Raw genomic sequence first — 57671 nt, forward strand, 5'->3', positions numbered from 1 at the left:
GCGGTAACTTTGCCATCGGTATCGTGGTCTTCGTTATTCTCGTCATCATTAACTTTATGGTTATCACCAAAGGCGCAGGTCGTATTGCTGAAGTTGGCGCGCGCTTCGTGCTGGATGGTATGCCCGGCAAGCAGATGGCGATTGATGCCGACTTGAATGCCGGACTGATTGGCGAAGATGAAGCCAAAAAACGACGTTCGGAAGTGACGCAGGAAGCGGATTTCTACGGTTCTATGGACGGTGCGAGTAAATTCGTACGCGGAGATGCCATCGCCGGTATTTTGATCATGGTGATCAACGTCGTCGGCGGCCTGTTGGTCGGGGTGTTACAGCATGGCATGAGTATGGGAAGCGCAGCGGAAAGTTATACCCTGCTGACTATCGGTGACGGCCTGGTCGCGCAGATCCCCGCGCTGGTCATCTCAACAGCGGCGGGTGTTATTGTGACCCGCGTGAGTACCGACCAGGATGTAGGCGAACAGATGGTGACCCAACTGTTCAGTAATCCAAGCGTTATGCTGCTTAGTGCAGCGGTGCTGGGTTTGCTGGGCCTGGTACCTGGTATGCCAAACCTGGTATTTTTGATGTTTACCGCTGCATTACTCGGCCTGGCCTGGTGGATGCGTGGTCGCGAGCTTAAAGCGCCTGCTGAGCCTCAGCCGGTGAAAATGCCGGAAAATAACTCTGTGGTGGAAGCCACCTGGAACGATGTTCAACTGGAGGATTCACTGGGAATGGAGGTGGGTTACCGCCTGATCCCAATGGTGGATTTTCAGCAGGATGGCGAGCTTCTGGGGCGAATTCGCAGTATTCGTAAGAAATTTGCCCAGGATATGGGCTTCCTGCCGCCGGTGGTCCACATCCGCGACAATATGGATCTGCAACCCGCCCGCTATCGCATTCTGATGAAAGGGGTGGAAATCGGCAGCGGGGACGCTTATCCCGGACGTTGGCTGGCCATTAATCCAGGGACAGCGGCAGGTTCGTTGCCGGGTGAGAAAACGGTCGATCCGGCTTTCGGTCTGGACGCTATCTGGATTGAGAGCGCATTGAAGGAACAGGCGCAGATTCAGGGCTTTACGGTGGTTGAAGCCAGTACCGTTGTCGCTACGCATCTGAATCACCTGATTGGTCAGTTTGCCGCAGAGCTGTTCGGGCGCCAGGAAGCGCAACAGCTACTGGACCGCGTCTCACAGGAGATGCCAAAGCTAACTGAAGATCTGGTCCCTGGGGTTGTGACGCTGACCACACTGCACAAAGTACTGCAGAACTTACTGGACGAAAAAGTACCGATTCGCGATATGCGCACCATTCTCGAAACGCTGGCTGAGCATGCGCCGCTGCAAAACGATCCGCATGAGCTTACTGCGGTAGTCCGTGTTGCACTGGGGCGCGCCATCACCCAGCAATGGTTCCCGGGTAATGAAGAGGTTCAGGTTATTGGCCTGGATACCCCGCTTGAACGTCTCCTGCTGCAAGCATTACAGGGCGGCGGCGGTCTGGAGCCTGGTCTGGCAGACCGGCTGCTGGCCCAAACCCAGGAAGCGCTCTCCCGCCAGGAAATGTTGGGCGCGCCGCCGGTATTGCTGGTTAATCACGCGTTGCGTCCGTTACTGGCACGCTTTTTACGCCGCAGCATACCGCAGTTGGTGGTGTTATCGAACATGGAGCTTTCTGATAACCGCCATATTCGTATGACGGCGACCATTGGAGGTAAATAATGCGTAACTTACTGTGGTTGTTGGTTTTTCCTTTGGTGGCGCAGGCAGCCGGAGAAGGGGCATGGCAGGCAAGCGGGATGGGGATCACCTTAAACCACCGTGGTCAGTCAGCGTCGTCTGCACCTCTGGTTCCGAGCCAACCAGTCTCGGGTTTGATGACCTTAGTGGCGTGGCGCTATGAGCTTAATGGCCCAACTCCTGCAGGGTTACGTGTGCGTTTATGCTCTCAGTCTCGTTGTGTCGAGCTGGACGGGCAAAGTGGCACCACCAACGGGTTCAATAATGTTCCCGCCATTGAACCTATGCATTTTGTCTGGGAAGTTCCTGGCGGCGGTCGTCTAATCCCCGCCTTACAAGTACAGAGCAATCAGGTGATTGTAAACTATCGTTAACGCCTCTCTTCATTAGGCCAGCAGCAGAAACTGCTGGCTGCTTCGCAATTTTAGCCCGCTGATTTGATTAAAAAGAAACGCCGTTTTATAAAATTGGTGACATACGTTGCCGGACTCTTTGTGCTGTTGCCATTTCGCGAACATCCCTGGCAGAAACAGAAAGGTTTCACTTGCTGTTAGCTTTTACTGTGACCCTGAAAGGACGCCCAATATCAATGCGAGGATTGCGGGGCCTCCCAATAATGTGCAGGGGTAACGGCAATGAAGACACGTAAAATCGGATTGGTTAACTATTTTGCCTACGGTTCGGGGGATTTTTTAGGCGCAGGCACCACGGCATTAACCGCCGCCTGGCTGCTCTATTTTTACACTACGTTTTGTGGTCTGACGCCTATCGAGGCGACCTTCATTTTTGCCACCGCCAGGGTGCTGGATGCCGTGGTTAGCCCGTTAATGGGTTTTTTAACCGATAACTTTGGCTCCACCTGGCTCGGTAAACGCTTCGGGCGACGTAAGTTTTTTATTCTGTTGGGGATCCCCTGCGTCTTTAGCTACTCGCTGATGTGGATGGGTGACATGGGGTTCTGGTATTACCTGCTGACCTATCTGATTTTTGACGTGGTCTACACCATGATTCTGGTGCCTTATGAAACGCTGGTGCCCGAAATGACCGATGACTTTAAACAGAAAACCAAGTTTTCTGGCGCACGTATTTCGATGGCGCAAATGTCAGCTATTCTGGCCTCGTTCTTACCCGGCGTTCTGCTAACGCTGTTTGGCAAAGATAACCCGGTGTCTTTTTTCTATGCCAGCCTGGTGTTCTCTGTGCTGTGCGCGCTGATGCTGACTTTCGTCTGGTTCTTTACCTGGGAGCGCCCACGTGCTGAGTGGACTGAAGCCGCGCTGCGAGCCGAAGAAGAGAAGAAAAAGCTGACCTTTAGCCAAAGCATGAACCGCCTGTTCGTTGAACTGAGTTCAACACTGCGCATCCGTATCTTCCGTCAGCATTTAGGAATGTATCTCGGCGGCTATATAGCGCAGGACGTTTTTAACGCCGTCTTTACTTACTATGTGGTGTTTGTGCTGATGCAGGAAGCCTCGATGGCGTCAAACCTGCTGGGAACGATGGCTATCTTCCAGTTTATTGCCGTTATCGCCATGATCCCATTGTGTATCCGCTTTGGACCCGCGCCATCATACCGGATGGTCGTTGTCCTGTTTGGCGCGAGTTCTCTCTCTTATGCGCTGCTTTATTATGCCGGGTTAAGCGATGTTTATTCTCTGTTGCTGCTGGTCTCTGCCATTGCGGGCCTGGGACGCGGCGGGATCAATTATGTTCCCTGGAATACCTATACCTATATTGCCGATGTTGATGAAGTGATTACCGGCCAGCGCCGGGAAGGAATTTTCGCTGGCATCATGACGTTAACGCGTAAGGCGTCGCAGGCGGGAGCGGTGATGCTGGTAGGGATTGTCATGCAGATGTCCGGTTTTGTCTCCGGTCACAACGTACAACCCGCGGCGGTCAGCCATACCATTCTGTTAATTCTGAGCTGCGGTACGCTAATTGTTCTGGCGCTGGGTTTCCTGGTTTCCCTACGCTTCAAACTGAACCTGCAAACCCACAGTATCCTGCGTGAAGAGACCGCAAAAATGCGGGCGTCGGGACGCCCCGTGCCGGAGGGACTCTCTGCCAAAGGCCGTGCGACCGTAGAGGTGCTGTCAGGCATGCCATATGAATCACTTTGGGGTAACAACAATATTGGTTACCTGAATCGTAATAAGCCAGCTGCACCGAAACTGGAAAAGGGTGCCGCATTGAATTCGACATTGACAGAGGTGAAGTAAATGATTGTTTACCCCGTTAAACACAGCCCGTTATTGCGTCAACCAGACCATTTTATTGCCAGGGATGAATTAAAAACGTTGATCAAAAAGGTGACGCATAACCTGGTCAATATTCATGACGAGACGGGCGAATTCCTGCTGCGTCTGGACGACGGACGCGTTATTGATACCAAAGGCTGGGCGGGATGGGAGTGGACGCACGGTGTCGGCCTGTACGGGATGTATCAGTATTATCAGCAAACTGGCGATGAGACGATGCGCGATATCATCGACAACTGGTTTGCCGAACGCTTTGCTGAAGGCGCTACCACCAAAAACGTTAACACTATGGCGCCGTTTTTAACTCTGGCATATCGCTATGAAGAGACGCGTAACCCCGCGTATCTGCCCTGGCTCGACAGCTGGGCTGAGTGGGCAATGCATGATATGCCGCGTACCAAATTCGGCGGTATGCAGCACATTACGCTGGCGGAAGAGAATCATCAGCAAATGTGGGATGACACGCTGATGATGACGGTTTTGCCACTGGCGAAAATCGGCAAGTTGCTCAACCGTCCAGAATATATTGAAGAGGCAACCTATCAGTTCCTGCTGCATGTGCAGAACCTGATGGATAAAGAAACGGGGCTGTGGTTCCACGGCTGGAGCTATGAAGGGCAGCATAATTTTGCCAACGCCCGCTGGGCGCGTGGCAACAGCTGGTTAACTATCGTGATCCCGGACTTCCTCGAACTGCTCGATTTACCAGAAAACAGTGCCGTTCGCCGCTATCTGGTGCAGGTTCTGCACGCGCAAATCGCGGCGCTGGCTAAGTGCCAGGATGAAAGTGGATTGTGGCACACGCTGCTGGACGATCCGCAGTCATATCTGGAAGCGTCAGCCACAGCCGGATTTGCGTATGGGATCCTCAAAGCGGTACGTAAACGCTATGTCGGCCACGAGTATGCTGTGGTGGCCGAAAAAGCCATCAGAGGCATTGTGCAACATATCTCACCAGAAGGAGAATTGTTGCACACCTCGTTTGGTACCGGAATGGGGCACAATCTCGATTTTTACCGCAATATCCCGCGGACCTCCATGCCATATGGACAGGCAATGGCGATACTGTGCCTTACCGAATACTTGCGTAAGTATTTTTGAATTCGTTGGCAGATGGTGCCGCCGCTAACGGACCTGCTTGTTGGGGCACCTCTGTTTGCGCGGCATTATCCTGCGGCGCAAACAGATGATCCATGATTTGCCGCATGACCGGCGCGGCGGTTACGCCGTCGCTGCCGCCATTTTCGAGGATTAACGCCACGGCGACTTTCGGGTTCTTATAGGGCGCAAACGCGGTATAAAACACATGGTCGCGCAAACGGACCGGAATCATTTTCGCATTGTAGGTCTGATTTTCTTTCAGGCTGAAGACCTGTGATGTGCCACTTTTCGCCGCAATGCCGTAAGGTGCGGTGTGAAAGAACTTATACCCGGTGCCGTTTGGTTCATTTGCCATGCCGAACATCGCCTGACGCACCAGCCCCCAGTAGGGTGACGATGCAGAGGCGATTTGCGACGGTGCTTCAGTAGCCTGGTACGGTGTGTGGGTTTTGCCGCTTTCTTCATCAAGTAGCAGGTGAGGGACGATGACTTTGCCGTTGTTAATCAGTGCTACCATAGCCTTTACCATCTGGATTGGCGTGGCAATCCAGTAGCCCTGGCCGATACCAACAGAAATGGTATCCCCTTGATACCATGCTTTTTTATGTACTTTCTGCTTCCATTCGCGGCTCGGGAGCAGGCCGTTATACTCCTCATCAAGATCGATACCGGTCGGTTTACCGTAACCAAACTGGCTGAGCATGCGGTTAATCCGGTCGATCCCCATCATATACGCCACCTGATAGAAGAAGGTATCGGCGGATTCTTCAATCGCTTTGGTGACGTCCAGCATACCGTGACCGGTTTTTTTCCAGTCACGATAATGCCGCTCGGTGCCGGGGAGCGTCCAGGTGGGGGCACCGAAAAAACTGGTCTGCGGAGTGATGACTCCGTCCAGTAAAGCAGACATCGCCATGTAAGGTTTGACCGTGGAGGCGGGAGGATACAGCCCCTGTGTGACGCGGTTGATTAAAGGCAGGTCTTTATCCTGCAGCAGCTTGTTATAGTCCTGATAGCTGATGCCTTTGACAAACGGATTGGGGTCATAGCTGGGGTTTGAGACCATCGCCAGCACGGAACCGTCGTGCGGATCTTCCACCAGTACTGCCGCACGCTGGCCCGCCAGAAGACTCTCAATGTATTGCTGTAAATGTAAATCCAGCGTCAGATGGATATCTTTTCCGGCAACGGGCGGCACATCCTTGATCAAGCGGACGATGCGTCCGTGGTTATCGACTTCCACCTCCTGATAGCCGGTTTTTCCATGCAGTTCGTTTTCGTAATAGTGCTCAATACCCTGCTTGCCGATGTTGTGATCGGCGGCGTAGTTTTCTGCCAGACCTTTTTTATCCAGTGCTTTCAGATCGTTGTCGTTGATTTTTGAAACATAGCCAAGGACATGCGCCAGTGCGGCGCCATAGGGATACTGGCGGTCTTCATAGCTATTGATATTGACGCCACTGAAATGAAACTGATTAACCGAGAAACGGGCGATTTCTACATCGGTCAGCGCATTTTTTAGCACTACCGGGCGATAACGGCTGCTGGATTTTAGCTCATGGCGGAACTGGTCAATGTCATCCGGGGTGAGGTCAACGATCGGCGTTAACTGCCTGATTAGGGCATCCATATCGCTGATTTTATAAGGCGTAACGGAAATGTCGTACCAGGTTACGTTGCGCACCAGCGGGATGCCGTTGCGATCGTAAATCATGCCTCGCGTTGGGGCGACTGGCAGCATTTTGATGTCGTTTGCATCCGACCGGGTGGTGTAATACTGGTGCTGACGGATTTGTAGGTTGTAGAGATTGTAAATCAGGATGCCAAAACAGATGACCACCACGCCAAAGGCCACTATTACACGCCGCTGGAAGAGTTTTTCTTCCGCCTCAAAATCTCTGAATGTCATTGACCCGTACCCGATTAATTCGCCGCCTAATGATACGGAGGCTCAAATGGGATGACAGGCCAAATATGTTCCATATCTCTACGGAAATGTGTCATTCCTTGTGAGTTGTTACAGATAGCCTGTTACGGAAATAAAAAAGGCCTGAGTCCGCGTTACAGACTCAGGCCTCAATCCTTGCGAACTTACATGCGTTCTACGGTTTCGATACCCAGCGTATCCAGACCCAGCTTCAGGGTTTTCGCCGTCAACTGCGCCAGCTTCAGACGGCTGTTACGAATCTCTTCGTTCTCAGCGCTGAGGATAGGGCAATGCTCGTAGAAGCCGGAGAACAGACCCGCTACGTCGTACAGGTAGGCACACATCACGTGCGGCGTACCTTCACGGGCAACGACGGTGAGCGTTTCTTCAAACTGCAGAAGACGAGCGGCCAGTTGGGCCTCGCGATCTTCACGGATAATGACCTGCGCATTTGCCAGCGCGTTCTCGTCGATATCCGCTTTACGGAACACGGACAGTACGCGGGTGTAGGCATACTGCATGTACGGCGCGGTGTTGCCTTCGAACGCCAGCATATTGTCCCAGTCGAAGATGTAGTCAGTGGTACGGTTTTTGGACAAGTCCGCATATTTCACCGCGCCGATACCGACTGCATTCGCCAGCTTTTCCAGCTCATCGGCAGGCATATCCGGGTTCTTCTCAGCCACCAGACGACGCGCGCGTTCCAGCGCTTCATCCAGCAGATCGGCCAGTTTAACCGTACCGCCCGCGCGGGTTTTGAACGGCTTACCGTCTTTACCCAGCATCATACCGAACATGTGGTGTTCCAGCGGTACGGAATCCGGCACATAGCCGGCTTTACGGACGATGGTCCAGGCCTGCATCAAGTGCTGATGCTGACGGGAATCGATGTAATAGAGAACGCGGTCAGCATGCAGCGTTTCGTAACGATATTTGGCGCAGGCGATGTCGGTGGTGGTGTAGAGATAGCCGCCATCTTTCTTCTGAATGATAACGCCCATCGGTTCGCCTTCCTTGTTCTTATACTCATCAAGGAATACGACGGTAGCGCCTTCGCTCTCAACAGCCAGGCCCTTAGCTTTCAGATCGGCCACGATACCTGGCAGCATCGGGTTGTACAGGCTTTCACCCATGACGTCGTCACGGGTCAGCGTGACGTTCAGGCGATCGTAAGTTAACTGGTTCTGCGACATGGTAATGTCGACCAGTTTGCGCCACATCTCACGGAAATATTCGTCGCCGCCTTGCAGTTTAACAACATAGCTACGGGCGCGTTCTGCGAAGGCTTCATCTTCGTCGTAATGCTTTTTCGCGTCACGGTAGAAACCTTCAAGGTCAGCCAGCGCCATCTCTCCGGCGTTTTCTTGCTGCTGTTTTTCCAGCCATGCGATCAGCATACCGAACTGAGTACCCCAGTCGCCAACGTGGTTAGCACGAATAACATTGTGGCCGAGGAACTCCAGCGTACGCACCGCTGCGTCACCGATGATGGTGGAACGCAGGTGACCCACGTGCATCTCTTTCGCTACGTTAGGCGCGGAGTAGTCAACAACAACGGTTTGTTTAGCCGGTTGAGTTACGCCCAGACGATCGGAGGCCAGCGCCTGCTGAACATGCTGCGCCAGAAATGCCGGATCGAGAAAAATATTGATAAAGCCCGGGCCAGCAATTTCAACCTTGCTGGCAATCCCGTTGAGATCCAGATGAGTCAGCACCTGCTCAGCCAGTTGTCGCGGCGCCATACCCAGTTTTTTAGCGACAGCCATCATGCCGTTGGCCTGATAGTCACCGAACTGTATTTTTGCTGACTGACGAACCTGCGGTTCGCAATCTGCAGGCGCGCCTGCAGCAATCATGGCCTGACTGACTTTTTCTGAGAGAAGAGCCTGAATATTCACTGGAATACCTTACATTTATGAAGCGGGATAAAATTCACCGCGCCAGTTTAAGAATTTAGGGCGGGAGTATACTGCAAATGCCCGTTGTCGTCAGCATCGCGAGTACTGTGCGCTGTCGGAAATGAAAGCAACGCAATTACGTATAATTATGCATATTGCGTTCGAAAAAAACAGCGGTTGGATGGCGCAGCGCAACAGAGTAAATTAGCGGCTTTGAACATGGATATGAGCTTTTATTATGGCGAACTGGCAAACAGTTGCAGAACTGCATGATATTTCCGCAGATTTACCGCATTTCGCGCAGGCGTTAACGGAACTTTCCACCCGTCTTGGTCTGGATGTCACACCGCTTGAAGCCGATCACATTTCTTTGCGTTGTCATCAAAATACTACCGCAGAGCGCTGGCGTCGTGGATTTGAGCAGTGCGGTGAATTATTGTCAGAGAACATCATCAATGGCAGACCCATTTGCCTGTTCAAACTCCATGAGCCGGTTTGCGTCCTGCACTGGACATTTTCTATCGTAGAGCTGCCGTGGCCGGGAGAAAAGCGTTATCCACATGAAGGTTGGGAACATATTGAGATTGTCCTGCCGGGAGATGCGGAGACGCTGAATGCGCGAGCGTTGGCGCTGCTTTCCGATCAAGGCCTGAGTCAGCCGGGCATCTTTGTGAAAACCAGCTCACCGAAAGGAGAGCGGGAGCGTTTACCGAATCCTACGCTGGCGGTCAGCGATGGCAGTGTGACGATAAAGTTTCATCCGTGGTCGATTGAAACCATTGTGGCAAGTGAGCGACAGGAGTGAACATGGCCTTACTGGAAGTTTGCTGTTACAGCATGGAATGCGCGCTTACGGCGCAGCAAAACGGCGCGGATCGCATTGAGCTTTGCGCAGCGCCCAAAGAAGGGGGCTTAACGCCGTCACTGGGCGTATTGCGTTCGGTTCGCCAGCATGTGGCTATTCCCGTCAACCCGATTATCCGCCCACGTGGAGGGGATTTTTGTTATACCGACGGTGAATTCGCGGCAATGTTGGATGATATTGCGATGGTCAAAGAACTGGGATTTCCAGGGCTGGTGACCGGTATTTTAGATGTGGATGGCAATGTCGATATGCCGCGCATGGAAAAAATAATGGCTGCTGCCGGTCCGCTGAATGTTACTTTTCATCGGGCGTTTGATATGTGCGCTAACCCACTCAATGCGTTACAAAAATTATCTGAATTGGGCATCGCCAGGGTACTGACTTCCGGGCAAAAATCAGATGCAGTGCAAGGTTTAACAAAAATAATGGAACTTATTGCGCTGGCGGGTGCTCCAATCATTATGGCCGGAGCGGGGGTTCGCGCCTCGAATTTGTCCCTGTTCCTGGATGCTGGAGTGCAGGAAGTCCATAGTTCTGCCGGAGTATGGCTGGCTTCCCCAATGCGTTATCGCAATTCGGGGTTGTCGATGTCTTCGGATACGCAGGCGGATGAGTATTCTCGCTATGCGGTAGACGGAGCGGCGGTTGCTGAAATGAAAGCAATCATGGCACGCCATCAGGCCAGCTGATTTTTACCGTTGCATCATGTCGCCCAATATGATGCTTGCTCGTACCAGGCCCCTGCAATTTCAACAGGGGCCTTTTTTTCTCCTTCATATTTCAGGCCGCAGCAGCGTTGGCCGCCTCGCGCACCCCGGTCACGTAGTTATCTACACTCCCGGGGATTTGCTGCGTTGCCGCCATGCTGCAACTTGAACTATTTTGGAGAAACGGTGCTATACGTAACGGTCATTCGGCAATCCATTACGGTTTACGCGCAATCAATACCGCACGTAATGGGGCGGGGTAGCCTTCTACCGTTTTATTGTGGTCGTTCGGGTCGAGGAAATCGGCCAGCGATTCGGTTATCATCCACTCGGTGCGACGCTGCTCTTCGGTAGTGGTGACGCAGACATCGGCGATGCGTACATCAACAAATCCGCATTTTTCCAGCCAGTTTTTTAGCGCCAACGCAGACGGGATAAAATAGACGTTACGCATCTGCGCGTAGCGGTCACCCGGCACCAGTACGGTATTTTCATCACCCTCGACTACCAGCGTTTCCAGTACCAGTTCACCCTCTTTAACCAACTGATCTTTCAACTGCCACAGGTGTTCCAGCGGGGAACGTCGATGATACAGCACGCCCATGGAAAACACGGTATCAAAGGCGTTGAGCGCCGGAAGCTGTTCAATACCCAGCGGCAGCAGATGCGCACGCTGATCGTTGCCCAGCAGTTTACGCACCGCTTCAAACTGGCACAGGAACAATTGCGTAGGATCGATGCCAACCGCCAGGTGCGCGCCCGCGCCAATCATACGCCACATGTGATATCCGCTGCCGCAGCCGACATCGAGAATGGTACGCCCGGTAAGATCCGATAAATGCGGCAGGACGCGATCCCATTTCCAGTCTGAGCGCCATTCGGTATCGATATTGACGCCGTACAGCGAGTATGGCCCTTTCCGCCATGGCATCAGGTTCCGCATCAGAGTGTCGATGCGTTTGAGTTGACCGTCGCTGAGCGGTTGCTCGCTTTCTGCGGTGACGCTATGCAGTAAGTCCAGACGATACGGCGTTAACTCTGGCAAAAACTCCACCGCATTCGACCACTGCTTAAATAAGCCATGCTGATCGCGCTGCCAGGCGGCGATTTGCGCCGGAAGCGTTTCCAGCCAATGGGAAAGGTGATTTTTGGCAATCAGTTGATAAAAGTTACCAAAGTCGATCATGCGCTGACCTCAGCTTTCAGCGCCACCAGGGAACCAAAGTTGAAGCACTGGAACCACAATTCGCTGTGCTCAAAACCAGCCTGATGCAGTCGCGCTTTGTGTGTTTCTACGGAGTCGGTCAACATCACGTTCTCCAGCATGCTGCGCTTCTGGCTGATTTCCAGTTCGCTATAACCATTTGCGCGTTTGAAGTCGTGGTGCATGTTGAACAGCAGCTCGCCAACTTGAGCGTCTTCGAAACTGAATTTTTCCGACAGCACCAGCGCGCCACCGGGATTCAGTCCCTGATAAATCTTATCCAACAATGCCTGGCGCTCTGCTGGCTCAAGGAACTGCAGGGTAAAATTCAGCACCACCATCGAGGCGTTTTCGAGAGTAATGTCGCGAATATCGCCTTCGATGACTTCAACCGGAGTAGGGGCCTTATAAGCGTCAATATGGCGACGGCAGCGCTCCACCATCGCCGGGGAATTATCAATGGCAATAATTTTGCAATTCTCGTGATGAATATTGCGACGCACTGAGAGCGTCGCCGCGCCCAGAGAGCAGCCGAGATCGTAGACCTGCGTGTTGGGTTGGACGAAACGTTCGGCCAGCATGCCAATCATCGAAATGATATTGGAGTAGCCGGGAACGGAACGCTGGATCATATCCGGGAAGACTTCAGCTACCCGTTCATCAAAGGTCCAGTCACCCAGACTGGCGATAGGCGCAGAAAAAAGCGTGTCGCGGTGAGACATAACGTAAAAATCCGGGAAAAATAAAGTGGCGTATTGTGCGCTAATGCAGGGAGAAAACCAACTCCCAGGGCATATACCAAAGATTCGCCAGCACCATTAGCAACAGCGAACACCAGGTCGCGCTCATGCCTGAACGCCGCCAGCGGAAAAGCCGGTGGTGGAATCCGTAATAATGCATCAGTCGTCCGGCAATCAACATCAGTCCGCAAATATGCACCATCCACGTTTCTGCGCCGTTCATTTCCATAAATAACAACAGCACTAACGCGACAGGAATATACTCCACCGCATTACCATGAATACGGATAGCGCTTTGCAGTTCGCTAAAACCACCGTCACCATAAGCAACGCGGTACTGCATACGCAGGCGAACGACGTCAAATGAGAACTTTATTAACAATAACGCACCCAATACGGCATAAAGCGCGCTTACCATACAAACTCCCTTTAAAATGGCAGATGGCACTGTCTATGATAGGTGGCAATTTCAGAAAAGAGAAGATTGCTGTGGAATAGACGGTGCTGATCCGATCTCTGGCAGGGCGCTACGTAAATCTGCCCATAGCGTGTCTACCAGCTCCGGGGCCTGCGCGATATCCGGCGTATGCAAAAATAAATATGGCGTCGTAGATTGATGCCACAGCGACAGTTTATTTAACCAAACGGCAAATAACTGCCGGTTTTGTGCCATATCATCGCTACCGATAAAACGCACCATCGGATGATTGGCCGTTACCACTGCATGAACCGGAACCTTCGGTTTCTTACGCTGGGCCTCGCGTATTGCTTCAGTATGTGGGATGGCGGCATGCACCGGGCGACTGTCTAAGATTACCCGGTTTACACATCGCTCATGCAGGCCGCGATTCAGTTGCTGCTCTTCTTCGCCTTTGGCAAAGAAGTCCGGATGGCGAACTTCGACACCGTAGGTAAAGGATTTGGGGAGCGCATCGAGAAACGGCCACAGAGCGGACAGGTCGCGTGGGCCAAAGGTGGCGGGTAATTGCAACCAGTATTGCCCGATGCGCGCTTCCAGCGGCGACATGCGCGTTAAAAATTCCTGTACCAAATCATCACAGTTACGCAACGCGGCCTGATGTGAAATGGTGGCCGGAAACTTAAAACAAAATCGAAACGCATCGGTGGTTTGTGCATGCCAGCGGGTGACAATCTCGGCTTTTGGCAGCGCATACAGCGTGGTATTGCCCTCCACACAGTTAAAGTGGCGGGCATACTCTTCCAGGCTGGTGATCCCAAGTCGCACCCATTTCGGGTGCGACCACTGGGGTAAGCCGATATAGATCATAACGCTTGCAGGATCTCGTCCACGCTGCGAACGCGCGCAATACGTGGGAAAATGTGTGTCATGCTGCCCTGATGCTGATCAGCACTGGCGGCGCTACAGGCATCTTCCGCAACGATCAGATTAAAACCTAGCTCCCATGCGTTTCGTGCGGTGGATTCCACGCCAATATTCGTGGAGATGCCACACAGAACGATGGTATTGATACCCCGACGGCGCAACTGTAGCTCGAGATCGGTACCGTAGAACGCTCCCCACTGACGTTTGGTGACTTCCACATCGCTGGCGCATTTGCCCAGAGCTTGCGGGTAATCCCACCAGTTGTCGGGTAACGCTTTGGCCGGAGCCTGGGCATCAACCGGTTGTTTCAGCGCTTCGGCGTAATCGTCAGACCAGCCAACGCGTACCATTACTACTGGAGAACCCTTAGCACGAAATTTTTCCGCCAACCGTGCGGCGCGGGTAACCACATCGTGTGCCGTATGTGGTCCGCCAGCGAAAGGCAGGATCCCTTCCTGTAAGTCAATAACGACAAGGGCGGTTGTTGTTGCGTTCAGTTCCAGCATGGTCACTCCAGTAAAAAATAAGAATTCCGTTACACCTTAATCGCGAATCAGTGTGAAAGGGGCGACAATTTTTGTTATTTTTTGTGAGATTACGCAATGCCCGTCGAGGAAACAGGCGTACAGTCAGTACCGGACTTATCGTGCGGCAGAATTTCCAGTATAATAGCCGCCTTTTTTCATTCAGTTGTGACATTCAGCTAAAGCTGCGACTTCGTCATCTGCGAGACAGGTGACAATCCGCCTGCGGCAAAGTTAAGGGATATCTCATGCGTACAGAATATTGCGGGCAGCTACGTCTGTCCCACGAGGGGCAGCAGGTGACTCTGTGTGGTTGGGTCAACCGTCGTCGTGATCTTGGTAGCCTGATCTTTATCGATATGCGCGACCGCGAAGGTATCGTGCAGGTATTTTTCGATCCGGACCGTGCGGACGCGTTAAAGCTGGCCTCCGAACTGCGTAATGAGTTCTGCATCCAGGTTACGGGCACCGTGCGTGCGCGTGATGCGAAAAACGTCAATGCCGATATGGCGACTGGCGAAATTGAAGTACTGGCATCCGATCTGACCATCATCAACCGCTCAGACTCACTGCCGCTGGACTCTAACCACGTCAATACCGAAGAAGCGCGTCTGAAGTATCGTTATCTGGATCTGCGTCGTCCTGAAATGGCGCAGCGCCTGAAAACACGCGCCAAAATTACCAGCCTGGTTCGTCGTTTTATGGACGATCACGGCTTCCTCGACATCGAAACCCCGATGTTGACCAAAGCGACGCCGGAAGGTGCGCGCGACTATCTGGTGCCTTCCCGCGTTCATAAAGGCAAGTTTTACGCGCTGCCGCAGTCTCCTCAGCTGTTCAAACAGCTGCTGATGATGTCTGGCTTTGACCGCTACTATCAGATCGTAAAATGCTTCCGCGATGAAGACTTACGTGCTGACCGTCAGCCTGAATTTACCCAGATCGATGTGGAGACATCCTTCATGACTGCGCCGCAGGTGCGTGAAGTGATGGAAGCGTTAGTGCGTAATCTGTGGCTGGAAGTGAAAGGTGTGGATCTCGGTGATTTCCCGATCATGACCTTTGCCGAGGCTGAGCGCCGTTACGGCTCCGATAAACCAGACCTGCGTAACCCAATGGAGCTGGTTGACGTCGCCGATCTGGTAAAAGACGTTGAGTTCGCGGTGTTCTCTGGTCCGGCGAACGATCCAAAAGGCCGTGTTGCAGCCCTGCGCGTACCGGGCGGTGCGAGCTTAAGCCGTAAGCAGATCGATGATTACGGTAACTTTATTAAGATCTACGGCGCGAAAGGCCTGGCTTACATCAAAGTCACCGAGCGCGCGAAAGGTCTGGAAGGTATCACCAGCCCGGTGGCTAAGTTCCTGAACGCAGAAATCGTGGAAGCGATTCTGGCGCGTACCGGTGCGCAAGACGGCGACATGATTTTCTTCGGTGCCGACAACAAGAAAGTGGTTGCCGACGCGATGGGCGCGCTGCGTCTGAAACTGGGCAAAGATTTGAACATTACCGACGAGTCGAAATGGGCGCCGCTGTGGGTCATCGACTTCCCGATGTTTGAAGATGATGGTGAAGGCGGTCTGACCGCGATGCACCACCCGTTCACCTCGCCGAAAGACATGACCGCTGCTGAGCTGAAAGCTGCGCCGGAAGATGCGGTTGCCAACGCCTACGATATGGTTATCAACGGCTATGAAGTAGGTGGTGGTTCCGTCCGTATTCACAACGGTGATATGCAGCAGACCGTATTCGGTATTCTGGGCATTAACGAGCAAGAGCAGCGCGAGAAATTCGGCTTCCTGCTGGATGCGCTAAAATATGGTACACCGCCGCATGCGGGCCTGGCGTTTGGTCTGGATCGTCTGACCATGTTGCTGACGGGTACGGATAACATTCGCGACGTTATTGCCTTCCCGAAAACGACGGCAGCCGCGTGTCTGATGACTGAAGCGCCAAGCTTCGCCAATGAAGCTGCGCTGGCGGAACTGAGCATTCAGGTTGTGAAGAAGGCCGAGAATAACTGATATGAAGTACAAACAGCCTGTCTCGGTGTTGGTCGTGATTTATGCAAAGGACACCGGGAGAGTGCTGATGTTACAGCGACGCGACGATCCTGACTTCTGGCAGTCGGTCACCGGTAGCCTGGAAGAGGGTGAAACCGCGTCGCAGGCCGCCATGCGCGAAGTAAAGGAAGAGGTCGCCATTGATGTTGCGACTGAGCAACTGACCTTAATTGACTGTCAGCGCACGGTGGAGTTTGAGATTTTTCGCCATTTACGTCATCGCTATGCGCCGGGAATTGAGCGTAATACTGAATCCTGGTTTTGCCTGGCTCTTCCCTCAGAACGAGAGATCGTGTTCACCGAACATCTGACCTATCGTTGGGTTAATGCGGTTGAAGCCGCCCAGTTAACCAAGTCGTGGAGTAATCGGCAGGCGATTGAAGAATTTGTGATTAACGTCGCCTGAGAAGGCGCGCTTTTTGGAGATATTATTTATGGCAGGTCATAGTAAATGGGCCAACACCAGACATCGTAAAGCCGCTCAGGATGCTAAACGCGGTAAAATTTTTACCAAAATCATTCGCGAGCTGGTAACGGCGGCTAAACTGGGCGGTGGCGATCCGGATGCTAACCCGCGTCTGCGCGCGGCGGTGGATAAAGCGCTGTCCAACAACATGACCCGTGACACCCTGAACCGTGCCATCGCGCGTGGCGTGGGCGGTGATGAAGACTCGAACATGGAAACCATCATCTATGAAGGTTACGGTCCTGGCGGCACCGCCGTGATGATTGAATGCCTGTCTGACAACCGTAACCGTACCGTGGCTGAAGTGCGTCATGCGTTCAGCAAAACCGGCGGTAATCTGGGCACCGACGGCTCCGTGGCTTACCTGTTCAGCAAAAAAGGCGTGATCTCTTTTGAGAAAGGCGACGAAGACACCATCATGGAAGCGGCGCTGGAAGCCGGTGCTGAAGATGTAGTGACCTACGACGACGGCGCGATTGATGTTTACACCGCGTGGGAAGAGATGGGCAAAGTGCGTGACGCGCTGGAAGCGGCTGGCCTGAAAGCAGACAGCGCTGAAGTGACGATGATCCCATCCACTAAAGCGGACATGGATGCTGAAACGGCACCGAAACTGATGCGTCTGATCGATATGCTGGAAGACTGCGACGACGTACAGGAAGTTTACCACAACGGTGAAATCTCCGATGAGGTTGCTGCGACCTTAGAATGATGTGGTTAAGCCATAAAGTAACAGGAGATGCGTGATGTCTATTATTCTCGGCATTGACCCGGGGTCACGCATTACCGGTTATGGCGTAATCCGTCAGGTCGGCAGGCAACTGACCTACCTCGGCAGCGGTTGTATTCGCACCAAAGTCGACGATCTTCCGTCACGTTTGAAGCTAATTTATGCGGGCGTGACGGAGATCATCACCCAGTTCCAGCCGGACTATTTTGCCATTGAGCAGGTCTTTATGGCGAAGAACGCCGACTCGGCGCTAAAGCTGGGGCAGGCGCGCGGCGTGGCAATCGTTGCGGCGACCAATCAGGATCTTCCGGTCTTTGAATACGCAGCCCGCCAGGTAAAACAGACCGTGGTTGGTATCGGTAGTGCGGAAAAAAGCCAGGTACAGCACATGGTGCGTACGCTGCTGAAGCTGCCCGCCAACCCGCAGGCGGACGCCGCGGATGCGTTGGCGATTGCCATTACCCACTGCCATGTCAGTCAGAATGCCATGCAAATGAGCGAGTCGAGGCTGAATCTGGCGCGAGGTCGGTTACGTTAGTGACAAATGAGGCTGGATATCTATCCAGCCTTTTTTTATGATAGCGCATTACCTTTTAGCCCTTAACGCAGGAGCGTCACGTGATAGGCAGACTCAGAGGCATCATTCTTGAAAAACAACCCCCGCTGGTCCTTCTGGAAACCGGCGGCGTCGGCTATGAAGTGCATATGCCCATGACCTGTTTTTACGAGCTGCCGGAAGCCGGACAGGAAGCGATTATCTTCACCCATTTTGTAGTTCGTGAAGACGCGCAGTTGCTGTATGGCTTCAACAACAAGCAAGAACGCACGCTATTTAAAGAGTTAATTAAAACCAACGGCGTAGGCCCGAAGCTGGCACTGGCGATCCTTTCCGGTATGTCTGCCCAGCAGTTCGTGAATGCCGTTGAACGTGAAGAGCTTGGCGCGCTGGTGAAGCTACCTGGTATTGGAAAGAAAACTGCCGAACGTTTGATTGTTGAAATGAAGGACCGCTTTAAAGGTCTGCATGGCGATCTCTTCACCCCGGCGGCAGATCTGGTCCTGGCCTCTCCGGCAAGTCCGGCAACGGAGGACGCCGAGCAGGAAGCGGTTGCTGCGTTGGTGGCGTTAGGCTATAAACCACAGGAAGCCAGCCGCATGGTGAGCAAAATTGCCCGCCCTGATGCCAGCAGTGAAACCCTGATTCGTGAAGCGCTTCGCGCGGCATTGTGAGGTAAAGGATGATTGAAGCAGATCGCCTGATTTCGGCTGTCAGCACGACACCTGAAGACCTGGTGGATCGTGCGATCCGCCCTAAATTGCTGGAAGAGTATATTGGCCAGCCTCAGGTACGCTCGCAAATGGAGATTTTTATCCAGGCGGCTAAGCTGCGTGGTGATGCCCTCGATCACCTGCTGATTTTCGGCCCTCCTGGCCTCGGTAAAACCACGCTTGCCAATATTGTTGCCAATGAAATGGGCGTCAACCTGCGTACCACATCCGGACCGGTACTGGAGAAAGCGGGCGATCTGGCGGCTATGCTCACTAACCTTGAACCCCACGATGTGCTGTTTATCGATGAGATCCATCGCCTGTCACCGGTGGTGGAAGAGGTGCTGTATCCGGCGATGGAAGATTATCAGCTGGATATCATGATTGGCGAAGGGCCTGCTGCACGTTCAATTAAGATCGATCTGCCACCGTTTACCCTGATTGGAGCGACGACGCGCGCCGGGTCGTTAACGTCCCCGCTGCGTGATCGCTTTGGTATTGTGCAGCGACTGGAGTTCTATCAGGTTGCCGATCTGCAGCACATTGTCGGACGTAGCGCCCGCTTCATGGGACTTGAAATGAGCGATGAAGGGGCGTTGGAAGTGGCGCGTCGCGCCCGCGGTACGCCGCGTATCGCCAACCGTTTATTACGCCGGGTACGTGATTTTGCCGAGGTGAAGCATGACGGCACCATTTCGGCGGATATCGCCGCTCAGGCGCTGGATATGCTCAACGTCGACGCGGAAGGCTTCGATTATATGGACCGCAAGCTGCTGCTGGCGGTGATCGATAAATTCTTCGGTGGACCGGTCGGCCTGGATAACCTGGCAGCGGCAATCGGGGAAGAACGTGAAACCATTGAGGATGTGCTGGAGCCGTATCTGATTCAGCAAGGTTTTCTGCAGCGTACGCCGCGCGGAAGAATGGCAACGGTGCGCGCCTGGAACCATTTCGGGATCACGCCGCCAGAGATGCCTTAACGCCTGAAGTCGCTACATTCATCAGGCCTGGGCGATTTTGTAGGCCCGGTAAGCGCAATGCCACCGGGCAACACACGTTTAGCTTGCCTGCTTTTTCATCATACTGAAGATAAACAGCAGCGCGGCGCACAGCACAACGGATGGCCCTGCTGGGGTATCATAAAAGGCTGAAAAGGTCAGTCCCCCTGTAACCGCTATCATACCCACACCAACGGCGACGCCGGCCATCTGTTCCGGCGTACGGGCGAAACGACGGGCGGTTGCCGCAGGGATGATCAGCAGCGAGGTGATAATCAGCGCCCCGACAAACTTCATCGCCACACCGATAGTTAAAGCTGTAACCAGCATCAGCAGCAGCTTAACGCGTTGCAGCTTCACGCCATCAACAAAGGCCAGGTCCGGACTGATGGTCATTGACAGCAGGTTGCGCCACTGCCAGAACAGAATCGCCAGAACCATAACCACGCCAATAGCGATGGAGATGAGATCTTCTGGCGTCACGGCGAGTAAATCACCAAACAGGTAGGCCATCAGATCCACGCGGATGTTTGACATCAAGCTGACGACAACCAGCCCCAATGACAACGCGCTGTGCGCCATAATACCGAGCAAGGTATCGATCGCGAGGTGAGGGCGCTTCTCCAGCCATACCAGACCGGCCGCCAGCAGCAGGGTCACGGCAATGACGGCATAGAAAGGATTTACATTCAACAGCAGACCAAAAGCGACACCCAGCAGTGAGGCGTGGGCCAGCGTATCACCAAAATAAGACATGCGACGCCAGACGACGAACGAGCCGAGTGGGCCAGCGGCACAGGCCAGCATGATCCCAGCTAACCAACCGGGTAATAACAATTCAATCATGAGTGACCATTTCCCCGGCGTAAGACGATACGACCCTGTAAATCGTGGCGATGATTATGATTATGACGGTAAATTCCGAGTTGTTCGGCGCCGCGTTGCCCGAACATTGAGATGAATTCCGGGTGCATGGAAACCACTTCCGGCGCGCCGGAACAGCAAATATGATGGTTGAGGCACAGCACTTCATCGGTTTTAGCCATCACCAGATGCAGGTCATGGGAAACCATCAGTACAGCGCAATCCAGTTCGCGTCGTAACTGGTCGATAAGATCGTACAGTGCGACCTGACCATTGACATCCACACCCTGAGTTGGCTCATCAAGGACCAGTAGTTGAGGCTTATTCAATAAAGCACGGGCCAACAGGACGCGTTGCGTTTCCCCGCCAGAGAGTTTTTGCATTGGTGCATTCATCAGATGCCCGGCCTGAACGCGCTTCAGCGCCGGAAGGATATCCTCTTTTTTGGTGCCTGGACGTAAGCGCAGAAAACGACTTACCGTCAGCGGAAGCGTGGTATCGAGGTATAGCTTTTGCGGCACATAGCCAATCCGCAATTGACCATTACGCTTGATAACTCCCTCATCAGCCGCTACCAGCCCTAAAACAACGCGCACCAGCGTAGACTTGCCGGCGCCATTCGGGCCGAGAAGCGTCAAAATTTTACCGGGTCGAAGTTCAAGCGATACGTCAGAAAGGACGCGGCGTTGACCATAAGAGACCGAGACATTTTCCAGTGAAACCAAAGTCGTCATATCAATTTTAGTCTTGCAGAAGTTATAGAATGTTATAATATCACATTTCTTACATTCATTACGATGATTGGTCGCATTATGTTACATAAAAATACGCTTCTTTTCGCAGCATTATCCGCTGCTCTTTGGGGTAGTGCAACACAGGTGGCAAATGCCGCTGTCGTGGCGTCTCTTAAGCCGCTGGGATTTATTGCTTCAGCCATTGCTGATGGGGTAACTGATACCCAGGTTCTGCTGCCTGACGGGGCTTCCGAACACGATTACTCACTCCGTCCTTCAGACGTAAAACGCTTACAGGGCGCGGACTTAGTCGTGTGGATTGGACCTGAGATGGAAGCGTTTATGGAAAAGTCAGTCAAGAATATTCCTAACGCGAAACAGGTAACGATTGCGCAGCTTAATGACGTGAAACCGTTACTCATGAAAGGTGCTGACGACGACGATGACGATCATGGACACAATGATGCTGGTGGTGAAAAAAGTGACGAGCATCACCATCATGGCGATTACAACATGCATCTTTGGCTCTCCCCAGAGATAGCGCGGGCCTCAGCGGTTGCAATCCATGAAAAATTAGTGGAACTTATGCCGCAAAGTCGAGCCAAACTTGACGCCAACCTGAAGGATTTTGAGGCACAATTAGCCGCAACCGATAAGCAGGTAGGTAACGAGCTCGCGCCGCTCAAGGGTAAAGGTTATTTCGTTTTTCATGACGCCTATGGCTACTACGAGAAACACTACGGACTAACGCCGCTTGGTCACTTTACCGTGAACCCTGAGATTCAACCTGGTGCGCAGCGTTTACATGAAATAAGAACACAGTTGGTTGAGCAAAAAGCAACCTGCGTTTTTGCTGAGCCACAGTTCAGGCCAGCGGTCGTTGAAGCCGTCGCGAGAGGGACAACCGTTCGAATGGGAACGTTGGATCCGCTCGGAACGAATATCAAACTGGGTAAAACAAGCTATTCAGCGTTTTTGAACCAATTAGCCAACCAGTATGCGAGCTGCCTGAAAGGAGATTAATGAGGAAGTGAATACGTGCAACAGATAGCCCGCTCTGTCGCTCTGGCATTTAATAATCTGCCTCGACCCCATCGCGTTATGCTGGGGTCGCTTACTGTACTGACATTGGCCGTCGCTGTGTGGCGGCCCTATGTTTACCACCCCGATTCTGCACCCATCGTCAAAACTATCGAGCTGGAAAAAAGCGAGATTCGTTCACTGTTGCCTGAGGCCAGCGAACCTATCGATCAGGCCGCTCAGGAAGATGAAGCTATCCCCCAGGATGAACTGGATGACAAAACGTCTGGTGAGGCCGGTGTGCATGAGTATGTCGTCTCTACGGGCGATACGCTGAGCAGTATTCTGAATCAGTACGGCATCGATATGGGTGACATCAGCCAGCTTGCTGCTTCCGATAAAGAGTTGCGTAACCTGAAAATTGGTCAGCAACTTTCCTGGACGCTAAGTGCGGAAGGTGACCTGCAACGCCTGACCTGGGAAGTCTCTCGTCGCGAAACCCGTACTTACGATCGCACCGCGACGGGTTTCAAAATGAGTAGCGAAATGCAGCAGGGCGACTGGGTTAACAGCCGTATCAAAGGCACAGTCGGTGGGAGCTTCGTCGCCAGTGCTAAAGATGCCGGGCTGACCAGCTCGGAAATCAGTGCGGTGATCAAGGCCATGCAGTGGCAGATGGATTTCCGCAAACTGAAAAAAGGCGATGAGTTCTCGGTGCTGATGTCTCGCGAAATGCTCGACGGCAAACGTGAGCAAAGCCAGCTGTTGGGTGTGCGTTTGCGTTCTGAAGGCAAAGATTATTACGCCATCCGTGCTGAAGACGGTAAGTTCTATGACCGTAATGGTACCGGACTGGCGAAAGGCTTTATGCGTTTCCCAACGGCGAAACAGTTCCGCATCTCCTCGAACTTTAACCCGCGTCGCCTGAACCCGGTAACGGGACGCGTGGCACCGCATAAAGGTGTCGACTTTGCGATGCCGCAGGGCACGCCAGTGCTGTCGGTAGGTGATGGTGAAGTTGTTGTCGCGAAGCGCAGCGGCGCCGCTGGCTATTATGTTGCGGTACGTCATGGTCGCACCTACACCACACGTTATATGCACTTGCGTAAGCTGTTGGTTAAGCCAGGACAAAAAGTGAAACGTGGCGACCGTATCGCGCTGTCAGGCAATACCGGACGCTCAACGGGTCCGCACCTGCATTACGAAGTGTGGATCAACCAGCAGGCTGTTAACCCACTGACGGCGAAACTGCCGCGTACAGAAGGGTTGACCGGCTCAGATCGCACTGATTACCTGGCACAGGTGAAAGAAGTTGTTCCTCAGCTGCGTTTCGATTAATTAGCACACTGACAGAGCCGGTACGCGATGCGTGCCGGCTTTTTTATTTTGTACGGCGCACGGTGCGCCGCTACACTATCAGCAGATTTACTTTTCGCGATACCAGACACTGGAAGAGCATGGAAACGAAAAAAAAGAATATTGAGTATATCCCTGAGTTTCACAAATCATTTCGCCATCCGCGCTACTGGGGCGCCTGGCTTGGCGTGGCGGCGATAGCCGGGATTGCGTTAACGCCAGCATCATTCCGCGATCCTGTTCTGGCGAAGCTCGGACGGCTCGCCGGAAGACTGGGAAAAAGCTCACGTCGCAGAGCATTAATCAATTTGTCTCTCTGCTTTCCTGAGCGTAGTGAAGCCGAGCGCGATGCTATTGTCGATGAAATGTTCGCGACCGCGCCTCAGGCGATGGTCATGATGGCGGAACTGGCGATACGCGGCCCGGAGAAAATTCAGAGTCGGGTCGACTGGCAAGGACTGGATATCATCGAAGAGATGCGTCGCAACGATGAAAAGGTGATTTTTCTCGTTCCTCATGGCTGGGGGGTGGACATCCCGGCGATGTTGATGGCCTCCAAGGGGCAGAAAATGGCGGCGATGTTCCACAACCAGGGAAACCCGGTATTCGATTACGTATGGAACACAGTGCGCCGTCGTTTCGGTGGTCGCCTGCATGCGCGTAACGACGGTATCAAACCATTTATTCAGTCTGTACGTCAGGGATATTGGGGATACTATCTGCCGGATCAGGACCATGGTCCTGAACACAGCGAGTTTGTGGACTTTTTTGCTACCTATAAAGCAACGTTACCGGCGATTGGCCGTCTGATGAAGGTGTGCCATGCGCGCGTGGTGCCTCTGTTCCCGGTATATGATGGTAAAACGCACCGCCTGACGATCCAGGTACGTCCTCCGATGGATGACATTCTGACTGCGGATGATCACACCATTGCCAGACGAATGAACGAAGAGGTGGAAATTTTTGTTGCGCCACACCTTGAGCAATACACCTGGATTTTAAAGCTGCTTAAGACGCGTAAACCCGGTGAAATTGAGCCATATAAACGCAAAGATCTCTATCCGAAGAAATAAAAAAAAGCCTCTCAAACGAGAGGCTTTTTTACATCAAACGCTGGCATTATTCGACAGTCAGAATACGCGTAGTGTTGGTGGAGCCAATGGTGCTCATGACATCGCCCTGGGTCACAATCACCAGATCACCGGAGACCAGATAACCTTTATCGCGCAGCAGGTTCACCGCTTGATTGGCGGCAACCACGCCATCAGTTTCGCTGTCAAAGTGAACCGGGGTGACACCGCGATACAGAGAGGTCAGATTCAGCGTACGCTCATGACGAGACATCGCGAAAATCGGCAGACCAGAACTGATACGAGAGGTCATCAGCGCGGTACGACCAGACTCAGTCATCGCGATGATAGCGGTTACCCCTTTCAGGTGGTTAGCGGCATACATCGCTGACATAGCAATTGCTTCTTCGACGTTGTCAAACTGCACGTCAAGACGGTGTTTGGAGACATTGATGCTCGGGATCTTCTCGGCACCCAGGCATACGCGAGCCATTGCCGCGACGGTTTCTGCCGGGTACTGGCCTGCTGCCGTTTCTGCAGAGAGCATAACGGCATCGGTACCGTCCAGAACGGCGTTAGCCACGTCCATCACTTCCGCACGGGTCGGCATTGGGTTGGTAATCATCGACTCCATCATCTGTGTGGCGGTAATGACCGCACGGTTCAGCTGACGCGCGCGACGAATCAACGCTTTTTGAATACCTACCAGCTCAGGATCGCCGATTTCAACGCCCAGGTCGCCACGCGCCACCATCACCACGTCAGAGGCCAGGATGATGTCATCCATCGCATTCTGGTCGCAGACAGCTTCCGCACGTTCTACCTTGGCGACGATTTTCGCGTCGCAGCCAGCGTCGCGCGCCAGACGGCGGGCATAGTTCAGATCTTCGCCGCAGCGAGGGAAGGAGACTGCCAGGTAGTCAACGCTGATTTGCGCTGCAGTGACGATGTCAGCTTTATCTTTTTCGGTCAGGGCTTCAGCAGAAAGACCGCCGCCCAGTTTGTTGATGCCTTTATTGTTGGACAGCGGGCCACCGACGGTGACTTCGGTGAAGACTTTCATACCCTGAACTTCCAGCACCTTAAGCTGTACGCGACCGTCGTCAAGTAGCAGGATATCGCCTGGCACAACGTCAGCAGGCAGACCTTTATAATCGATCCCGACTTTTTCTTTGTCGCCTTCGCCTTTGCCGAGGTTGGCGTCTAACAGGAACTTGTCGCCAACATTAAGAAAAACTTTACCTTCTTTAAAGGTTGATACGCGGATTTTAGGTCCCTGCAGGTCACCCAAAATAGCTACATGACGTCCCAGTTTTGCGGCAATTTCACGGACCTTATCCGCCCGCATTTTGTGATCTTCTGGAGAGCCGTGCGAAAAGTTCATACGTACGACGTTCGCACCCGCAGCGATAATTTTTTCGAGGTTGTTATCGCGATCAGTTGCCGGGCCTAACGTGGTAACGATTTTGGTTCTGCGAAGCCTTCTGGACATGTAATACTCCGTTGACTGAAACAACTAGGTGTTGCGTGAACATTAATCCGGCCGTTCTCAAACATTGACGGTAAATGAACGACCCGGATGATAAAAGGGTAGAACATTGTTATTGCTTTTAGCGATCATCACTCTTGATGAGTAATTCTTTATCAAAACGCGATTCCTTGAGTGCTTCCTTGACACGCTTCAAGTTATCTCTAAATTTTGCCCCGCGGCGCAAAGTAAACCCTGTAGCCAGCACATCTATCACGGTCAGTTGAGCAAGTCGAGAGACCATGGGCATATAAATGTCAGTATCTTCCGGTACGTCGAGGGTAATGGCCAGCGTTGCTTCACGCGCCAGCGGCGTACCGGGAGAGGTCAAGGCGATAACCATCGCGTCGTTTTCCCTCGCCAACTGCGCCAGTTCAACCAGACTCTTGGTTCTTCCGGTATGCGAAATCAACACAATAACGTCGTCGTCGCTACAATTCATGCAACTCATGCGTTGCAGTACAATATCGTCGGAATAGATCACCGGTACGTTAAAACGAAAAAATTTGTTCATCGCGTCGTGCGCTACTGCGGCGGAAGACCCAAGGCCAAAAAAGGCAATTTTCTTTGCCTGGGTTAACAAATCCACCGCCCTGTTTACCGCGGTGTTATCCAGAGACTGGCGTACGTGGTCAAGACTTGCCATCGCCGACTCGAAGATTTTTCCCGTGTATGATTCTACGCTGTCATCCTCATCCACATTACGATTAACATATGGGGTGCCATTTGCCAGACTTTGCGCCAGATGCAGTTTAAAATCAGGAAAGCCGCGCGTATCCATACTGCGACAGAATCGGTTAACCGTCGGCTCGCTAACATTGGCTTCCAGCGCAAGCGCGGCGATGCTTGAATGGATTGCCCGGTCGGGTGAGGCAAGAATAATGTCAGCGACTTTACGTTCTGACTTGCTCAAATGTTCCAGTTTTAACTGGATTTTTTCCAGCATATTCATGATGTAGGTCGACTCATGGCTCATGGGAAAAAGCGATTTCAGCGATACGGGGAAATCGGGAGATACATTTGTTAGATATTACCCCTGCTAAGGAAGGAACGGGGCAAAATGGACAGAATAGTTGTTGTTTTTTTTCATTACATGATCGGAGTCTGGTTTTCTTACTTCTTCATAGGTACGAAAAAAAGCGACTTTTTTATCCATTTTGCAGAGGTAAACGCCAATCAAACGCCTGTTCGCGGTAACAGCACGGCTGGATAAGCGTTTACGGTTTCCGGATTCACGTAAAAGCAGTACAGTGCACTGTAATAAAATTACAACCAGTGTCTGGCAAAAGCACCAGACACTTAATTGAGGAGAATGACATGGCGGTAACGCAAACAGCCCAGGCATGTGACCTGGTCATTTTCGGCGCGAAGGGCGACCTGGCGCGGCGGAAATTGCTGCCTTCCCTGTATCAACTGGAAAAGGCCGGCCAGATTAACCCGGAAACCCGTATTATCGGGGTAGGGCGTGCCGACTGGGACAAAGCAGCCTATACCAAGGTTGTGCGCGAAGCGCTCGAAACCTTCATGAAAGAAAAAATTGATGAAGGTTTGTGGGAGACCCTCAGCGGTCGTCTGGAGTTTTGTAATCTGGACGTCAATGATACCGCCGCATTTAGCCGTCTGGGTGAAATGCTGGATCAGAAATCACGTACCACTATTAACTATTTCGCGATGCCGCCAAGCACTTTTGGCGCAATCTGCAAAGGTTTGGGTGAAGCAAAGCTGAATGCTAAACCTGCCCGCGTTGTGATGGAAAAACCGTTAGGAACATCACTGGCAACATCCCGCGAGATCAACGATCAGGTCGGCGAATATTTCGAAGAGTGTCAGGTTTATCGTATCGACCACTATCTCGGCAAAGAGACGGTGTTGAACCTGCTGGCACTGCGCTTTGCCAACTCCCTGTTTGTAAACAACTGGGATAACCGCACGATCGATCACGTTGAAATTACCGTCGCGGAAGAAGTGGGTATTGAAGGTCGCTGGGGCTATTTTGACCAGGCCGGTCAAATGCGCGACATGATCCAAAACCACCTGCTGCAGATCTTGTGCATGATCGCGATGTCTCCGCCGTCGGACCTGAGCGCCGACAGCATCCGCGATGAAAAAGTGAAGGTACTGAAATCACTGCGTCGCATCGATCGCTCGAACGTGCGTGAAAAAACGGTTCGCGGTCAGTACACCGCGGGTTTTGCCCAGGGCAAAAAAGTCCCCGGATATCTGGAAGAAGAGGGCGCGAACAAGAGCAGCAATACAGAAACGTTTGTGGCGATCCGTGTGGATATCGATAACTGGCGTTGGGCGGGCGTTCCGTTCTATCTGCGTACCGGCAAGCGTTTACCGACGAAGTGCTCTGAAGTCGTGGTCTACTTCAAAACGCCTGAGCTGAATCTGTTCCGGGAATCCTGGCAGGATCTGCCGCAGAACAAGCTGACTATTCGTTTGCAGCCTGATGAAGGTGTTGATATCCAGGTGCTGAACAAAGTACCGGGTCTGGATCACAAGCATAACCTGCAAATTACCAAGCTTGATCTGAGCTATTCCGAAACCTTCAACCAGACGCATCTGGCCGACGCTTATGAACGTCTGCTGCTTGAAACAATGCGCGGTATTCAGGCGCTGTTTGTGCGTCGTGATGAAGTTGAAGAAGCCTGGAAATGGGTCGACTCAATTACCGAAGCGTGGGCAATGGACAACGATGCGCCGAAGCCATATCAGGCAGGGACCTGGGGACCGGTTGCCTCTGTGGCAATGATCACCCGAGATGGTCGTTCCTGGAACGAATTCGAGTAAAAGATCGCCTTACCCATAGTGGTTATTTTACCGGTAACATGATCTAACACAGATTGCAGAATAATTTTTGCACTTTTAAGCCTCGCGTGGATTCACCCGCGGGGCTTTTTTTATTACACTGCCTGAAACGATTTTGCCCCTGAGCTACGGCAAACAAGCGATTCAGCACTTTTAACCTGACTGATAAGCATTGTTAATCCTACCGCTCTGACAGATAAATTTTAGGAGCCTCTATGAATCCGGATTTGTTACGCGTAACACAACGTATCGTCGAACGTTCTCGCGACACACGTTCTGCCTATCTCGCCCGTATTGAACAAGCTAAATCGACCACCGTTCATCGTTCGCAACTGGCATGCGGTAACCTGGCGCATGGCTTTGCCGCGTGTCAGCCGGACGACAAGGCATCGCTGAAAAGCATGCTGCGTAACAATATCGCGATCATTACCTCCTACAACGACATGCTTTCCGCGCATCAACCGTATGAACATTATCCGGCGATCATTCGCAAAGCACTGCATGAAGCCAATGCGGTAGGTCAGGTTGCCGGTGGTGTGCCGGCCATGTGTGACGGTGTTACCCAGGGACAGGATGGGATGGAACTTTCGCTGCTGAGTCGTGAAGTGATTGCGATGTCAGCCGCTGTAGGTCTCTCTCACAATATGTTCGATGGCGCACTGTTCCTCGGCGTGTGCGATAAAATTGTCCCGGGCCTGGTAATGGCGGCGCTGTCATTCGGTCACCTGCCGTCAATCTTCATTCCTTCCGGCCCGATGGCGAGTGGCCTGGCAAACAAAGAAAAAGTGCGTATTCGTCAACTCTATGCGGAAGGCAAAGTTGATCGCATGGCGCTGCTTGAGTCCGAGGCGGCGTCCTATCACGCACCGGGTACCTGTACGTTCTACGGCACGGCGAATACTAACCAGATGGTCGTGGAGTTCATGGGGATGCAACTGCCAGGTTCTTCATTCGTCCATCCGGATGCGCCGCTGCGTGAAGCGTTGACCGCTGCTGCAGCCCGTCAGGTTACGCGTCTTACCGGGAACGGCAATGAATGGATGCCGATCGGTAAAATGATCGATGAAAAAGTGGTGGTGAACGGAATTGTGGCGCTGCTGGCGACCGGGGGCTCAACTAACCATACAATGCATCTGGTGGCCATGGCGCGCGCGGCCGGGATTCTGATTAACTGGGATGACTTCTCCGATCTGTCCGACATTGTGCCGCTGATGGCGCGTTTGTACCCGAACGGTCCGGCGGATATTAACCATTTCCAGGCGGCGGGCGGCGTACCGGTTCTAATGCGTGAGCTGCTGAACGCGGGTTTGCTGCACGAAGATGTGAATACCGTTGCCGGATTCGGTTTATCGCGTTACACCATGGAGCCGTGGCTCAACAACGGTGAACTGGACTGGCGCGAAGGGGCGGCGAAATCGCTGGACAGCAACGTGATTGCCTCTTTTGACCAACCTTTCTCCCACCACGGCGGTACCAAAGTGCTGAGCGGTAACCTCGGGCGTGCAGTGATGAAAACGTCGGCAGTACCGGTCGAAAATCAGGTTATAGAAGCCCCGGCAGTTGTTTTTGAAAGTCAGCACGATGTGTTACCGGCCTTTGATGCGGGTCTGCTTGACCGCGATTGCGTAGTTGTTGTGCGTCATCAGGGACCAAAAGCGAACGGAATGCCAGAATTACATAAACTCATGCCGCCACTTGGTGTATTATTGGACCGTTGTTTCAAAATTGCGTTAGTTACCGATGGACGACTTTCAGGTGCTTCAGGTAAAGTGCCTTCAGCAATCCATGTAACCCCAGAAGCCTATGATGGCGGTCTGCTGGCAAAAGTACGTGATGGCGACATCATTCGTGTGAATGGACAGACAGGTGAATTGACGCTGCTGGTTGACGAAGAGGAACTTGCCTCACGTCAGCCTCACATTCCAGACCTCAGCGCATCGCGCGTGGGTACTGGACGTGAAATGTTCAGCGCGTTGCGTGAGAAGCTGTCCGGCGCGGAGCAGGGCGCAACCTGTATCACTTTTTAAGACTTATTTTGTAATCAGGCGAGAGAAAACTCTGATGAAAAACTGGAAGACAAGTGCAGAAGCAATCCTGACCACTGGCCCGGTTGTACCGGTTATTGTGGTTAATAAACTGGAACATGCGGTGCCGATGGCAAAAGCGCTGGTTGCAGGTGGCGTGCGCGTTCTGGAAGTGACCTTACGTACTGCATGTGCGATGGATGCCATTCGTGCGATCGCGAAAGAAGTTCCGGACGCCATCGTCGGCGCAGGCACTGTACTGAATCCGCAACAACTGGCTGAAGTTACTGAAGCCGGTGCGCAGTTTGCTATCAGCCCGGGTCTGACCGAGCCGCTGTTAAAAGCCGCAACGGAAGGGACTATTCCGCTGATCCCAGGTATCAGCACCGTTTCTGAACTGATGTTGGGTATGGACTACGGATTAAAAGAGTTCAAATTCTTCCCGGCAGAAGCGAACGGCGGTACTAAAGCGCTGCAGGCGATTGCGGGTCCGTTCTCTCAGGTGCGTTTCTGCCCAACCGGTGGTATCTCCCCGGCGAACTACCGTGACTACCTGGCGCTGAAAAGCGTGCTGTGCATCGGGGGTTCCTGGCTGGTTCCAGCAGATGCGCTGGAAGCTGGTGATTACGATCGCATTACTAAACTGGCGCGTGAAGCAGTAGAAGGCGCGAAGCAGTAAGCCGTTAATGCGTATACCGTAGGCCGGATAAGGCGCGTCAACGCCTTATCCGGCCTACGGATCTGGTTTTTATCCTGTAACTTTCACCTGTGCGGCGGCATTTTTCGCACGTTCAACCGCCTCTTCAATGGTCTGCGCTGTAGCCAGTACCACGCCTAAACGACGACTCCCGTCGATCTCCGGCTTACCAAAGAATCGTACTTGCAGACCAGCGCCCACGGCGGCCTGTACGTTATCAAACGACACATTCTGGCTGGTAAGTTGCGGCAGAATAACGGCGGAAGCGGAAGGCCCGTACTGACGGATTTCGCCAACGGGCAGACCGAGAAATGCGCGAACGTGCAGGGCAAACTCAGACTGGTCCTGCGATATTAAGGTCACCATTCCGGTATCGTGTGGGCGAGGGGAGACTTCGCTAAAAATCACCTCATCACCGCAGACAAATAGCTCCACGCCAAACAGACCGTAGCCACCTAACGCCAGCACGACTTTACGGGCAATATCCTGCGCGCGCGCCAGCGCCAGGTCGCTCATCTGCTGAGGCTGCCAGGATTCACGATAATCGCCATCTTCCTGACGATGCCCTACTGGCGCGCAAAAGTGCACGCCATCAACGGCGCTAACGGTAAGCAGGGTAATTTCAAAATCAAAATCTACCACGCCTTCGACGATAACACGCCCGGCGCCTGCCCGGCCTCCCTGTTGAGCATAGTTCCAGGCTTCGGTGAGTCGATCGGCTGAACGAATAAAGCTTTGCCCCTTACCTGAGGAACTCATTACTGGCTTCACGATGCAAGGAAAGCCTATTTCGGCGACGGCCTCGCGAAAGCGAGTTTCGCTGTCTGCAAAGCGGAAAGAAGAGGTTGGTAAAGACAGCTCCTCTGCGGCGAGGCGACGGATCCCTTCGCGGTTCATGGTCAGTTGGGTCGCTCGTGCGCACGGCACAACGTGTTGCCCTTCCTGTTCCAGTTTTACCAGCATATCCGTGGCAATCGCCTCTATTTCCGGCACGATATAATGTGGCTTTTCGCGCTCGACAACCTCGCGCAATGCTTCGCCATCCAGCATGTTGATAACGTATGAGCGATGGGCAACGTGCATGGCTGGCGCGTCGGGGTAACGATCCACTGCAATGACTTCCACACCCAGGCGTTGGCATTCGATCGCCACTTCTTTACCCAGTTCACCTGAGCCTAATAACATCACTCGCGTTGCTGCGGGACGCAGCGCTGTGCCTAATAACGTCATAAATTAATCCCCTGTTTTATCTGGGCGCAGTATATACGAAAACGTTTGCGTCTGTCTTTATTACCAGGTTGATTTTGGGACTCAAAAATAATATACTGTACATAAATACAGGTAATTTAAGAGGCTGCAAAAATGGCGGTTGAAGTTAAATACGTAGTCATTCGGGAAGGTGAGGAAAAAATGTCGTTTACCAGCAAAAAGGAAGCCGATGCGTATGACAAAATGCTTGATACAGCGGATTTGCTCGACACATGGCTGGAGCAGTCACCGGTAGCGCTTGAAGACGAGCAGCGTGAAGCGCTTTCCCTGTGGCTGGCTGAGCAAAAAGATGTGCTGAGCACCATCCTGAAAAACGGCAAACTGCCTTCTCCGCAGGTCGTTGAAAATGACGCACACGCTGAGGATGATACCCAGGCTGCCTGAAACGACTTGCGCTCCTGACGTTTTGTACCATGCTTTTCCCTGAATCATTGTGCAATCCCTGACGTTCTTTCGCGTTGCTACATGCAACCGGAAGGACGAAGGGGAGATAAAGGAGAAAAGAATGTATAAAAAAAGAGCGTTGTTAAGCCTGCTGTTGTTATCTGCCAGCGTATCTGTATTTGCGGCAAATATGGAAAGCAAAAATGTTCAGTTTCCCAAGTGCGAAGGGCTGAATGCTGATGGTATTGCGGCAAGCGTGAAACGTGATTATCAGCAAAATCGCATCGCGCGCTGGGCTGACGATCAAAAGCGTGTTGGGCAAGCCGATCCTGTTGCCTGGGTTAATACCCCCGATATTACGGGCAAAGATGGCAAGTGGTCGGTCCCGCTGACGGTCCGTGGGAAAAGCGCGGATATTCACTATCAGGTAAAAGTAGACTGCAAAGCTGGAACGGCGGAGTATCAACCGCAGTAACGAGCGTATTTGCACATCTTTTGATGAGCTGAACACTTCCTGACATCCCCTCGGGTACGCTTTGACGATTATTCGTCTGTACTTGAGGGGCAAAATGGCTAACTGGCTGAACCAACTACAATCTCTTCTTGGGCAAAAAGGATCCTCCGCATCATCTTCCGGCGAGCAAGGGCTGAGTAAACTTCTGGTCCCTGGCGCGTTAGGCGGTTTGGCGGGATTACTGGTTGCCAACAAATCCTCACGTAAGTTACTGAGTAAATATGGCACCAGCGCGCTTCTGGTGGGTGGTGGGGCAGTTGCCGGAACTGTGCTGTGGAACAAATACAAAGATAAAGTTCGCGCCGCGCATCAGGATGAGCCGCAGTTCGGCGTACAAAGCTCGCCGCTGGATGAGCGAACTGAACGCCTGATCCTGGCGCTGGTTTTTGCGGCTAAAAGCGATGGTCATATTGATGCTAAAGAGCGTACCGCCATTGAACAGCAGCTTCGTGAGGCGGGGGTTGAAGAACAAGGCCGCGTTCTGATTGAGCGGGCGATTGAACAACCGCTGGATCCTCAGCGCCTGGCGCAAGGGATTCGCAACGAAGAAGAGGCGCTGGAAATATACTTCCTGAGCTGTGCGGCGATTGATATCGACCACTTTATGGAGCGCAGCTATCTGAATGCGCTGGGTGACGCGTTGAAGATCCCACAGGATGTTCGTGACGGCATTGAACAGGATCTCAAGGCGCAAAAACAGGCTTTACCGGGTTAATTACTTATCGCTAAGGTGCATGTTTCGCTTGCATCATCGCTGTCTTTTGCCACCCTTATAGGATGTTTAAGCAAAAGAACAATGACATGCTACCAAAAGCTTCTCGTATTCCCCACGCCATGACGCAGCATGGCGATACACGTGTTGATAATTATTACTGGCTGCGAGACGACACCCGCTCGCAGCCGGACGTGCTCGAATACCTGCAACAGGAAAATGCGTATGGCCATCAGGTTATGGCTTCGCAGCAGGCTTTGCAGGAGCGTGTTCTGAAAGAAATTATCGACCGTATTCCCCCACAGGATGCATCCGCTCCCTATGTGAAAAATGGTTATCGTTACCGCCATATTTATGAACCGGGATGTGAATATGCCATTTATCAGCGCCAGTCGGTTCTCAGCGAAGAGTGGGATGAATGGAATACTCTGCTGGACGGCAACCAGCGCGCAGCCCACAGTGAATTTTATACGCTGGGAGGGCTGGCGATATCACCCGATAATAGCATTATGGCGCTGGCCGAAGATTACCTCTCTCGTCGGCAATATGGCGTTCGCTTTCGTAACCTGGAAAGCGGCAACTGGTATCCGGAAGTACTGGATAACGTTGAAGCGGATCTGGTCTGGGCGAATGATTCCCAGACCTTCTATTACGTTCGCAAACACGCCACGACGTTACTGCCGTACCAGGTCTGGCGACATACCGTTGGATCCCCCTCGTCACTGGACGAATTGGTGTACGAAGAAGCCGATGACATGTTTTATGTCAGTCTGCATAAAACCACCTCGTTACATTATGTGGTGATCCATATCGCCAGCGCGACGACCAGTGAGGTTCTGCTGTTGGATGCAGAACTGGCCGACGCCGAACCTTTGCTTTTTTTAGCGCGGCGTAAAGACCACGAGTACAGCCTCGATCACTATCAGCACAAGTTTTATCTGCGTTCTAATCGTGAAGGTAAAAACTTTGGTCTGTACCGCACGCGCGTACGCAATGAACAAGCGTGGGAGGTGCTGATCCCGCCGCGCGAGAACGTCATGCTGGAGGGGTTTACCCTGTTTACCGACTGGCTGGTGGTGGAAGAACGCCAGCAGGGTTTAACCAGTCTGCGTCAGATCAATCGCAAAACGCGCGAAGTGATCGGTATCGCCTTTGACGATCCGGCGTATGTGACCTGGCTTGCCTATAACCCGGAACCGGAGACATCGCGCCTGCGCTATGGCTATTCCTCCATGACCACGCCGGACACGTTGTTTGAACTCGATATGGACACCGGGGAGCGTCGCGTGCTTAAGCAGACGGAGGCCCCCGGATTTGATGCGGCGAATTACCGCAGCGAACATGTCTGGATCACCGTCCGCGATGGTACCGAGGTTCCGGTCTCGCTGGTTTATCATCAAAAGTATTTCCTGAAAGGGAAAAACCCACTACTGGTTTACGGCTATGGCTCGTATGGTGCCAGCATGGATGCTGATTTCAGTAGCAGCCGTTTAAGCTTATTGGATCGCGGCTTTGTTTACGCCATTGCCCATGTGCGTGGCGGCGGTGAATTGGGTCAGCAATGGTACGAAGACGGTAAGTTTCTGCACAAGAAAAATACCTTCAATGATTACCTCGATGTCTGCGATGCGCTGCTAAGAATGGGTTATGGTGCGCCATCGTTATGCTACGGCATGGGGGGAAGCGCCGGAGGAATGTTAATGGGCGTCGCCATTAATGAACGCCCGGACTTGTTCCATGGCGTGATTGCCCAGGTGCCGTTTGTCGATGTGGTGACCACGATGCTGGATGAGTCAATTCCCCTGACCACCGGTGAATTTGAGGAATGGGGTAATCCGCAGGATCCGCAGTACTATGCGTATATGAAAAGCTACAGCCCCTATGACAACGTCACCGCGCAGGATTATCCACATCTGCTGGTCACGACAGGATTACACGACTCCCAGGTGCAATACTGGGAACCGGCAAAGTGGGTGGCAAAATTGCGTGAGTTAAAAACGGATGATCGCTTGCTGTTACTGTGCACGGATATGGATTCCGGGCACGGCGGTAAGTCCGGACGTTTTAAATCTTACGAAGGCGTGGCCCTTGAGTACGCATTTTTGATTGGGCTGGCACAGGGAACGCTGCCTGGAAAGTCTTCAGATCAGGCGTTATCCAGATAGTGCTTCAGCGTTAATCGCAGCTCCGGGCTCATACTGTCGAGGTTATTAAATAACCAACGCAGATAGCCCGGATCGCGTTCAGCCACCTCTGATACCGGTTTTCCACGGTACTTACCAAATGTGAAGGTCGTGAGTAACGCGGGGCGACCGGTAATGTCGACCATCTGCTCTGCGGTCCAGCCTGAAGTTTGCATGATATCGATCAGCAAAGCCGCAGTGATGTAGCAGTCGTACAGAGCACGGTGATGATGCAGGCCTGCGGGCGTCTGAACGCTCAGCTTACGTGATTTATACAGCGCCATATTGCTGTATTTGATTCCAGGCCACAATCGACGGGAGAGCTTCATGGTGCAGATCCACTCACCGGGCATCTCTGGCAATACGCGGCGGTCGAAGCTTGCGTTGTGCGCCACGTACCACTCGCTACCGTAATAGTGCGGAATGATATCTTCAATCCATGGCTTATCGGCCACCATTGCTTCAGTAATGCGATGAATAGCCATCGCCTGGGGACTAATGGGGCGGTCAGGACGCACCAGATGGCTCATTGGGTTAACTATCTTTCCATCAACCACATCGACAGAAGCAATCTCAACAATGCCTCCCTGCAGACCACAGGTTTCTGTATCTATTATGCGCAACATGCCATGCTCCCGACCAAAACGACTAGCGTAATGGAATGATATCACCTTGCCAACCCCGTGGCGTGCGTTGACCGGTTAAGAGCAAAGAACCGCTGTCGGCGCGGACAATCAATTGGCCTCGCTCGTCCCATAACGCACTACTCCCGCGCGCATTGGCCATTAATACTGCGATGGCGAATTTATGCGAGAAACGTTGTAGACGAGATGTGGAGGAGAGCAATTCAGGTTCGCTGACGGACTGGCTACTGGTAAACAGCGAAAAATTCGGGTCGATATCGATACCTTCCGGCTGACTATCCACAACGCTGATGGTATTGCGCTGTCTGGCAATACAGGCCCCGTGGCTCTGATGAAACGTTAATGGTGAGGTCATCCAGGGAGAGAAAAGCGCAATGCCTTTCACAAAACGATTGTTATGCTCTACCGGCAATCCCGCGATAATGGTCATGCGGTAAGTCGCTGCGGCATGCGCCAGCGGTTCCAGCAACGCTTCATCAGGTGGCGCTGGGAGGGAGTCATTCTCATCAACGCAGCCCAACAAGGAGAGGGCGGGGAAGACCAGCAATTCACATTGGCATTGTGCGGCTGCCTGAATGAATTGCAGGTGATGGGCAACGTTTTCGGTCACTGACGTGTGAAGGGGTTCGTATTGTGCTGCTGCGATTTTCCAGTGTGACATAATGATTTCCTTTTCATAGTGTCTACAACCATCTTTAAAGTATAGATTAAGAATATACTTATACTTATACTGTAGCAGGCATCATGTAAGGAATCGTAACGTAATATAAGTTTTATTTAACTTTCGGCTCGTACGGTAAACGTGAAAGGGAGACGGATGCCAGGCGATGTGCGATGAGTCTTTCACGAAACCAGTCGCGTAAATGTTCGGGCTGTTCACGTTCAACCACTTCGGCAACGATCGGCATATTGTAGCGTTCTTTAAATGCGACACCCGCCGCGGCTAGGTCAACATTGACCTTATCCATTTCAGCTTGCTCAAGTTTGGCCAGATTGATGTTCATAGGCTGCTCCTTTTCTCTGTCTTCCGGCGCGCAAAGTTACTAAGAGTGCGCATTAATGGCAAGACAGAATTGATGATTCTCGACTCGATCATTGTAGAAGGTTATTCTCTATAGATTAGACATAACAAAAAGGAATAGTTGAAATGGCTTCATCTGCATCTTCGCTACGTAATACTATCATCGTACTCGCCAGCCTCCTCGCAACACCCGCTGCATTGGCGCATGCTCACCTGACAAAACAAAGCCCGGCGGCGAATGCGGAAGTCACCGCTTCTCCCCAGGCGCTGACGCTGAATTTTTCTGAGGGTGTCGAACCCGCTTTCAGTGGCGCAACGCTGACAGGTCCACAAAAGGAATCAATCAAGACGGGCAAAGCGACCCGCAGCGATCAGGACAAAACGCAACTGATTATTCCGCTAGATCAAACGCTGGAGGCCGGAAAATATACGGTGGACTGGCACGTTGTATCCGTGGATGGTCACAAGACAAAGGGACAATATACCTTTAGCGTGAAATAACCGATGCTGGCATTTACCTGGGTTGCCCTGCGATTTATTCATTTTACCGCGTTGATGCTGGTGTTTGGTTGTGCGCTTTACGGCGCATGGTTGGCTCCCGTTTCAGTTCGCCGTTTAATGATGCGTCGTTTTTTACGTCTGCAACGCCATGCCGCGACGTGGAGTTTTATCAGCGCGACGCTAATGCTGGCGATCCAGGGGGGCTTAATGGGCTCTGGCTGGCAGGATGTCGTCTCGACAGACGTTTGGGGCGCCGTTCTGCAGACGCAATTTGGCGGCGTCTGGTTATGGCAGATTATCCTCGCAATGGTCACGCTGGTAGTGACCATTGTTGTGCCGCACAGCATGTCGCGACTGCTGTTAATGCTGACGATTGCCCAATTTATTTTGCTGGCAGGTGTTGGACATGCAACGCTGCATACTGGCGTCCCTGGGGCCATCCAACAGGTTAACCATGCCTTGCATCTGATATGTGCCGCAGCCTGGTTTGGTGGCTTGCTGCCCGTACTTTACTGTATGAGAATGGCGCAGGGCCGCTGGCGGGAACAAGCGATCTCTACCATGATGCTTTTCTCCCGCTATGGGCATCTTTTCGTTGCCGGAGTTTTACTTACCGGGATTATGAATGCCCTGTTTATTGTCGGTCTTTCCGGCTCCTGGCATATGGCTTATGGGCAACTCCTTTTGTTAAAAGGTGCGCTTGTCATGCTAATGGTGGCGATTGCCCTGGCGAATCGGTATGTTCTGGTACCACGCATGCAGGATAATGACTGTATGACGCTCTATTTCATTTGGATGACAAAACTGGAATGGGGAATAGGGGCCGTAGTGCTGGCGATTGTCAGCCTGTTTGCAACCCTCGAACCTTTTTGATTGATGGACTGGCAAAACGCATGAAAAAAATCATTCTCTCTTTACTACTACTGGCAAGTTCAGGGGCCGCGCTGGCAGCGCCACAGGTCATCACCGTCAGCCGTTTTGAGGTTGGCAAAGATAAGTGGGCGTTTAATCGGGAAGAGGTGATGCTGACCTGCCGTGCAGGTAACGCGCTGTATGTCATCAATCCCAGCACGCTGGTGCAATATCCATTGAATGATGTTGCCAGAAAACAGGTTGAGAGCGGCAAAACCACGGCGAAGCCGATTGAGATTATCCAGATTGATGACCCGACGAAACCTGGCGAAAAAATGAGCCTGGCACCGTTTGTGGAGCGCGCAGAAAAGCTCTGTTAATTGTCAGATGTAGCGTTCTGATTTCCAATAAAAAAACCGCAGGATCTCACAGAAGAACTTGCGGTTTTTGCATTTGGTCGTGTGACGAACTGCCTTTTTTTCCGGCCACTTTAGCCGCGGACTGGAAAACCTGGCGCTGTCATCTATTCTTAAATGGCAGGGTAACTTAGCCTGCATTAATGCCAACTTTTAGCGCACGGCTCTCTCCCAAGAGCCATTTCCCTGGACCGAATACAGGAATCGTATTCGGTCTCTTTTTATGTGGTGAATGCCATGCCATCCAGGGCCAAACACTGCGTATCACAGGCTGCATTCTGCGTAAACCATACCATACTCCGCCCCTTGATCGTCCAGGATTTTTTGCAGCCATTGCTAAAATTATAACCAAGTCTCAATGTGCTCAGGAGGTTGCATGGCACAGCCTGACAATATCTACCAACGAATCGAAGGTTCACACTGGCGTCACGTCTGGGTCGTGGGAGATATCCACGGTTGCTTCTCTTTATTAATGGTGAGATTGCGCCAGTGCCAGTTTGATCCCCGGCAAGATCTGCTGGTTTCAGTGGGTGATGTTATTGACCGTGGGCCTGACAGTCTGCGTTGCCTGCGCCTGCTGCCTAAAAGCTGGATTGTGGCAGTCAGGGGCAATCATGAGCAGATGGCGTTGGATGCACTGGCGACGGGGGAGCAACTTTTGTGGTTTATGAACGGCGGCGCGTGGTTTGCTCACGCGGATCAGTCTGCGGCAAGATTAGCACTGAAAGCGTGTCGAAAGTTACCCTGGATTCTGGAACTACGCTGCCGGAGTGGCATACACGTTGTTGCTCATGCGGATTACCCGGATGATGATTACCAGTGGCAAAAAGAGGTCGATTTACAGCGGGTGCTGTGGGATCGTACGCGGTTGATGAACAAAGGTAACGGCATACGTGGCGCGGATCACTTTTGGTTTGGTCATACGCCACTGCGGCATCGCTTGGATCGTGACAATCTGCACTATATTGATACCGGTGCGGTATTTGGCGGCGAATTAACGCTGGTGCAATTGCAATAATCAGAAATCGCTGTATTCCTGGGCTGGACGCCAAAAGCTGTCGATGTAATCGTCCGCAGGCAAACATCCGCCGTTACGAATGCGCTGATCGTCCATCGATACAAGGCATTGCTGCTCAGTTTTGTAGACATCAACCACGATATCTTCACAACCGCCGTCAAGGTAGCATACAAAAAGAACCAGCGTGAACATTCCATCCTCAAAGGGTAAAGCCATACCTGTAGTGTAGAAGATGTTGATAGATGAGGGTAATTAACCAGGAAATAACCCGTCTGGCGACGGGTTCTTTTTGAATCAGGCAAGGCGCATGATCCAGGCATCTGACTTACGATCGTAGTGCTCGCGGAACAGAACAGAGTGTTCTCCATTCAGAAGGGCCGGGACGCTGGTGTCGGCATCCCAGGCGTCCAGTTGCATACATAAATCCGGATCGGATTTACATGGAATGGTTAACGTTCGGTCCCCCGGCGATTCGCCATGCAACTCGGCGTCGTCGATCTCAAAAGCGCCAATGCGCACACTGGTTTTCATCATCGTGCTCTCCGTTTATCTGCTGATTGTGGTACGACCAGTTAGGCCGTCCATTTTTCAGCGTAGTCAACGTTAGCAAAAGCGCCAGTCAAAACGTGCGTTATCCTGTAAAGAGTTTGCCATCCCGGACAAGATCGCGTGGATAGCTATTCTTCAATCGCGATCCAATACGTTTTGCCAGACCAATCGGCTGATGCTGGAACGTAACCAACACATCGTCAGTTGCGGGTGAAGTTTGCGGGTAAACATCTCTACCGCGATACCACTCTTCCGCTTCGGCGAGGCTCAGTTCGAACGCATGGCTGTGGCTTGGATCGGCGAGGGCGATGATGGCTTCATGCTGCCAACGATACCCTTTGTTATGGGTCTCAGCCAGTTTAACCCCGAGACGGGAAAAACGAACTTTGCCAATCAGGGGTTCAATCTCTGTCGGAAATAACCAGATCTCTTTGTCTCGCTGCCACAGGCGTAAATTGTCTGCCCACTGTAATCCGCAGGCGTTAGCGGCCTGGGCGACGAGCGCAGATTCACGTCCTTTCAGCGGGCTGAACGGGAAGTTACCCACTTTATATTTCGGCGCGGGTAACGCAGGAATGGCGGCTATTTTGCGCAAACGTGCGACGAAGAAACCTTCACAATCGTAGATCTGCGGGAACACATGCAGGAATCCTTCCGGCGTCAGGGCGCGTTCAGCCTCGGGAAATAAATCGCCCAGCGGTAAAAATTCGACGGCATCCGGGTAGGTTTCAATCAACCACTGCATGATGGCTTCGTTTTCGTCACGGTTCAGCGTACAGGTTGAATACACCAGTGTGCCGCCGGGGCGCAGGGCGTGGAATGCGCTGTCGAGTAGCTCACGCTGGGTTGCGGCAATTTCCAGATTACTTTCTATGGACCAGTTTTTCAGTGCATCGGGATCTTTACGTACCACGCCTTCGCCAGAACATGGGGCATCCAGCAATATGGCATCGAATGTTTCTGGTAATGCCGCGCCAAATACCCGCCCGTCAAAATGGGTCAGGGCGACATTGTTGATACCGCAACGGCTGATATTGGCATGCAGGACTTTGACGCGACTGGCGGAAAACTCATTCGCCAGAATCACGCCCTGATTATTCATTTTGGCGGCAATTTGCGTGGTTTTGGAGCCGGGAGCTGCCGCGACATCCATTACGCGTTCCGGCGTATTGCCATCGGCAAACAGCGCGGCGACCGGCAGCATTGAGCTGGCTTCCTGAATATAAAACAGGCCGCTTAGATGCTCTGCAGTGCTGCCGAGCGGCAGTGACGCTTCATCATCGCGTTCAATCCAGAAGCCTTCAGCACACCATGGAACAGGGGTGAGCGACCAGTTATATGGCGCTGTCAGAGTGAGGAAATCGGCAACAGAGATTTTCAGCGTATTGACGCGGATGCTACGGCGCAGCGGACGCTGGCAGGCAGCAAGAAAATCATCGAATGAGAGCGAGGAAGGCATTGCTTCACGCATTTGTGTCAGAAAGGCGTCGGGAAAATAAGCCACTTGGTACCACCGGCAAAAAAACAGGTGCGCAGTGTAGCATAAGTGCTCCGGCGCGAGTACGCCGGAGCAAAGGGAGAGGTTATCGTGGCAGGGCGGTTCCCCATTCACGCCACTCTTTCGGTTCGCTTTCCTGCAACAGGAAGTGTTTACCAGCCTGTGCTTTCGGTGCCAGTGGCGTACCCGGCGGGGTTGCAAAGGCGATCCCACCGCGAATGAACTGATTAAAGGTACCGGTCTTCACGACGCCGCCGGTCAGGCCGAAGTCGAGACTGTAGCCGGATGCCAGCCAGAATACAGAGTTGTTACGCACCAGATGCTGATAGCGCTGGCTGATGCGCATAGCGATCATCACGCGATCGGAAAGGGAGCCGAGCGTCAACCCGGTGACGGTCCCGACTTCAATACCTCTGAACAGAACTGGCGTACCGATGTTTAATGAACCCGCTTCCGGTGCTTCCACCACAATACTCAGACCATCGAGGTAACGAGAGTCGGTGATAGTAGCTTCCTGCAGCTCAAAATCACGGCGCGGGTTACCGCGGCCAGGTTCAACGTTGATATACGGCTGTAAGATGGTATCTAAATGCTCCACGCCCGCGGCTGAGATTTGCGGGGTAATCACGGAGAAGCGTGTGCCGCTACGCGCAAAGGTCTGTACGTACTCCGGATACAGTACCGCTTTGGCCTGAACTTCGTTACGGGAAGTGATCAGCTCTAGCGTCTGGATCTGGCCAATATCGATTCCCAGGTAGCGAATCGGCATACCGGCCGCCAGTTTACCGGCATCGAAGGCGTGCAGGGTTATCTGGCCGCCCACTGCACGCGCAGCGGTTTCTGACGCATACAGAATCCGCTTGTCGCCTTTGCGTTGGCTGGCGCTGGCGCCGCTCAGGTTATCGAAGCTAATTGCGCCTTTAAGCGCTCGCGACAGGGGAGAAGCCTGAACGGTTAAACCGCTGCCGTTGAGCTGGACCTTGGCGCCGCCCTCGGCCCAGAACACGCTGTTGCTGGTCAGCAGGTTGCGATATTCCGGTTTGATATGCAAATCGATATCAAACGCATCGGCGCGTGGACGAACGCTGATCACTTCACCGACTTCGAATTTACGATATAGGACCACTGAACCGGCCTGCACATCGGGCAACGTTTCGGCACTCAGGCTGACCGTGGTGGTTGGCAGATCGCTCAGGCTGTTCTCAATCGCCTTTTCCAGGTTGGCATACAGCGGGTAGCTTTTTTTCATTTCACCCTTCGTACCGGGCAAAATACGAATGCCGCCGCTGATCCACTCACTGGCGCTGGCGCCAAGAAACTCTACGCCATCAAGCCCAACTTTGACATCCACCCGACTGTTGACCACGAACTTACTGTCGCCTTGTACCAGCGCGCGATGCTGCGGTTCGATGGCGACGGTAAACGAAACGCCTTTGCTGGAGAGCGTGCGCTCAATCACCTGACCGACCTGAACGCCGTGAAGAATCAGCGGTTGGCCGGCATCAATACCGTAACTTTCCGGCGCGGTCAGCGTCAGCGTCATGACGCCCGGATCGTGTAACAAGGATTGCTCTGCAGGAATCACTGCAAACTGGTTACGCGGTTCGCCCTCGCCAGGTATCAGTTCGAATGTTTTGCCCGTCAGAAGCGAACTGAGATTCGCATCGCTTAACGATAATTTAGGACTGTGTAATTCAATACGCGTGTTGTCACGCAATAGCGTTACGACGCTGGGATCGACCGTCATTTCGCCGGTGACTTTACCGCCCGGATTTAAATCCAGTTTGGTCAGTTGACCGACTTCCAGTCCTTGATACATCAGCGAGGTTGAGCCAGCCTTAAGTCCGTCGCCGCTGGGTAAATCGAGCTTAACGATCACGCCGCGCTGGCTGTGCGCGAGATCCTGATACAAACCAAACGTATCGTCGGCAACGGCGGGTTGCGAATCTTCCGGTGAATCAAAAGCAATGGCGCCATTAACCAGGGCTGCCAGACTCTCCAGCTTCACTTTGGCGCCGCTGAGGCTGACATCCGCGTCTACTCCTGATACATTCCAGAAACGACTGCCTTTTTTCACCAGATTGGTAAAGCGGCGTTCAATCAGCACGTCGATGGTTACGCCCTGATTATTTGGATTAATGGTGTAGTCATAGACCCGACCTACAGGGATTTTGCGGAAATAAACCAGCGAGCCGCTGTTAAGCGATCCGAGGTCGGGGGCCCGCAGGTGCAGCATCAAATCGCCGTTGTTCAGGCGGTATTTGGGCTGTGTATCAAGCGCGACGAAATGATCCTCTGGCTCGCCGGTACCGGGCATCATGCCGATATAGTTGCCGCCAACTAACGCATCCAGGCCGGAAACCCCCGCCAGTGACGCTTTCGGCGTGACCAGCCAGAACTGGGTATCTTTGCGCAGTGCATCTTTCATATTTGATTTGATGCTGACGCGGACTTCAATTTTACGCAGGTCTTTGCTGAGGTTGATGTCCTGCACCGTGCCCACTTCGACGCCCTGATAGCGAACAGGGGTACGGCCAGGCACAATGCCGTCCGCCGACATAAAGTCAATGGTTACGGTATTCCCGCGATCTTCATAGCTTCCCCAGATAAGCCATCCTGCAATCATCAATGCGATGAACGGCAGCAGCCAGAACGGGGAGATACGACGTTTTGTTTTAATCTGCGCTTCAGTCTGCGAAGCGGGCGTTTCCTGACTCATGTGCATCCCAAAGTAAGCGGCTGTCCAGCCATTCCACTGCAAGAATAGTCAATATTACCGCTGCGCCGAAATAAAACGCAGCCGGTCCCATAGTAAAAGCAAGTATCTGATCGCGATTAATTAGCGACATAGTTAAAGCGATAACAAAAAGATCCAGCATTGACCAGCGACCAATCCAGGTCACTATGCGCAGCAGTTTGATGCGGGTACGCAATCCTTGCTCACAGTTAAAATGAATACTGATGAGCAACGTAAACATCACAATCACTTTGGTGAATGGCACCAGAATACTGGCAATAAACACGATCGCCGCCACGCCGATATTACTGTTTGCCAAAGACAGTATGCCTGACATGATCGTGTCTTCCTGTCGGGAACCATTGACATAAATGATCGAGATAGGCAGGAGGTTAGCAGGCAGCAGCAGGACAATCGAGGCCAGCAGAGCAGCCCAACATTTTTGAATACTTTGATTTCTGCGCCAGCGCAACGGTATATGGCAACGAGGGCAGCGACCGCGGACGTCCGGATACCCTGTAAAGTGGCAACCAAGGCAAACGCGAAGCTTTTCATCGGGCCGACGAGCAGGCCTTTGCGGGTAAAAACGGTCCCAAAGCTGTTCTACGTTGAGGTGCGATAACGTCAAAATACTGAGGATCACCAGCGCAATAAAAGCAAACAGTCCCACCCCAGGCTGCAAATAAGCATAGTCCTGAACTTTAATCGACGCGACGCCGATACCCACAAGATAGATATCAAGCATCACCCACTCTTTGAGCCTTTCCAGCATCAGTAGCACCGGGCGTAGGTTCATCCCGAGAATATTGCCAAACCACAGATAAGCGATTGAGGTAACGAGAATAATCGGCGCGCCCGCAACGCAAAATAGCACGAAGGATGCGGTGAGAGGGTCACCCTGGCGGGTCATTTGCCAGATACCCTGCATCACATTGGCGTCAATGCGTACACCGAGCAAAAAGATGTGTAAGAGCGGTTCTCCCCAGGCGAAGGGCATCAGCAGCATCATGGTGACAGCCATTGCTGCCAGGCGCGTTAAGGACCAGTCGCGCCCGTCACGGATTTTCGCCTGACAGCGTGGACAGAATGCACTTTGGTGCGAGCGCATTTTAGGCAAGCTAAAAATCAGGTCGCATTCAGGACAACGATGATAATGTGCACGCGGGAGTGCCTCACCAATAGATCTGATGGCGATTTTTTTAGTGGGCGTGATGCGTGATGTCGTAAGGGCCATGTACCGCGTATCAAAATGTTGAAGTAATGTTATCTTAACTCATGACGGGAATGATCTTGAGCATTAACGCATTTAATGTTTATTTTAGTAGGCTGCAGTTTTAAGTAAGACAACTAAGTGATTACATAATGAACAAATCAGAGCTATACACGGATCTGAACCGTGATTTTCAGGCATTAATGGCAGGTGAAACCAGTTTTCTGGCAACGCTGGCAAATACCAGCGCATTGTTGTACGAGCGTCTTGCACAAGTAAACTGGGCCGGTTTTTACCTGCTTGAGGGCGAAACTCTGGTACTTGGTCCTTTCCAGGGCAAAATTGCCTGTGTGCGGATCCCGGTAGGACGTGGCGTATGCGGTACCGCGGTGGCGCGCAATCAGGTGCAGCGCATCGAAGACGTGCACGCGTTTGACGGGCACATCGCATGCGATGCCGCCAGCAATGCGGAAATTGTTCTGCCTGTCACCGTTGAAAATCAGATAATCGGCGTGCTGGATATCGATAGCACCGCGTTTGGTCGCTTCACTGAAGAGGACGAACAGGGGCTGCGTACGCTTGTGGCACAGCTTGAAACCGTGCTTGCAACGACGGATTACAAAAAATTCTTTGCGAGCGTCGCAGGATAATCAACGGATAACGTAGCAATTACTGATGACGTCATTATAATGTCGCCTGTTCATGCCTGCGCTTGTTGGCTACGTCCGTTGTAATCAGGAAATTTCATGGAAAATCAACCTAAGTTGAATAGCAGTAAAGAAGTCATCGCGTTTCTGGCCGAACGCTTCCCGCAGTGTTTTAGTGCTGAAGGCGAAGCGCGCCCACTGAAAATTGGCATTTTTCAGGATTTGGTAGAGCGTGTTGAGGGTGAAATGAACCTCAGCAAGACACAGCTCCGTTCTGCCTTACGTCTCTATACTTCCAGCTGGCGCTATCTGTATGGCGTAAAATTGGGCGCAACGCGTGTTGATCTCGACGGCAACCCATGTGGTGAGTTGGATGAGCAACATGTTGAACATGCTCGCAAACAGCTGGAAGAAGCTAAAGCTCGCGTTCAGGCGCAACGTGCAGAGCAACAGGCGAAAAAACGCGAAGCGGCCGCTGCTGCCGGCGAAAAAGAAGACGCACCGCGTCGCGAGCGTAAGCCGCGTCCTGCTCCGCGTCGTAAAGAAGGGGCTGAACGTAAACCTCGCGCTGAAAAATCAGCAGCCAAAGCACCGCGTGCTCCTCGCGAAGAACAGCATACCCCGGTATCTGATATTTCAGTGCTGACGGTAGGGCAGTCTTTGAAGGTGAAAGCAGGTAATAATGCGATGGATGCCACCGTATTAGAAATCACCAAAGATGGCGTCCGTGTACAGCTGAATTCGGGTATGTCTTTGATTGTACGCGCAGAACACCTGGTGTTCTGAAACGGAGGCCAGGCCTGGCATGAACACTTTTTTTAGGCTTACTGCGTTAGCTGGTCTGCTTGCATTAGCAGGCCAGGCACTTGCTGTAGAAGACATCACGCGTGCCGATCAAATCCCCGTTTTAAAGGAAGAAACCCAGCATGCGACGGTGAGTGAACGTGTAACATCACGTTTTACACGTTCACACTATCGCCAGTTCGATCTGGATCAGGCGTTTTCGGCAAAAATTTTTGACCGCTATCTGAATCTGCTCGACTACAGCCATAACGTGCTGTTGGCGAGCGATATCGAACAGTATGCAAAAAAGAAAACTGTCCTCGGCGATGAACTGCGCACGGGCAAGCTGGATGTCTTTTACGATCTTTATAATCTTGCGCAAAAACGCCGATTTGAACGTTATCAGTACGCGCTAAGCGTGCTGGCGCGTCCAATGGATTTTACCGGTACCGATACCTTTAACCTCGATCGGAGCAAAGCTCCGTGGCCGAAGAGCGAAGCAGAGCTTAATGCGCTGTGGGATGGCAAAGTTAAATTTGACGAACTCAGCCTGAAGCTGACCGGTAAAACCGATGCGGAAATTCGCGAAACACTGACGCGTCGCTATAAATTTGCCATTCGCCGTCTGGCGCAGACCAACAGTGAAGATGTGTTCTCACTGGCGATGACGGCTTTTGCTCGTGAAATAGACCCGCATACTAACTATCTTTCTCCGCGCAACACTGAACAGTTTAATACTGAAATGAGCTTGTCTCTGGAAGGTATTGGCGCAGTTCTGCAAATGGATGATGACTACACCGTTATTAACTCCATGGTAGCGGGCGGCCCGGCAGCCAAGAGTAAAGCGATAAGCGTTGGCGACCGTATTGTCGGCGTGGGCCAGACCGGAAAAGGCATGGTCGATGTGATTGGCTGGCGTCTGGATGACGTTGTAGCGCTGATCAAAGGACCTAAAGGCAGCAAAGTTCGCCTCGAAATCCTGCCTGCCGGTAAAGGCACCAAGACGCGCATTGTCACGCTAACGCGTGAACGCATTCGTCTCGAAGACCGCGCCGTTAAAATGTCCGTGAAAACCGTTGGCAAAGAGAAGGTCGGCGTACTGGATATTCCTGGCTTCTATGTTGGCCTGACGGATGACGTCAAAGTTCAGCTGCAGAAACTGGAAAAACAGAATGTCAGCAGCGTGATTATCGATCTGCGTACCAACGGCGGTGGCGCACTGACCGAAGCGGTCTCGCTTTCCGGTCTGTTCATTCCTTCCGGCCCGGTGGTACAGGTTCGTGACAATAACGGCAAAGTGCGTGAAGACAGCGATACCGACGGCGTGGTGTATTACAAAGGTCCGCTGGTGGTATTAGTTGATCGCTTCAGTGCCTCGGCATCGGAAATTTTTGCCGCGGCAATGCAGGATTATGGTCGTGCGCTGATCGTCGGTGAACCGACCTTTGGCAAGGGCACCGTACAGCAGTATCGTTCCCTGAACCGTATTTACGATCAGATGCTGCGTCCGGAATGGCCAGCGCTGGGTTCTGTTCAATACACGATCCAGAAATTCTACCGTGTAAATGGTGGCAGTACGCAGCGTAAGGGCGTTACGCCGGATATCATCATGCCGACAGGTAATGAAGAAACTGAAACCGGTGAGAAGTTTGAAGATAACGCGTTGCCGTGGGATAGCATTGATGCGGCGACCTATACCAAGTCTGATAACCTGACGCCGTTTGGACCTGAATTGCTAAAAGAGCACAATGCCCGTATTGCGAACGATCCTGAGTTCCAGTACATCATGAAGGACATTGCGCGATTCAATGCGATGAAGGATAAGCGCAGCATCGCTTCTCTGAATTACGCTCAGCGTGAGAAAGAGAATAACGAAGATGATGCACTGCGTCTGGCGCGCATCAACGATCGGTTTAAGCGTGAAGGTAAACCGTTGCTGAAGAAACTGGACGATCTGCCCAAAGATTACCAGGAGCCGGATCCGTATCTGGATGAAACGGTGAAAATCGCGCTCGACCTGGCGCATCTTGAAAAAGACAAGCCAGCGGAACAGCCCGCAACCAGTCAATAACCTCCAACAGGCACAAGAAATTGTGCCTGTTTTTTTAACAAGCGCATGAAGACGTCAGTCTGATACGATAAAATGTAAAGTTGTGTCTTTCTGGTGACTTAGCACCTATGGATGCTTGAAAATAGCCATAAGACCCATACGATATGGGTAATCGCATAGTGCGTTTTGTTAAATTGAGGTTAAAAGAAAATTATGATGCGAATCGCGCTCTTCCTGCTGACGAACCTGGCTGTGATGGTCGTTTTCGGGCTGGTATTGAGCCTGACAGGGATTCAGTCAAGCAGCGTTCAAGGCTTGTTGATCATGGCACTGCTGTTTGGTTTTGGTGGTTCCTTCATTTCGCTGCTGATGTCCAAATGGATGGCGTTAAAGTCCGTTGGCGGGGAAGTGATCGAACAGCCCCGTAATGAAAGAGAACGCTGGCTGATGAATACGGTAGCGAATCAGGCCCGCCAGGCCGGTATTGCTATGCCGCAGGTCGCAATCTACCATGCGCCAGATATTAACGCGTTTGCTACCGGTGCGCGCCGGGATGCTTCGCTGGTGGCTGTGAGTACTGGCCTGCTGCAAAACATGAGCCCGGACGAAGCCGAAGCGGTTATCGCGCACGAGATCAGCCACATTGCCAATGGCGATATGGTGACCATGACCCTCATTCAGGGTGTGGTGAACACCTTCGTTATCTTTATTTCCCGTATTCTGGCGCAAATTGCCGCCGGGTTTATGGGCGGTAACCGCGATGAGGGCGAGGGCAGCAACGGCAACCCATTAATCTACTTTGCGGTGGCGACGGTGCTGGAACTGGTGTTTGGTATTCTGGCCAGCATCATTACCATGTGGTTCTCACGTCACCGTGAATTCCATGCGGATGCCGGTTCTGCCAAACTGGTCGGTCGTGAGAAGATGATCGCCGCGCTGCAGCGTCTGAAAACCAGCTATGAGCCGCAGGAAGCGACCAGCATGATGGCGTTCTGCATCAACGGTAAATCTAAATCGTTGAGTGAGCTGTTTATGACTCACCCGCCGTTGGATAAGCGTATTGAAGCGCTGCGTAGTGGGGAATACCTGAAGTAACCTGCGGAAGTCCAGAAGAAGCGCGTCGTCAGACGCGCTTTTTTTATGCCTGAACGCGCGGCTGCGTGATACGTAAGCCGCTCACTATGGCGGCAGCCGTTGCCAGTACACCCGCGGTTATTAGCGACATATGTGTTCCGCTGTCACCAAACTGATTGAGCATTAACGCCACCAGCGCCGCGCCGGTACTTTGCCCTAACAAGCGCGCGGTCCCCAGCATCCCGCTTGCTCCGCCGCTGCGTTCACGTGGTGCAGAGGTGATGATGGTGTGGTTATTCGGTGACTGGAATAGACCAAAGCCCGCGCCGCACAATATCATCGGCCAGATAATATTAAAATCGGAGGGCGCAGAGGGGAGTAGCACCAGGGCAAATAATCCGCTTGCCATCACGCCCATACCCAGTGCGCCCAACAATCCCGCGTGGACGCGTTCGATAAGATATCCGGCCAGCGGCGCCATCACCATGGTTGCCAGCGGCCATGGGGTCAGTAGTAGTCCTGTTTCGACTTCGCTACGACCGAGCACGGTTTGTAGAAAGAAGGGTAGAGAAACCATCGCCAGCATTTGTGCGCTGAATGAACAGATTGACGTGCAAATCGAGAGTGAAAACAGCGGAATACGTAGCAGGTCAACCGGTAATAACGGTACCGGCAACGCCAGCTGGCGGCGGATAAAGAAAAAACCGACCACGATAAGCGCCACAAGCTCGGCACCAATCAGTTTTAGCGACTGTCCTTGCGCGAACCCACTGAGGGCAGTAATTAACAAGCCAAACGTTAGGGCATTCATTACCGCACTGGGCAAGTCAAAGCGTGGTTTATTGCTGCGGGACGAATTTGGTGGCAGAAAGCGCATGGCCAGCAGCAGGGCAATAATCCCCAGCGGGACGTTAATCAGAAACAGCCATTTCCAGGACGAGATAGAGAGGATCGCCGCGGCAATGGTGGGTCCTGTCGCTGAGGAGACCGCCACGATGAAGGAGTTGATTCCCATCCCCCGGCCAAGCTGACGCTGGGGATAAATAAGTCTAATTAAAGCTGTATTCACACTCATCAGCGCCGCACCGCCAAACCCCTGAGCCACACGAGCCAGAGTTAGCATTTGTAGCGAGTCTGATAAAGCACAGAACAGTGAGGCAAGCAGGAATACGACGAGACCACACTTATAAATGCGTCGATAGCCAAACATATCACCCAAAAAGGAGAGTGACAGCAGTGAAACGACAATGGCGATTTGATAGGCGTTAACGATCCAGATTGAGCTGGCGGGTGAAGCCTGAAGGTCGGTAGCAATCGTCGGAAGCGCCACGTTAGCTATTGCGCCGTCGAGTACTGCCATAGAGATGCCAATAACAATGGTTAAAATTGCACCATATCGCTGGGGCAATGGCAGGCCATCAGCCTGAATTTTTTCCATAAGGGGTCATTTTATCGGGAATGATGATGAGAATAATAATCTTAGCATTGATATACAGGCGTTAGGTCGCAGATTTGTAACTAAGTAAGCAAAGAGCGATTGCGAGGGCAGGTTCGTGAAATTATAATAAAAACCGGTTCTGATTTTTATAAAACACTCGTAATGAGGTGATAAATGGCAATCGCAGATCTGGATAAACAACCTGATTCTGTATCTTCCGTGCTGAAAGTTTTTGGCATCCTGCAGGCGCTGGGTGAAGAGCGCGAAATTGGTATTACCGAGCTGTCGCAACGCGTCATGATGTCAAAAAGCACCGTTTATCGCTTTTTGCAGACCATGAAAACGCTGGGTTATGTGGCACAAGAAGGAGAGTCAGAGAAATACTCTCTGACCCTGAAATTATTCGAGCTGGGTGCGCGCGCGTTACAAAACGTTGATCTGATCCGTAGTGCTGACATCCAGATGCGTGAACTTTCACGTTTGACCAAAGAGACCGTACACCTTGGTGCGCTGGATGAAGACAGTATCGTCTACATTCATAAAATCGATTCCATGTACAATCTGCGAATGTATTCCCGCGTCGGTCGTCGTAACCCATTGTACAGCACGGCTATCGGTAAAGTTCTTCTGGCATGGCGTGACCGCGATGAAGTGAAGGAAATTCTTGACGGCATCGAGTACAAACGCAGCACCGACCGTACTATCACGAATACTGATGAATTGCTGGTACTGTTGGATAAAGTGCGTGAACAGGGATACGGCGAAGATAACGAAGAGCAGGAAGAAGGCCTGCGCTGCATCGGTGTTCCGGTGTTTGACCGTTTTGGCGTGGTGATCGCGGGCTTGAGTATTTCATTCCCGACGCTGCGCTTTTCGGAAGAACGCTTACACGAATACGTGGCGATGCTGCATACGGCAGCGCGTAAGATTTCTGAGCAAATGGGCTATAACGACTATCCGTTCTAATCAGAAAAATTGCCTAAGTGCAAAACCCCAGGTATTGCGTACCTGGGGTTTTTTAATGAATAAAATTAGCGCTATTTTGCGCAAATAGCATAAAGAATGTATTGCCGCTATCTTAACCGTTATCGATAACGACAGTACTTTTGCGTAATACAGGGCAATCTGAAAGACCAATAAGGCCGCTGTTTGTGTGGACGTATTGTGCGGTGCTGGTCCCGCGAGCGGTCAGATATTGGCATTGCAGACCCAGACCGGCCGCATTCTCTTTACTCCCAATCAAAACTCCATAGCCGCTCAGTAATAAACCGATCCAAACCAGAGCTAACAACACAATAGCGCGGATTATCAGACGCATTACAACCTCTTATCTTTTCTCGTTATTAGTAGATTAGCCTGTACATGGGCTGAAACAAGTCAATCATTCCTAAAAAGATGGAATGCCGTTACAGTTAACGCTGGGTTTAGGTAACGCATGATAATTTATAGACATAAGATGTAGAGTCGAAGAGTGGAGCTGGAGTGAAAAAAATACGCTGGGTGGTACTGATTGTTGTCGTGCTGGTATGCATATTGATGTGGGCGCAGGTGTTTAACATCATGTGCGATCAGGACGTACAATTTTTCAGCGGTATTTGTGCCATCAATAAATTTATTCCCTGGTAAGCGCATTTTTACAACAGTTGATTACCTTCTTGTGCGGCAGTGGTAAACTACGCTGTCTACATTGAGGTGGTGAAATGAACGAAGTTTTGAATTCTGGCGCGTTGAGTTTTGCGTCTTTAGCGGTATCGGTGGTGGTTTTGGTTGTTGGGCTTGTGTTGTGGTTTTTCATTAATCGGGCAAGTTCGCGTACTAACGAGCAGATAGAACTGCTTGAAGCATTGTTAGACCAGCAAAAAAGACAGAACGCATTACTCCGTCGCCTTTGTGAAGCTAACGAACCAGAAAAAGCGGCAGAACCTACAGCGGTCACCGCGAAGGATGACGATGATGATATCATCCGCCTGGTAGCTGAGCGCTAATAACAGTATGTCAGGATGAAGGTCTGCTGATGCTGTGCGCAGATACTTCATCCTGTCGTCAACATGTCAGATCATTTTCTTCTGCTCTGCCCGCGTAATTAGCGTTACGGAGTCGCCTGTAATCTGAGTATTTTCAGATACTCTAACCAATTAATATCTTATGTCCGGTCTGTTATAAATATATTTACCCATACGTTAAAAATATGATTATGTCATTTTTGTGATAACGATCGTCTTATTAACAGCGAAACGTTTCTCTTACTTTTTTTGTGCATTGTCATCATTCTTTCATTATTTTGGTGCAAAAACAGAAGGCGGATCTCATTTTTACGCTTGTGACATTTTATGCATTACTAAGCATAAAAAATGATATCCGCCAGACCCTGTGACAGATAACTGGAACAACTGAAGCTATTGAGCTATGGTAGAAATGTCCCTGTGACGGTGCAAGCCTGATGGGGCAAGGGGAGAGAGGTGACAATATAACTCTGCTCGGTCTGGCGCATAACTGTGCAGTCGTTGTTTGATGAAAGACAGGATTTGTGCGACCGATCGAGACACGTTTAAAAATGGCTTGCCATTATTTACGTTGTATGTGATAACACGTTTTGGGTTAAACGAGGTACAGTTCTGTTTATGTGTGGCATTTTCAGTAAAGAAGTCCTGAGTAAACACGTTGACGTTGAATACCGCTTCTCTGCCGAACCTTATATTAGTGCCTCAAGCAGTAATGTCTCAGTTTTATCTATGTTATGCCCGCGGGCGAAGAAAATACTCTAAGGAATTTTGCAAATGGCAAAGATTAAAGGTCAAGTTAAGTGGTTCAACGAGTCTAAAGGTTTTGGCTTCATTACTCCGGCTGATGGCAGCAAAGACGTGTTTGTACACTTCTCCGCTATCCAGGGTAACGGCTTCAAAACTCTGGCTGAAGGCCAGAACGTTGAGTTCGAAATTCAGGACGGCCAGAAAGGTCCGGCTGCTGTTAACGTAACAGCTATCTGATCGACACCACTGATTTGATGCGCTCATGCGCAACCATCTCAGATATAAAGCCTCGCTTATGCGGGGCTTTTTAATTCAAATTACGTCAAAATATTTCTGAAAGCCCATCCATTAGCGCTTTGTTGCAAAGGCGTGATGTTCGTAGCATAGTTTTCCCCGCATTCTCGCAGCATTTCTCGTTAAATCAGACACCTGAAAAACTATCATGCGGGAGTCCAGGTGAACAAGAAAAACGACATAGATGCGCGCAATTTTACTCCCGTACGTTTTGCCCTGCTTTGTGTGGCGATATTATTAAGTCTGGGATTGCTGCTGGGTCGGGTGGCGTGGCTACAAATTGTCACGCCGACAACTCTGGTAAAACAGGAAGACATGCGTTCGTTACGCGAGGTAACTATAGCCTCGCCACGCGGAATGATTACCGACAGAGAAGGGCGACCGCTGGCGGTAAGTGTCCCGGTGAATGCCGTCTGGGCAGATCCTAAAACCATTATTAGCAAGGGTGGCGTGGGCTACAATGAACGTTGGCAGGCGTTAGCAAAGACTCTGAACATTTCGCTCAGTTCGCTGGCTGAGCGCGTTAACAGTAATCCTGCGGGACGCTTTATTTATCTGGCGCGCCAGATCTCTCCTCAGCAGGCTGAATGGGTCGATAACCTTAATCTTCCGGGGATCAATCTGCGTGAAGAATCCCGTCGCTTTTATCCAGCCGGACATGTTGCGGCTAATCTCATTGGTTTCACTAATATTGATGGCCAGGGTATTGAAGGTCTGGAGAAAAGCTTCAATAGCCAGTTGATGGGCAAACCAGGCTCCCGTCTGGTCCGTAAAGACAAATTTGGTCATGTCATCGAAAATATCACCGAAGTGATGCCGGTGCCTGCACACGAATTACAACTCAGTATTGATGAGCGTTTGCAGACGGTTACCGAAGACGCGCTGGATAATGCCGTGACGTGGAATAAAGCGGAGTCAGGGGCAGCTGTACTGGTCAATATCGCTACTGGCGAAATTCTCTCCATGGCAAGCTTCCCAGATTTTAACCCCAACAATCGTGACGGCGCGGTACTGGATGATTTTCGTAACCGTGCCATTAGCGACACCTTTGAACCCGGCTCAACCGTAAAGCCGCTGGTGATTATGACCGCGCTCCAGCAGGGGATTGTGCAACCGGACAGCGTAATTGATACCCATCCTTTTAATGTCGACGGACATCGTATTCGTGACGTCGGATTTTACCCGGAGC

Annotated in this window: 58 protein-coding genes (2 of these 58 cut by a window edge); 36 read left to right on the forward strand and 22 right to left on the reverse strand. The window is 52.0% G+C overall.

Translation table 11 applies throughout. The annotated features are described in order from the left end of the window. The 4 genes from flhA to FHD02_RS05370 all read left to right on the forward strand — a co-directional run. A protein-coding gene (gene flhA, locus FHD02_RS05355; protein ID WP_137370958.1) for a flagellar biosynthesis protein FlhA crosses the window boundary here: on the forward strand, positions 1-1721 show its 3' portion. Its footprint begins 358 nt before the window's first position; the window shows 1721 of its 2079 coding nt (coding positions 359-2079); its start codon lies off the left edge, out of view; the stop codon is at positions 1719-1721. Next, positions 1721-2113: a flagellar protein FlhE gene (gene flhe / locus FHD02_RS05360; protein ID WP_042307783.1), complete on the forward strand. Its 393-nt coding sequence runs from the start codon at positions 1721-1723 to the stop codon at positions 2111-2113. Before flhA ends, flhe begins: the two co-directional genes overlap by 1 nt. Before the next feature lie 261 nt (positions 2114-2374). After that, the gene (locus FHD02_RS05365; RefSeq protein ID WP_220393665.1) at positions 2375-3961 is read left to right on the forward strand and encodes an MFS transporter; all 1587 of its coding nucleotides are present in this window, start codon (positions 2375-2377) and stop codon (positions 3959-3961) included. Further along, entirely contained in the window at positions 3962-5101 is a 1140-nt protein-coding gene (locus tag FHD02_RS05370) for a glycoside hydrolase family 105 protein (RefSeq protein WP_137370960.1), read from the forward strand. It abuts the gene before it with no gap. On the opposite strand, the gene mrdA is transcribed toward FHD02_RS05370, so the two are convergent. Both mrdA and argS read right to left on the reverse strand, forming a co-directional pair. Continuing rightward, the gene (gene mrdA, locus FHD02_RS05375; RefSeq protein WP_220393666.1) at positions 5073-7010 is read right to left on the reverse strand and encodes a penicillin-binding protein 2; all 1938 of its coding nucleotides are present in this window, start codon (positions 7008-7010) and stop codon (positions 5073-5075) included. The two genes, FHD02_RS05370 and mrdA, sit on opposite strands and share 29 nt — an antisense overlap. 182 nt (positions 7011-7192) lie before the next feature. After that, positions 7193-8926: an arginine--tRNA ligase gene (gene argS, locus FHD02_RS05380; RefSeq protein WP_079223710.1), complete on the reverse strand. Its 1734-nt coding sequence runs from the start codon at positions 8924-8926 to the stop codon at positions 7193-7195. A gap of 238 nt (positions 8927-9164) precedes the next feature. Here argS and FHD02_RS05385 point away from each other — a divergent pair, with 238 nt between their 5' ends. After that, on the forward strand, positions 9165-9731 hold the full coding sequence (locus tag FHD02_RS05385; protein WP_042307793.1) for a VOC family protein: 567 nt from the start codon (positions 9165-9167) through the stop codon (positions 9729-9731). Between the two features lie 2 nt (positions 9732-9733). Further along, complete coding sequence (cutC, locus tag FHD02_RS05390; RefSeq protein ID WP_220393667.1) at positions 9734-10480, forward strand: copper homeostasis protein CutC; 747 nt, start codon at positions 9734-9736, stop codon at positions 10478-10480. Positions 10481-10715: 235 nt separating this feature from the next. On the opposite strand, the gene cmoB is transcribed toward cutC, so the two are convergent. From cmoB to FHD02_RS05415, 5 genes are read right to left on the reverse strand one after another with little or no spacing between them, the layout of a single operon-like run. Further along, entirely contained in the window at positions 10716-11684 is a 969-nt protein-coding gene (gene cmoB, locus FHD02_RS05395) for a tRNA 5-methoxyuridine(34)/uridine 5-oxyacetic acid(34) synthase CmoB (protein WP_137370963.1), read from the reverse strand. Continuing rightward, positions 11681-12424 carry a carboxy-S-adenosyl-L-methionine synthase CmoA gene (gene cmoA / locus FHD02_RS05400; protein ID WP_042307799.1) on the reverse strand — a complete coding sequence of 248 codons (744 nt, stop codon included), beginning with the start codon at positions 12422-12424 and terminating at the stop codon, positions 11681-11683. Before cmoA ends, cmoB begins: the two co-directional genes overlap by 4 nt. 40 nt (positions 12425-12464) lie before the next feature. Further along, positions 12465-12860 carry an MAPEG family protein gene (locus FHD02_RS05405; RefSeq protein WP_003833847.1) on the reverse strand — a complete coding sequence of 132 codons (396 nt, stop codon included), beginning with the start codon at positions 12858-12860 and terminating at the stop codon, positions 12465-12467. Between the two features lie 51 nt (positions 12861-12911). Next, complete coding sequence (locus FHD02_RS05410; protein ID WP_220393668.1) at positions 12912-13730, reverse strand: DUF72 domain-containing protein; 819 nt, start codon at positions 13728-13730, stop codon at positions 12912-12914. Beyond that, positions 13727-14293, reverse strand: a complete 567-nt coding sequence (locus tag FHD02_RS05415; RefSeq protein ID WP_220393669.1) for a hydrolase — start codon at positions 14291-14293, stop codon at positions 13727-13729. Before FHD02_RS05415 ends, FHD02_RS05410 begins: the two co-directional genes overlap by 4 nt. Positions 14294-14559: 266 nt before the next feature. On the opposite strand from FHD02_RS05415, the gene aspS reads away from it, so the two are divergent. From aspS to ruvB, 6 genes are all read left to right on the forward strand, one after another. Then, positions 14560-16332 (forward strand): aspartate--tRNA ligase, encoded by a 1773-nt coding sequence (gene aspS / locus FHD02_RS05420; protein WP_061381103.1) that lies wholly within the window; start codon positions 14560-14562, stop codon positions 16330-16332. Between the two features lies 1 nt (position 16333). Continuing rightward, complete coding sequence (gene nudB, locus FHD02_RS05425) at positions 16334-16777, forward strand: dihydroneopterin triphosphate diphosphatase (protein WP_042307807.1); 444 nt, start codon at positions 16334-16336, stop codon at positions 16775-16777. Between the two features lie 28 nt (positions 16778-16805). Further along, entirely contained in the window at positions 16806-17549 is a 744-nt protein-coding gene (locus FHD02_RS05430; RefSeq protein ID WP_006684137.1) for a YebC/PmpR family DNA-binding transcriptional regulator, read from the forward strand. A gap of 34 nt (positions 17550-17583) precedes the next feature. Next, complete coding sequence (ruvC, locus tag FHD02_RS05435) at positions 17584-18105, forward strand: crossover junction endodeoxyribonuclease RuvC (protein ID WP_003034867.1); 522 nt, start codon at positions 17584-17586, stop codon at positions 18103-18105. An 80-nt stretch (positions 18106-18185) separates the two neighbouring features. Beyond that, positions 18186-18797: a Holliday junction branch migration protein RuvA gene (gene ruvA, locus FHD02_RS05440; RefSeq protein WP_137370483.1), complete on the forward strand. Its 612-nt coding sequence runs from the start codon at positions 18186-18188 to the stop codon at positions 18795-18797. Positions 18798-18805: 8 nt separating this feature from the next. Continuing rightward, positions 18806-19816, forward strand: coding sequence for a Holliday junction branch migration DNA helicase RuvB (gene ruvB, locus FHD02_RS05445; RefSeq protein WP_005120696.1), 1011 nt, complete (start codon positions 18806-18808; stop codon positions 19814-19816). Positions 19817-19894: 78 nt separating this feature from the next. On the opposite strand, the gene znuB is transcribed toward ruvB, so the two are convergent. Further along, positions 19895-20680, reverse strand: a complete 786-nt coding sequence (znuB, locus tag FHD02_RS05450; protein WP_137370482.1) for a zinc ABC transporter permease subunit ZnuB — start codon at positions 20678-20680, stop codon at positions 19895-19897. Continuing rightward, positions 20677-21432 carry a zinc ABC transporter ATP-binding protein ZnuC gene (znuC, locus tag FHD02_RS05455; protein WP_006684140.1) on the reverse strand — a complete coding sequence of 252 codons (756 nt, stop codon included), beginning with the start codon at positions 21430-21432 and terminating at the stop codon, positions 20677-20679. The genes znuB and znuC overlap by 4 nt, the downstream gene beginning before the upstream one ends. A gap of 78 nt (positions 21433-21510) precedes the next feature. Between znuC and znuA the strand changes: the two genes are divergently transcribed. From znuA to lpxM, 3 genes are all read left to right on the forward strand, one after another. Then, positions 21511-22455, forward strand: coding sequence for a zinc ABC transporter substrate-binding protein ZnuA (gene znuA, locus FHD02_RS05460; RefSeq protein WP_042307999.1), 945 nt, complete (start codon positions 21511-21513; stop codon positions 22453-22455). A gap of 15 nt (positions 22456-22470) precedes the next feature. Next, positions 22471-23790, forward strand: coding sequence for a murein DD-endopeptidase MepM (gene mepM, locus FHD02_RS05465; RefSeq protein ID WP_050764953.1), 1320 nt, complete (start codon positions 22471-22473; stop codon positions 23788-23790). Between the two features lie 119 nt (positions 23791-23909). After that, positions 23910-24881 carry a lauroyl-Kdo(2)-lipid IV(A) myristoyltransferase gene (gene lpxM, locus FHD02_RS05470; protein WP_220393670.1) on the forward strand — a complete coding sequence of 324 codons (972 nt, stop codon included), beginning with the start codon at positions 23910-23912 and terminating at the stop codon, positions 24879-24881. A 46-nt stretch (positions 24882-24927) separates the two neighbouring features. Here lpxM and pyk read toward each other — a convergent pair whose 3' ends face one another. Continuing rightward, positions 24928-26370 carry a pyruvate kinase gene (gene pyk, locus FHD02_RS05475; RefSeq protein WP_042307816.1) on the reverse strand — a complete coding sequence of 481 codons (1443 nt, stop codon included), beginning with the start codon at positions 26368-26370 and terminating at the stop codon, positions 24928-24930. A 118-nt stretch (positions 26371-26488) separates the two neighbouring features. Continuing rightward, positions 26489-27358: a MurR/RpiR family transcriptional regulator gene (locus FHD02_RS05480; protein WP_042308002.1), complete on the reverse strand. Its 870-nt coding sequence runs from the start codon at positions 27356-27358 to the stop codon at positions 26489-26491. Positions 27359-27723: 365 nt separating this feature from the next. Here FHD02_RS05480 and zwf point away from each other — a divergent pair, with 365 nt between their 5' ends. From zwf to kdgA, 3 genes are all read left to right on the forward strand, one after another. Next, the gene (gene zwf / locus FHD02_RS05485) at positions 27724-29199 is read left to right on the forward strand and encodes a glucose-6-phosphate dehydrogenase (RefSeq protein ID WP_003034896.1); all 1476 of its coding nucleotides are present in this window, start codon (positions 27724-27726) and stop codon (positions 29197-29199) included. A gap of 233 nt (positions 29200-29432) precedes the next feature. Beyond that, on the forward strand, positions 29433-31244 hold the full coding sequence (gene edd, locus FHD02_RS05490; RefSeq protein ID WP_220393671.1) for a phosphogluconate dehydratase: 1812 nt from the start codon (positions 29433-29435) through the stop codon (positions 31242-31244). A 34-nt stretch (positions 31245-31278) separates the two neighbouring features. Next, the gene (gene kdgA, locus FHD02_RS05495; RefSeq protein WP_003034901.1) at positions 31279-31920 is read left to right on the forward strand and encodes a bifunctional 4-hydroxy-2-oxoglutarate aldolase/2-dehydro-3-deoxy-phosphogluconate aldolase; all 642 of its coding nucleotides are present in this window, start codon (positions 31279-31281) and stop codon (positions 31918-31920) included. Between the two features lie 69 nt (positions 31921-31989). On the opposite strand, the gene purT is transcribed toward kdgA, so the two are convergent. Then, on the reverse strand, positions 31990-33168 hold the full coding sequence (purT, locus tag FHD02_RS05500; RefSeq protein ID WP_137370480.1) for a formate-dependent phosphoribosylglycinamide formyltransferase: 1179 nt from the start codon (positions 33166-33168) through the stop codon (positions 31990-31992). Positions 33169-33300: 132 nt separating this feature from the next. Between purT and yebG the strand changes: the two genes are divergently transcribed. The 4 genes from yebG (at position 33301) to ptrB (ending at position 36982) form a co-directional block, all read left to right on the forward strand. Further along, entirely contained in the window at positions 33301-33591 is a 291-nt protein-coding gene (gene yebG, locus FHD02_RS05505) for a DNA damage-inducible protein YebG (RefSeq protein ID WP_137370479.1), read from the forward strand. 121 nt (positions 33592-33712) lie between these two features. Beyond that, positions 33713-34066, forward strand: coding sequence for a protein YebF (gene yebF, locus FHD02_RS05510; protein WP_061381108.1), 354 nt, complete (start codon positions 33713-33715; stop codon positions 34064-34066). Between the two features lie 94 nt (positions 34067-34160). Then, positions 34161-34820: a tellurite resistance TerB family protein gene (locus FHD02_RS05515; protein ID WP_061381109.1), complete on the forward strand. Its 660-nt coding sequence runs from the start codon at positions 34161-34163 to the stop codon at positions 34818-34820. Positions 34821-34906: 86 nt separating this feature from the next. Continuing rightward, complete coding sequence (ptrB, locus tag FHD02_RS05520; RefSeq protein ID WP_220393672.1) at positions 34907-36982, forward strand: oligopeptidase B; 2076 nt, start codon at positions 34907-34909, stop codon at positions 36980-36982. Here ptrB and exoX read toward each other — a convergent pair. The 3 genes from exoX to FHD02_RS05535 form a co-directional block, all read right to left on the reverse strand. Beyond that, the gene (gene exoX / locus FHD02_RS05525; protein WP_042307829.1) at positions 36964-37626 is read right to left on the reverse strand and encodes an exodeoxyribonuclease X; all 663 of its coding nucleotides are present in this window, start codon (positions 37624-37626) and stop codon (positions 36964-36966) included. The genes ptrB and exoX overlap by 19 nt on opposite strands. 22 nt (positions 37627-37648) lie before the next feature. Continuing rightward, entirely contained in the window at positions 37649-38305 is a 657-nt protein-coding gene (locus FHD02_RS05530; RefSeq protein ID WP_042307831.1) for a carbon-nitrogen hydrolase family protein, read from the reverse strand. 112 nt (positions 38306-38417) lie between these two features. Continuing rightward, entirely contained in the window at positions 38418-38648 is a 231-nt protein-coding gene (locus FHD02_RS05535) for a DNA polymerase III subunit theta (RefSeq protein WP_038641397.1), read from the reverse strand. 143 nt (positions 38649-38791) lie between these two features. Between FHD02_RS05535 and yobA the strand changes: the two genes are divergently transcribed. From yobA to pphA, 4 genes are all read left to right on the forward strand, one after another. Then, entirely contained in the window at positions 38792-39166 is a 375-nt protein-coding gene (gene yobA / locus FHD02_RS05540) for a CopC domain-containing protein YobA (protein ID WP_137348899.1), read from the forward strand. Positions 39167-39169: 3 nt separating this feature from the next. Then, a complete protein-coding gene (gene copD / locus FHD02_RS05545) occupies positions 39170-40039 on the forward strand; it encodes a copper homeostasis membrane protein CopD (protein ID WP_137370476.1) in 870 nt (289 codons plus the stop codon). 20 nt (positions 40040-40059) lie between these two features. Then, positions 40060-40398: a YebY family protein gene (locus tag FHD02_RS05550; protein ID WP_042307834.1), complete on the forward strand. Its 339-nt coding sequence runs from the start codon at positions 40060-40062 to the stop codon at positions 40396-40398. A gap of 412 nt (positions 40399-40810) precedes the next feature. Next, positions 40811-41452: a protein-serine/threonine phosphatase gene (pphA, locus tag FHD02_RS05555; protein ID WP_137370475.1), complete on the forward strand. Its 642-nt coding sequence runs from the start codon at positions 40811-40813 to the stop codon at positions 41450-41452. On the opposite strand, the gene FHD02_RS05560 is transcribed toward pphA, so the two are convergent. The 5 genes from FHD02_RS05560 to yebS all read right to left on the reverse strand — a co-directional run bounded on the left by FHD02_RS05560 (position 41453) and on the right by yebS (position 47470). Continuing rightward, a complete protein-coding gene (locus tag FHD02_RS05560) occupies positions 41453-41644 on the reverse strand; it encodes a YebW family protein (RefSeq protein ID WP_032939629.1) in 192 nt (63 codons plus the stop codon). Between the two features lie 102 nt (positions 41645-41746). Then, entirely contained in the window at positions 41747-41983 is a 237-nt protein-coding gene (locus tag FHD02_RS05565; RefSeq protein WP_029139506.1) for a YebV family protein, read from the reverse strand. Between the two features lie 100 nt (positions 41984-42083). Further along, positions 42084-43505, reverse strand: coding sequence for a 16S rRNA (cytosine(1407)-C(5))-methyltransferase RsmF (gene rsmF / locus FHD02_RS05570; RefSeq protein ID WP_309241679.1), 1422 nt, complete (start codon positions 43503-43505; stop codon positions 42084-42086). A 79-nt stretch (positions 43506-43584) separates the two neighbouring features. Continuing rightward, positions 43585-46218 (reverse strand): PqiB family protein, encoded by a 2634-nt coding sequence (locus FHD02_RS05575; RefSeq protein ID WP_042307836.1) that lies wholly within the window; start codon positions 46216-46218, stop codon positions 43585-43587. Further along, positions 46187-47470, reverse strand: a complete 1284-nt coding sequence (gene yebS / locus FHD02_RS05580; protein ID WP_137370473.1) for a membrane integrity lipid transport subunit YebS — start codon at positions 47468-47470, stop codon at positions 46187-46189. Before yebS ends, FHD02_RS05575 begins: the two co-directional genes overlap by 32 nt. Before the next feature lie 128 nt (positions 47471-47598). On the opposite strand from yebS, the gene FHD02_RS05585 reads away from it, so the two are divergent. From FHD02_RS05585 to htpX, 4 genes are all read left to right on the forward strand, one after another. After that, a complete protein-coding gene (locus tag FHD02_RS05585) occupies positions 47599-48096 on the forward strand; it encodes a GAF domain-containing protein (protein ID WP_038641301.1) in 498 nt (165 codons plus the stop codon). Between the two features lie 96 nt (positions 48097-48192). Further along, positions 48193-48879 carry an RNA chaperone ProQ gene (gene proQ, locus FHD02_RS05590; RefSeq protein WP_220393673.1) on the forward strand — a complete coding sequence of 229 codons (687 nt, stop codon included), beginning with the start codon at positions 48193-48195 and terminating at the stop codon, positions 48877-48879. 19 nt (positions 48880-48898) lie between these two features. Continuing rightward, complete coding sequence (prc, locus tag FHD02_RS05595) at positions 48899-50947, forward strand: carboxy terminal-processing peptidase (protein WP_079223750.1); 2049 nt, start codon at positions 48899-48901, stop codon at positions 50945-50947. Between the two features lie 192 nt (positions 50948-51139). Then, positions 51140-52021, forward strand: coding sequence for a protease HtpX (htpX, locus tag FHD02_RS05600; protein WP_003034964.1), 882 nt, complete (start codon positions 51140-51142; stop codon positions 52019-52021). Between the two features lie 43 nt (positions 52022-52064). On the opposite strand, the gene FHD02_RS05605 is transcribed toward htpX, so the two are convergent. Next, the gene (locus tag FHD02_RS05605) at positions 52065-53438 is read right to left on the reverse strand and encodes an MFS transporter (protein ID WP_220393674.1); all 1374 of its coding nucleotides are present in this window, start codon (positions 53436-53438) and stop codon (positions 52065-52067) included. A 174-nt stretch (positions 53439-53612) separates the two neighbouring features. Between FHD02_RS05605 and kdgR the strand changes: the two genes are divergently transcribed. Further along, entirely contained in the window at positions 53613-54404 is a 792-nt protein-coding gene (kdgR, locus tag FHD02_RS05610; RefSeq protein WP_006684175.1) for a DNA-binding transcriptional regulator KdgR, read from the forward strand. A gap of 112 nt (positions 54405-54516) precedes the next feature. On the opposite strand, the gene FHD02_RS05615 is transcribed toward kdgR, so the two are convergent. Beyond that, entirely contained in the window at positions 54517-54756 is a 240-nt protein-coding gene (locus tag FHD02_RS05615) for a YobH family protein (RefSeq protein ID WP_061381163.1), read from the reverse strand. Between the two features lie 164 nt (positions 54757-54920). Between FHD02_RS05615 and mgrB the strand changes: the two genes are divergently transcribed. The 5 genes from mgrB to ftsI form a co-directional block, all read left to right on the forward strand. Then, complete coding sequence (gene mgrB, locus FHD02_RS05620) at positions 54921-55064, forward strand: PhoP/PhoQ regulator MgrB (protein ID WP_003034977.1); 144 nt, start codon at positions 54921-54923, stop codon at positions 55062-55064. Between the two features lie 74 nt (positions 55065-55138). After that, positions 55139-55423 carry a YebO family protein gene (locus FHD02_RS05625; protein WP_220393675.1) on the forward strand — a complete coding sequence of 95 codons (285 nt, stop codon included), beginning with the start codon at positions 55139-55141 and terminating at the stop codon, positions 55421-55423. Positions 55424-56059: 636 nt separating this feature from the next. Continuing rightward, complete coding sequence (locus FHD02_RS05630; RefSeq protein ID WP_006684179.1) at positions 56060-56203, forward strand: DUF2627 domain-containing protein; 144 nt, start codon at positions 56060-56062, stop codon at positions 56201-56203. A 12-nt stretch (positions 56204-56215) separates the two neighbouring features. Next, positions 56216-56425 (forward strand): transcription antiterminator/RNA stability regulator CspE, encoded by a 210-nt coding sequence (gene cspE, locus FHD02_RS05635; protein ID WP_001062678.1) that lies wholly within the window; start codon positions 56216-56218, stop codon positions 56423-56425. Positions 56426-56644: 219 nt separating this feature from the next. Next, positions 56645-57671 carry the 5' portion of a peptidoglycan glycosyltransferase FtsI gene (gene ftsI, locus FHD02_RS05640; RefSeq protein WP_137371182.1) on the forward strand. It continues 719 nt past the right edge of the window, so 1027 of the gene's 1746 nt are visible here — the first part of the coding sequence; its start codon is at positions 56645-56647; the stop codon falls past the right edge of the window.

Source organism: Citrobacter sp. EC_71 (assembly GCF_019584005.1).
Taxonomy (GTDB): Bacteria; Pseudomonadota; Gammaproteobacteria; order Enterobacterales; family Enterobacteriaceae; genus Citrobacter; species Citrobacter werkmanii.

Coding starts and splice junctions, on each gene's coding strand:
- lpxM (WP_220393670.1), top strand. CDS start 23,910: ATGGAAACGAAAAAAAAGAATATTGAGTATATCCCTGAGTTTCACAAA.
- FHD02_RS05405 (WP_003833847.1), bottom strand. CDS start 12,860: ATGGTAAGCGCGCTTTATGCCGTATTGGGTGCGTTATTGTTAATAAAG.
- FHD02_RS05530 (WP_042307831.1), bottom strand. CDS start 38,305: ATGTCACACTGGAAAATCGCAGCAGCACAATACGAACCCCTTCACACG.
- edd (WP_220393671.1), top strand. CDS start 29,433: ATGAATCCGGATTTGTTACGCGTAACACAACGTATCGTCGAACGTTCT.
- zwf (WP_003034896.1), top strand. CDS start 27,724: ATGGCGGTAACGCAAACAGCCCAGGCATGTGACCTGGTCATTTTCGGC.
- aspS (WP_061381103.1), top strand. CDS start 14,560: ATGCGTACAGAATATTGCGGGCAGCTACGTCTGTCCCACGAGGGGCAG.
- ruvC (WP_003034867.1), top strand. CDS start 17,584: ATGTCTATTATTCTCGGCATTGACCCGGGGTCACGCATTACCGGTTAT.
- purT (WP_137370480.1), bottom strand. CDS start 33,168: ATGACGTTATTAGGCACAGCGCTGCGTCCCGCAGCAACGCGAGTGATG.
- FHD02_RS05605 (WP_220393674.1), bottom strand. CDS start 53,438: ATGGAAAAAATTCAGGCTGATGGCCTGCCATTGCCCCAGCGATATGGT.
- FHD02_RS05630 (WP_006684179.1), top strand. CDS start 56,060: ATGTGTGGCATTTTCAGTAAAGAAGTCCTGAGTAAACACGTTGACGTT.
- FHD02_RS05550 (WP_042307834.1), top strand. CDS start 40,060: ATGAAAAAAATCATTCTCTCTTTACTACTACTGGCAAGTTCAGGGGCC.
- FHD02_RS05385 (WP_042307793.1), top strand. CDS start 9,165: ATGGCGAACTGGCAAACAGTTGCAGAACTGCATGATATTTCCGCAGAT.
- FHD02_RS05415 (WP_220393669.1), bottom strand. CDS start 14,293: ATGCTGGAACTGAACGCAACAACAACCGCCCTTGTCGTTATTGACTTA.
- FHD02_RS05615 (WP_061381163.1), bottom strand. CDS start 54,756: ATGCGTCTGATAATCCGCGCTATTGTGTTGTTAGCTCTGGTTTGGATC.
- prc (WP_079223750.1), top strand. CDS start 48,899: ATGAACACTTTTTTTAGGCTTACTGCGTTAGCTGGTCTGCTTGCATTA.
- znuB (WP_137370482.1), bottom strand. CDS start 20,680: ATGATTGAATTGTTATTACCCGGTTGGTTAGCTGGGATCATGCTGGCC.
- FHD02_RS05410 (WP_220393668.1), bottom strand. CDS start 13,730: ATGATCTATATCGGCTTACCCCAGTGGTCGCACCCGAAATGGGTGCGA.
- FHD02_RS05575 (WP_042307836.1), bottom strand. CDS start 46,218: ATGAGTCAGGAAACGCCCGCTTCGCAGACTGAAGCGCAGATTAAAACA.
- yebS (WP_137370473.1), bottom strand. CDS start 47,470: ATGGCCCTTACGACATCACGCATCACGCCCACTAAAAAAATCGCCATC.
- pphA (WP_137370475.1), top strand. CDS start 40,811: ATGGCACAGCCTGACAATATCTACCAACGAATCGAAGGTTCACACTGG.
- FHD02_RS05535 (WP_038641397.1), bottom strand. CDS start 38,648: ATGAACATCAATCTGGCCAAACTTGAGCAAGCTGAAATGGATAAGGTC.
- mrdA (WP_220393666.1), bottom strand. CDS start 7,010: ATGACATTCAGAGATTTTGAGGCGGAAGAAAAACTCTTCCAGCGGCGT.
- nudB (WP_042307807.1), top strand. CDS start 16,334: ATGAAGTACAAACAGCCTGTCTCGGTGTTGGTCGTGATTTATGCAAAG.
- kdgR (WP_006684175.1), top strand. CDS start 53,613: ATGGCAATCGCAGATCTGGATAAACAACCTGATTCTGTATCTTCCGTG.
- FHD02_RS05480 (WP_042308002.1), bottom strand. CDS start 27,358: ATGAATATGCTGGAAAAAATCCAGTTAAAACTGGAACATTTGAGCAAG.
- cmoA (WP_042307799.1), bottom strand. CDS start 12,424: ATGTCTCACCGCGACACGCTTTTTTCTGCGCCTATCGCCAGTCTGGGT.
- cmoB (WP_137370963.1), bottom strand. CDS start 11,684: ATGATCGACTTTGGTAACTTTTATCAACTGATTGCCAAAAATCACCTT.
- FHD02_RS05430 (WP_006684137.1), top strand. CDS start 16,806: ATGGCAGGTCATAGTAAATGGGCCAACACCAGACATCGTAAAGCCGCT.
- ptrB (WP_220393672.1), top strand. CDS start 34,907: ATGCTACCAAAAGCTTCTCGTATTCCCCACGCCATGACGCAGCATGGC.
- htpX (WP_003034964.1), top strand. CDS start 51,140: ATGATGCGAATCGCGCTCTTCCTGCTGACGAACCTGGCTGTGATGGTC.
- znuA (WP_042307999.1), top strand. CDS start 21,511: ATGTTACATAAAAATACGCTTCTTTTCGCAGCATTATCCGCTGCTCTT.
- copD (WP_137370476.1), top strand. CDS start 39,170: ATGCTGGCATTTACCTGGGTTGCCCTGCGATTTATTCATTTTACCGCG.
- yobA (WP_137348899.1), top strand. CDS start 38,792: ATGGCTTCATCTGCATCTTCGCTACGTAATACTATCATCGTACTCGCC.
- ruvB (WP_005120696.1), top strand. CDS start 18,806: ATGATTGAAGCAGATCGCCTGATTTCGGCTGTCAGCACGACACCTGAA.
- yebG (WP_137370479.1), top strand. CDS start 33,301: ATGGCGGTTGAAGTTAAATACGTAGTCATTCGGGAAGGTGAGGAAAAA.
- yebF (WP_061381108.1), top strand. CDS start 33,713: ATGTATAAAAAAAGAGCGTTGTTAAGCCTGCTGTTGTTATCTGCCAGC.
- FHD02_RS05560 (WP_032939629.1), bottom strand. CDS start 41,644: ATGTTCACGCTGGTTCTTTTTGTATGCTACCTTGACGGCGGTTGTGAA.
- pyk (WP_042307816.1), bottom strand. CDS start 26,370: ATGTCCAGAAGGCTTCGCAGAACCAAAATCGTTACCACGTTAGGCCCG.
- cspE (WP_001062678.1), top strand. CDS start 56,216: ATGGCAAAGATTAAAGGTCAAGTTAAGTGGTTCAACGAGTCTAAAGGT.
- FHD02_RS05585 (WP_038641301.1), top strand. CDS start 47,599: ATGAACAAATCAGAGCTATACACGGATCTGAACCGTGATTTTCAGGCA.
- FHD02_RS05625 (WP_220393675.1), top strand. CDS start 55,139: ATGAACGAAGTTTTGAATTCTGGCGCGTTGAGTTTTGCGTCTTTAGCG.
- FHD02_RS05365 (WP_220393665.1), top strand. CDS start 2,375: ATGAAGACACGTAAAATCGGATTGGTTAACTATTTTGCCTACGGTTCG.
- FHD02_RS05370 (WP_137370960.1), top strand. CDS start 3,962: ATGATTGTTTACCCCGTTAAACACAGCCCGTTATTGCGTCAACCAGAC.
- exoX (WP_042307829.1), bottom strand. CDS start 37,626: ATGTTGCGCATAATAGATACAGAAACCTGTGGTCTGCAGGGAGGCATT.
- cutC (WP_220393667.1), top strand. CDS start 9,734: ATGGCCTTACTGGAAGTTTGCTGTTACAGCATGGAATGCGCGCTTACG.
- FHD02_RS05515 (WP_061381109.1), top strand. CDS start 34,161: ATGGCTAACTGGCTGAACCAACTACAATCTCTTCTTGGGCAAAAAGGA.
- kdgA (WP_003034901.1), top strand. CDS start 31,279: ATGAAAAACTGGAAGACAAGTGCAGAAGCAATCCTGACCACTGGCCCG.
- FHD02_RS05565 (WP_029139506.1), bottom strand. CDS start 41,983: ATGAAAACCAGTGTGCGCATTGGCGCTTTTGAGATCGACGACGCCGAG.
- proQ (WP_220393673.1), top strand. CDS start 48,193: ATGGAAAATCAACCTAAGTTGAATAGCAGTAAAGAAGTCATCGCGTTT.
- znuC (WP_006684140.1), bottom strand. CDS start 21,432: ATGACGACTTTGGTTTCACTGGAAAATGTCTCGGTCTCTTATGGTCAA.
- flhe (WP_042307783.1), top strand. CDS start 1,721: ATGCGTAACTTACTGTGGTTGTTGGTTTTTCCTTTGGTGGCGCAGGCA.